General features: G+C 62.8%; 41 protein-coding genes and 2 pseudogenes. 24 read left to right on the top strand and 19 right to left on the bottom strand.

All coding sequences use genetic code 11. From position 1 onward, the window contains the following. Nucleotides 1-151: 151 nt before the first annotated feature. Both rhtA and E2H86_RS24820 read left to right on the top strand, forming a co-directional pair. Nucleotides 152-1,039, top strand: coding sequence for a threonine/homoserine exporter RhtA (rhtA, locus tag E2H86_RS24825; RefSeq protein ID WP_133332145.1), 888 nt, complete (start codon nucleotides 152-154; stop codon nucleotides 1,037-1,039). A gap of 195 nt (nucleotides 1,040-1,234) precedes the next feature. Further along, nucleotides 1,235-1,516 carry a hypothetical protein gene (locus tag E2H86_RS24820; RefSeq protein ID WP_133332144.1) on the top strand — a complete coding sequence of 94 codons (282 nt, stop codon included), beginning with the start codon at nucleotides 1,235-1,237 and terminating at the stop codon, nucleotides 1,514-1,516. A 51-nt stretch (nucleotides 1,517-1,567) separates the two neighbouring features. Here E2H86_RS24820 and E2H86_RS24815 read toward each other — a convergent pair whose 3' ends face one another. Next, nucleotides 1,568-3,376: an aminopeptidase P family protein gene (locus tag E2H86_RS24815; protein ID WP_133332143.1), complete on the bottom strand. Its 1,809-nt coding sequence runs from the start codon at nucleotides 3,374-3,376 to the stop codon at nucleotides 1,568-1,570. A gap of 190 nt (nucleotides 3,377-3,566) precedes the next feature. On the opposite strand from E2H86_RS24815, the gene E2H86_RS24810 reads away from it, so the two are divergent. Together E2H86_RS24810 and E2H86_RS24805 are read left to right on the top strand one after the other, a co-directional pair. Further along, nucleotides 3,567-4,688: a DUF3182 family protein gene (locus tag E2H86_RS24810; protein ID WP_133332142.1), complete on the top strand. Its 1,122-nt coding sequence runs from the start codon at nucleotides 3,567-3,569 to the stop codon at nucleotides 4,686-4,688. Further along, on the top strand, nucleotides 4,663-5,433 hold the full coding sequence (locus tag E2H86_RS24805) for an alpha/beta hydrolase family protein (RefSeq protein ID WP_133332148.1): 771 nt from the start codon (nucleotides 4,663-4,665) through the stop codon (nucleotides 5,431-5,433). Before E2H86_RS24810 ends, E2H86_RS24805 begins: the two co-directional genes overlap by 26 nt. Nucleotides 5,434-5,498: 65 nt before the next feature. On the opposite strand, the gene E2H86_RS24800 is transcribed toward E2H86_RS24805, so the two are convergent. Next, nucleotides 5,499-6,062, bottom strand: coding sequence for a helix-turn-helix domain-containing protein (locus E2H86_RS24800; protein WP_133332141.1), 564 nt, complete (start codon nucleotides 6,060-6,062; stop codon nucleotides 5,499-5,501). An 84-nt stretch (nucleotides 6,063-6,146) separates the two neighbouring features. Between E2H86_RS24800 and E2H86_RS24795 the strand changes: the two genes are divergently transcribed. The 7 genes from E2H86_RS24795 to E2H86_RS24765 all read left to right on the top strand — a co-directional run bounded on the left by E2H86_RS24795 (nucleotide 6,147) and on the right by E2H86_RS24765 (nucleotide 13,304). Then, nucleotides 6,147-7,097 (top strand): DMT family transporter, encoded by a 951-nt coding sequence (locus tag E2H86_RS24795; RefSeq protein ID WP_133332140.1) that lies wholly within the window; start codon nucleotides 6,147-6,149, stop codon nucleotides 7,095-7,097. A gap of 149 nt (nucleotides 7,098-7,246) precedes the next feature. Beyond that, nucleotides 7,247-10,162 carry a monovalent cation/H+ antiporter subunit A gene (locus tag E2H86_RS24790; protein WP_133332139.1) on the top strand — a complete coding sequence of 972 codons (2,916 nt, stop codon included), beginning with the start codon at nucleotides 7,247-7,249 and terminating at the stop codon, nucleotides 10,160-10,162. Further along, nucleotides 10,162-10,506, top strand: a complete 345-nt coding sequence (locus E2H86_RS24785) for a Na+/H+ antiporter subunit C (RefSeq protein WP_133332138.1) — start codon at nucleotides 10,162-10,164, stop codon at nucleotides 10,504-10,506. Before E2H86_RS24790 ends, E2H86_RS24785 begins: the two co-directional genes overlap by 1 nt. Continuing rightward, nucleotides 10,503-12,182, top strand: coding sequence for a monovalent cation/H+ antiporter subunit D (locus E2H86_RS24780; RefSeq protein ID WP_133332137.1), 1,680 nt, complete (start codon nucleotides 10,503-10,505; stop codon nucleotides 12,180-12,182). Before E2H86_RS24785 ends, E2H86_RS24780 begins: the two co-directional genes overlap by 4 nt. Continuing rightward, nucleotides 12,179-12,667: a Na+/H+ antiporter subunit E gene (locus tag E2H86_RS24775; protein ID WP_133332136.1), complete on the top strand. Its 489-nt coding sequence runs from the start codon at nucleotides 12,179-12,181 to the stop codon at nucleotides 12,665-12,667. Before E2H86_RS24780 ends, E2H86_RS24775 begins: the two co-directional genes overlap by 4 nt. Further along, the gene (locus E2H86_RS24770) at nucleotides 12,664-12,942 is read left to right on the top strand and encodes a K+/H+ antiporter subunit F (RefSeq protein WP_133332135.1); all 279 of its coding nucleotides are present in this window, start codon (nucleotides 12,664-12,666) and stop codon (nucleotides 12,940-12,942) included. The genes E2H86_RS24775 and E2H86_RS24770 overlap by 4 nt, the downstream gene beginning before the upstream one ends. Continuing rightward, nucleotides 12,939-13,304 carry a Na+/H+ antiporter subunit G gene (locus tag E2H86_RS24765; protein ID WP_133332134.1) on the top strand — a complete coding sequence of 122 codons (366 nt, stop codon included), beginning with the start codon at nucleotides 12,939-12,941 and terminating at the stop codon, nucleotides 13,302-13,304. The genes E2H86_RS24770 and E2H86_RS24765 overlap by 4 nt, the downstream gene beginning before the upstream one ends. A 4-nt stretch (nucleotides 13,305-13,308) precedes the next feature. On the opposite strand, the gene E2H86_RS24760 is transcribed toward E2H86_RS24765, so the two are convergent. After that, nucleotides 13,309-13,515 (bottom strand): hypothetical protein, encoded by a 207-nt coding sequence (locus E2H86_RS24760; RefSeq protein WP_133332133.1) that lies wholly within the window; start codon nucleotides 13,513-13,515, stop codon nucleotides 13,309-13,311. Continuing rightward, entirely contained in the window at nucleotides 13,512-13,982 is a 471-nt protein-coding gene (locus E2H86_RS24755; RefSeq protein WP_133332132.1) for a hypothetical protein, read from the bottom strand. The genes E2H86_RS24760 and E2H86_RS24755 overlap by 4 nt, the downstream gene beginning before the upstream one ends. A gap of 240 nt (nucleotides 13,983-14,222) precedes the next feature. Between E2H86_RS24755 and E2H86_RS26055 the strand changes: the two genes are divergently transcribed. Continuing rightward, on the top strand, nucleotides 14,223-14,378 hold the full coding sequence (locus E2H86_RS26055) for a hypothetical protein (RefSeq protein WP_165976119.1): 156 nt from the start codon (nucleotides 14,223-14,225) through the stop codon (nucleotides 14,376-14,378). A gap of 160 nt (nucleotides 14,379-14,538) precedes the next feature. Here the strand turns inward: E2H86_RS26055 and E2H86_RS24750 are convergent, their stop codons facing one another. The 9 genes from E2H86_RS24750 to E2H86_RS26480 form a co-directional block, all read right to left on the bottom strand. Beyond that, nucleotides 14,539-14,943, bottom strand: a complete 405-nt coding sequence (locus E2H86_RS24750) for a TraR/DksA family transcriptional regulator (protein ID WP_012315289.1) — start codon at nucleotides 14,941-14,943, stop codon at nucleotides 14,539-14,541. Nucleotides 14,944-15,245: 302 nt separating this feature from the next. After that, nucleotides 15,246-16,019, bottom strand: a complete 774-nt coding sequence (locus E2H86_RS24745; protein ID WP_133332131.1) for an enoyl-CoA hydratase — start codon at nucleotides 16,017-16,019, stop codon at nucleotides 15,246-15,248. 13 nt (nucleotides 16,020-16,032) lie between these two features. Further along, nucleotides 16,033-17,160, bottom strand: a complete 1,128-nt coding sequence (locus tag E2H86_RS24740) for an acyl-CoA dehydrogenase (protein WP_133332130.1) — start codon at nucleotides 17,158-17,160, stop codon at nucleotides 16,033-16,035. A gap of 8 nt (nucleotides 17,161-17,168) precedes the next feature. After that, nucleotides 17,169-18,362 carry an acetyl-CoA C-acyltransferase gene (locus E2H86_RS24735; protein ID WP_133332129.1) on the bottom strand — a complete coding sequence of 398 codons (1,194 nt, stop codon included), beginning with the start codon at nucleotides 18,360-18,362 and terminating at the stop codon, nucleotides 17,169-17,171. 13 nt (nucleotides 18,363-18,375) lie between these two features. After that, on the bottom strand, nucleotides 18,376-19,143 hold the full coding sequence (locus E2H86_RS24730) for an SDR family NAD(P)-dependent oxidoreductase (protein ID WP_133332128.1): 768 nt from the start codon (nucleotides 19,141-19,143) through the stop codon (nucleotides 18,376-18,378). A 12-nt stretch (nucleotides 19,144-19,155) separates the two neighbouring features. Continuing rightward, nucleotides 19,156-20,802 (bottom strand): acyl-CoA synthetase, encoded by a 1,647-nt coding sequence (locus tag E2H86_RS24725; RefSeq protein ID WP_133332127.1) that lies wholly within the window; start codon nucleotides 20,800-20,802, stop codon nucleotides 19,156-19,158. Nucleotides 20,803-20,892: 90 nt separating this feature from the next. Beyond that, complete coding sequence (locus tag E2H86_RS24720) at nucleotides 20,893-25,377, bottom strand: NEL-type E3 ubiquitin ligase domain-containing protein (protein WP_165976118.1); 4,485 nt, start codon at nucleotides 25,375-25,377, stop codon at nucleotides 20,893-20,895. Between the two features lie 107 nt (nucleotides 25,378-25,484). Next, a complete protein-coding gene (locus E2H86_RS24715) occupies nucleotides 25,485-26,507 on the bottom strand; it encodes an AraC family transcriptional regulator (RefSeq protein ID WP_133332125.1) in 1,023 nt (340 codons plus the stop codon). Nucleotides 26,508-26,577: 70 nt separating this feature from the next. Beyond that, a complete protein-coding gene (locus E2H86_RS26480; RefSeq protein ID WP_306767655.1) occupies nucleotides 26,578-26,835 on the bottom strand; it encodes a transposase in 258 nt (85 codons plus the stop codon). Nucleotides 26,836-26,924: 89 nt separating this feature from the next. Between E2H86_RS26480 and E2H86_RS24705 the strand changes: the two genes are divergently transcribed. Further along, nucleotides 26,925-27,275, top strand: coding sequence for an RNA-guided endonuclease InsQ/TnpB family protein (locus E2H86_RS24705; protein WP_243744098.1), 351 nt, complete (start codon nucleotides 26,925-26,927; stop codon nucleotides 27,273-27,275). A 13-nt stretch (nucleotides 27,276-27,288) separates the two neighbouring features. Here the strand turns inward: E2H86_RS24705 and E2H86_RS24700 are convergent, their stop codons facing one another. Continuing rightward, nucleotides 27,289-28,152: a LysR substrate-binding domain-containing protein gene (locus tag E2H86_RS24700; RefSeq protein ID WP_133332124.1), complete on the bottom strand. Its 864-nt coding sequence runs from the start codon at nucleotides 28,150-28,152 to the stop codon at nucleotides 27,289-27,291. 112 nt (nucleotides 28,153-28,264) lie between these two features. Between E2H86_RS24700 and E2H86_RS24695 the strand changes: the two genes are divergently transcribed. Further along, nucleotides 28,265-29,371, top strand: coding sequence for a 2-aminoethylphosphonate--pyruvate transaminase (locus E2H86_RS24695; protein WP_133332123.1), 1,107 nt, complete (start codon nucleotides 28,265-28,267; stop codon nucleotides 29,369-29,371). A 34-nt stretch (nucleotides 29,372-29,405) separates the two neighbouring features. Beyond that, nucleotides 29,406-30,233 carry a phosphonoacetaldehyde hydrolase gene (gene phnX / locus E2H86_RS24690; RefSeq protein ID WP_133332122.1) on the top strand — a complete coding sequence of 276 codons (828 nt, stop codon included), beginning with the start codon at nucleotides 29,406-29,408 and terminating at the stop codon, nucleotides 30,231-30,233. 65 nt (nucleotides 30,234-30,298) lie between these two features. On the opposite strand, the gene E2H86_RS24685 is transcribed toward phnX, so the two are convergent. Beyond that, complete coding sequence (locus E2H86_RS24685) at nucleotides 30,299-30,859, bottom strand: NADPH-dependent FMN reductase (protein ID WP_133332121.1); 561 nt, start codon at nucleotides 30,857-30,859, stop codon at nucleotides 30,299-30,301. Between the two features lie 157 nt (nucleotides 30,860-31,016). Between E2H86_RS24685 and E2H86_RS24680 the strand changes: the two genes are divergently transcribed. Further along, on the top strand, nucleotides 31,017-31,235 hold the full coding sequence (locus E2H86_RS24680; protein WP_133332120.1) for a hypothetical protein: 219 nt from the start codon (nucleotides 31,017-31,019) through the stop codon (nucleotides 31,233-31,235). Here E2H86_RS24680 and E2H86_RS24675 read toward each other — a convergent pair. Next, nucleotides 31,219-31,974: pseudogene (locus E2H86_RS24675) on the bottom strand (lysine decarboxylase); the annotation flags it as partial. The gene E2H86_RS24680 and the pseudogene E2H86_RS24675 sit on opposite strands and share 17 nt — an antisense overlap. Nucleotides 31,975-32,034: 60 nt before the next feature. Between E2H86_RS24675 and E2H86_RS26475 the strand changes: the two are divergent. Beyond that, a pseudogene (locus tag E2H86_RS26475) lies at nucleotides 32,035-32,181 on the top strand (hypothetical protein); the annotation flags it as partial. Between the two features lie 152 nt (nucleotides 32,182-32,333). On the opposite strand, the gene dnaQ reads toward E2H86_RS26475, so the two are convergent. From dnaQ to E2H86_RS24655, 3 genes are read right to left on the bottom strand one after another with little or no spacing between them, the layout of a single operon-like run. Then, on the bottom strand, nucleotides 32,334-33,089 hold the full coding sequence (gene dnaQ, locus E2H86_RS24665) for a DNA polymerase III subunit epsilon (RefSeq protein WP_306767654.1): 756 nt from the start codon (nucleotides 33,087-33,089) through the stop codon (nucleotides 32,334-32,336). Between the two features lie 51 nt (nucleotides 33,090-33,140). Continuing rightward, on the bottom strand, nucleotides 33,141-33,587 hold the full coding sequence (gene rnhA / locus E2H86_RS24660) for a ribonuclease HI (protein ID WP_133332119.1): 447 nt from the start codon (nucleotides 33,585-33,587) through the stop codon (nucleotides 33,141-33,143). Between the two features lie 13 nt (nucleotides 33,588-33,600). Beyond that, a complete protein-coding gene (locus tag E2H86_RS24655) occupies nucleotides 33,601-34,374 on the bottom strand; it encodes a class I SAM-dependent methyltransferase (RefSeq protein ID WP_133332118.1) in 774 nt (257 codons plus the stop codon). Nucleotides 34,375-34,459: 85 nt separating this feature from the next. On the opposite strand from E2H86_RS24655, the gene gloB reads away from it, so the two are divergent. The 7 genes from gloB to E2H86_RS24620 all read left to right on the top strand — a co-directional run bounded on the left by gloB (nucleotide 34,460) and on the right by E2H86_RS24620 (nucleotide 44,306). Then, on the top strand, nucleotides 34,460-35,239 hold the full coding sequence (gene gloB, locus E2H86_RS24650) for a hydroxyacylglutathione hydrolase (RefSeq protein ID WP_133332117.1): 780 nt from the start codon (nucleotides 34,460-34,462) through the stop codon (nucleotides 35,237-35,239). Between the two features lie 100 nt (nucleotides 35,240-35,339). After that, complete coding sequence (locus E2H86_RS24645; RefSeq protein WP_133332116.1) at nucleotides 35,340-36,758, top strand: lytic transglycosylase domain-containing protein; 1,419 nt, start codon at nucleotides 35,340-35,342, stop codon at nucleotides 36,756-36,758. A 181-nt stretch (nucleotides 36,759-36,939) separates the two neighbouring features. Further along, entirely contained in the window at nucleotides 36,940-38,766 is a 1,827-nt protein-coding gene (locus E2H86_RS24640; RefSeq protein ID WP_439958291.1) for an extracellular solute-binding protein, read from the top strand. Beyond that, nucleotides 38,763-40,598 carry an extracellular solute-binding protein gene (locus E2H86_RS24635; RefSeq protein ID WP_133332115.1) on the top strand — a complete coding sequence of 612 codons (1,836 nt, stop codon included), beginning with the start codon at nucleotides 38,763-38,765 and terminating at the stop codon, nucleotides 40,596-40,598. Before E2H86_RS24640 ends, E2H86_RS24635 begins: the two co-directional genes overlap by 4 nt. Before the next feature lies 1 nt (nucleotide 40,599). After that, on the top strand, nucleotides 40,600-41,673 hold the full coding sequence (locus E2H86_RS24630; protein ID WP_133332114.1) for a microcin C ABC transporter permease YejB: 1,074 nt from the start codon (nucleotides 40,600-40,602) through the stop codon (nucleotides 41,671-41,673). Between the two features lies 1 nt (nucleotide 41,674). Beyond that, the gene (locus E2H86_RS24625) at nucleotides 41,675-42,694 is read left to right on the top strand and encodes an ABC transporter permease (protein ID WP_133332113.1); all 1,020 of its coding nucleotides are present in this window, start codon (nucleotides 41,675-41,677) and stop codon (nucleotides 42,692-42,694) included. A gap of 1 nt (nucleotide 42,695) precedes the next feature. Further along, nucleotides 42,696-44,306: an ABC transporter ATP-binding protein gene (locus E2H86_RS24620; protein WP_133332112.1), complete on the top strand. Its 1,611-nt coding sequence runs from the start codon at nucleotides 42,696-42,698 to the stop codon at nucleotides 44,304-44,306. Nucleotides 44,307-44,546 lie beyond the last annotated feature (240 nt).

The following is a 44,546-nucleotide window of genomic DNA, read 5'->3' as shown; positions in this document are numbered from 1 at the left end:
AAGGAGTTTTTCGTTCCGACTGCGTTGGAAGTGGTGCGCATTATAAGGGGATTCGAAACGGCGTCAACACCTATTTTGAGGAAATCTAGCCACTCACCGTTTTGCGCACTATAGTGCACAACCCGCAGCCCTCCCAGGATCCCTCCTTAAGATGAACACCCCGCCCCGCAGCCTGGCCGCAACCTTGTTCCCGATCGGCCTGCTACTCATTGCCATGGCCTCGATCCAGTCCGGGGCTTCGTTGGCCAAGAGCATGTTCCCCATCATCGGCGCTCAGGGCACCACCACACTGCGCCTGATCTTTGCTTCGGTCCTCATGCTGCTGATCCTCCGTCCCTGGCGTGCACGCCTGACCGCCAAGGCACTGCGCGACATCGTGATCTATGGCATGGCCCTGGGTGGAATGAATTTCCTCTTCTATATGGCACTGCAGACCGTACCCTTGGGTATCGCCGTGGCACTCGAGTTCACCGGCCCACTGGCCGTCGCTCTGTTCGGCTCGCGCAGACCCCTCGACTTCCTGTGGATAGCCCTCGCCGTCACCGGCCTGCTGCTGCTCATCCCGGTTGGCCACGCCGGTCAGTCGCTCGATCTGCAAGGTGCGATCTACGCCCTTGGCGCCGGCGTATGCTGGGCCCTGTACATCCTGTTCGGCCAACGTGCCGGTGCCGAACATGGAATCCAGGGAGCGGCCCTAGGCGTCGTCGTCGCAGCGCTGTTCGTTGCCCCCATCGGGATCGTGCATGCCGGAGCTGCCTTGCTGACCCCCGCCGTGATCCCTCTCGCCCTGGGCGTGGCCGTACTGTCCACCGCCCTACCCTATAGCCTCGAGATGGTCGCGCTCACCCGCATGCCGGCACGTACCTTCGGTACCTTGATGAGCATCGAACCTGCCATAGGTGCGCTTTCCGGCCTGGTGTTCCTCGGCGAGGTACTGAGCATGACCCAATGGCTGGCGATTGGCGCCATCATCACTGCGTCGGTCGGCGCCACACTGGCCATGCGTAAGGCATCCAACCCTCCCGTGGCGGCAGACTGACATGAGAAATACTTTCATTTGAGACGGGATTAAACGTTGTCGTCACCCGGCTCCCTGATTAAGCTGTCACAGGATCATGATCTTCACGCTATTACTATCTGGAACGAACACGGACGCTGGGGAATGTTTAAGGAAGAACCAAAGCGATAACGACAGGGTCTGACAACTCGTCAGCCCTGCAAAATAAGGACAGGAATGAAACGTATTCTGCTCATCCTGGCCGTTTTGGCCATTGCTGGATGTGCCGCAACGGCCAAGACCGAGGTCAAGAAAGGGAAGAAGGGCCTGCACATCAACTGCTCGGGCCTCTCTTCATCCTGGGACAAGTGCTACAGCAAGGCAGCTTCCTCATGCACCTCCCGTGGTTATAAGGTCGTAGCGCGCTCTGGCGATGCTGACGAGGAACCCGGGGACTATCTGTTCGGCATCAACCCTGCCGGATACACCAGTCGCAGCATGATCGTCATCTGCAAGTGAACAAAGGCAGCCTCTGAGCTGCCTGTGTTTCATCCAGCCCGAAGCAAAGCCCTACAGCGCCTGGGTGCGAGCCTCCAACCAGGCCAGCGCATCACCAGACAGCAGCGGGGCGAGTCGCTCACGCACCCTGCGATGGTACTCGTTCAACCAGTCCCGCTCCTCTTTCGCCAACAGTTCCGGCTGTAGGCAACGGGTGTCGATCGGGCACAGGGTCAGGGTTTCGAAGTTCAGGAAGTCGCCAAATACGCTGCTGCCTGCCTCTCGATTGACGACCAGGTTCTCGATGCGAACTCCCCACTCACCTGGACGGTAGGTCCCCGGTTCGATCGAGCTGATCATGCCGACCTGCATCGCCGTCTGCGGCGTGGTCGCCGCTTGATAGGCAATCACCTGCGGCCCCTCATGGACATTCAGGAAATAACCGACTCCGTGCCCGGTCCCATGACCGTAGTCGACCAGATCCGCCCAGATCGGCGCCCGCGCAATGGCATCCAGCAGTGGCGACAGGATGCCGCGCGGGAACGTCGCACGCGACAGGGCGATCATGCCCTTGAGCACACGCGTGCAGTCCCGTTTCTGCTCAAGGCTCGGCTGACCCACCGGAACCATCCGGGTGATATCAGTGGTTCCCCCCAAGTACTGGCCACCCGAGTCGATCAACAGCAGGCCATCCCCTTCGATGACCGCGTGGGACGCCTCCGTCGCACGGTAATGGGGCATGGCACCATTACCGTTGAAGGCTGCAATGGTCGAGAAGCTCAGCGAGACAAAACCTGGACGACGAGCACGTGCGGCACTCAACTGTTCATCGATGGTGAGCTCGGTGATCACCTGCTTGCCCAACTGTGCCTCGAACCAGGCGAAGAACTCGCACAAGGCCGCGCCATCCTGCTCCATGACCTGGCGGATGTGGACCAATTCCTCCTCACCTTTGCACGACTTGCTCAGCGTCGTTGGGTTGAGCCCTTCGATCAGTGCCACCTGGGCATCCAGGCTTTGCAACACACCACAGGTGACACGCGCAGGATCGACCAGCAGCCGACTGGAAGGTGCAAGTGCGGCGAGCGCCGCATCTACCTGCCCGTAGTCACGCACCTCGATACCATCGGCCGCCAGCAGCTGGCGCAAGTGTTCGTCGAGTTTCCCTGAGCCGACGAACAAGACAGCCTGCGTCTGGCTGATCAGCGCGAAGGCGATGAACACCGGGTTGTAGGACACGTCACTACCACGCAGGTTGAACAACCAGGCAATGTCATCCAGTGTCGCGATGAAGTGCCAATCCGCGCCTTTTTCCTGCAGGCTTTCGCGCAATCGGGTCAGCTTTTCGACTCGGCTGCACGGGGCATGGGGAGGCAGATGCTCGTACACAGGATTTGCCGGCAACGCTGGACGGCCCTCCCAGACCTCATCCAGCAGATCGCGGTCGGTCAGCAGGCGCACCTCCCGCGCCTGCAAACGCTCCTGCAACTGGCGCGCCGAGGCGAGCGCCATGACCGCACCGTCCACCGCCACCGAGCCCTTGCGCTCGACATTGTCGCCCAGCCACTCCAGGGCACCTGGCTTTCCGGACAACAGCTTCATCAATTCGATGCCGCTGCCGGCCAGTTCCTTCTCGGCTTGCGCCCAGTAGCGGCTGTCCACCCATACGCCCGCGAAATCCGCTGTCACTACCAGCGTCCCCACCGACCCATCGAAGCCGGACAACCAGCGGCGGCCCTGCCAATAGCCGGGCAGATATTCGGAAAGATGCGGGTCAGCCGACGGCACCAGCAGGGCGTCGATCCCCTCCCTGGCCATGACCTCGCGCACACGCGCCAGGCGTTCCGGCACGCTCTGCTTGATGGTGGTCTGAACGTTCATGCGCACTCCTGCGGCCACTGCTGGATTGATTCAGGACCACGATAATGGAACAGCCTTCCCGGCCCTGCAATCTCGCCAAGCACTGCCCACCGCGAAATCTTCCTGGCACGGCAGCCCGCCACCCAGCCAAGGTGAACTTCCGCCGGAAGACGTACCTCAGAATCTTTACAGACACCTGGAGGCCCCTGTCATGCCGCGATCCGACGAAGCCAAACGCGCGGTGGTCGTGCTCGACTCCGGCGAGCCCACCGCAGATCACGAGCGTGCCACTCAAAGGAAGCTGGCAGAGCATCTGGCACACTTGCTTGGTTGTCCCTACCTGGAGCCCACTCAAGCCCCAAGGGCCAGTGACCACTACTACTATCTCGCCCCGCAAACCCTGACCGAGCCGCAACGCTACGCCGCACTTGGCATACGCAGCGAACGGGACCTGTTCGGCGGTCTGGTCAGCCAACCTTTCATGGCCACCAAGTCCATTTCCCACCCCCGTCTGGCCAAAGGCTATTTCCCACCGGGCTGGAGCGATGACTTCGCTCGACAGGCGAGCAGTGCATTGCTCAAGGGCTATACGGTCTTCAGCAAGCAGGACGCCCGCGAGGCAGCCCGGTTACTGCTCGCCGAGGGCGCCGTGCGCGTGAAGCCGGTCCGTGCCACTGCGGGCCGTGGGCAGCATGTGATCGAGCAATTGCACGAACTCGAGCCCCTGCTTGGAGACATGGACGAACGACAGCTCATGATCTGGGGCTTGGCACTGGAGGAGAACCTCCTCGACGTCGAGACGCTGAGTGTCGGCCAGGTCCGTGTCGCCGGGATCACTTGCAGCTATCACGGCATCCAGCATCTGACCCATGATCACCAGGGCACCGAGGTCTACGCCGGCTCCGAGTTGCTGGTCGTGCGCGGCGGCTATGAAGCGCTACTGCAACTTCCCCTGGATGAGCACCTGCGCCTGGCAGTCACCCAGGCGCTCACCTACGAGCAGGCCGCCCAGCACTGCCTACCGGGGTTCATCGCCTCTCGCCGCAACTATGACATCGCCCGCGGCGTCAACGCCCGAGGTCAACTGCGCAGCGGCGTCCTGGAACAATCCTGGCGCCCCGGCGGCGCCAGTAGCGCAGAAGTGCTGGCGCTCCAGGCGTTCGCCGATGATCCCGCCCTGCAACAGGTACGCGCCTCTTCGCACGAGGTATTCGGCACCTTCCACCTCCCCCGCGATTCAACTCTTTTCTACCAAGGACAAGACAGTGAACTCGGACAATTCAGCAAATACGCGCAGATCCATGGCCATGACCATTCAGAGCGACACCGTTGAGCTGCAGGTCGACAACGACACGATTGCCGGCACGCTGGTCAGCCCTGGTAGCAAGATGCCCGGCATCCTGTTCGTCCATGGCTGGGGCGGCAGCCAGCAACGCGACCTGGCGCGCGCCCGGCAGATCACTGGCCTTGGCTGCGTGTGCATGACATTCGACCTGCGCGGCCATGAAAAAACCGAAAGCCAGCGACTGACAGTGACCCGCGAACAGAATCTCCAGGACCTGCTCGCGGCCTACGATTGCCTGGCCAGCCACCCCGCTGTCGACAATGGCGCGATCGCCCTGATCGGCAGCAGCTACGGCGGCTACCTGGCAACCTTGCTGACCCGCCAGCGGCCGGTGAAATGGCTGGCTTTGCGCGTCCCCGCGATGTACTGGGACGAAGAGTGGGACACGCCCAAACAGACACTCGATCGCCAACGCCTCAATGCCTATCGCCAGCGGACCCTGGGTCCTGCCGACAACCGCGCGTTGGGCGCGTGCGCCGAATTCGAAGGCGATGTGTTGCTGGTCGAGTCGGAGCAGGACGACTACGTGCCGCACACCACCTTGATGAGCTACCGCTCGGCGTTCATCAATGCTCACTCGCTGACCCACCGCATCCTCGACGGCGCCGACCATGCATTGTCCACCGAGGAAAGCCAGAAAGCCTACAGTTCGATTCTCGCCGCCTGGGTCAATGAGATGGTGGTCGGCGCACGCTTGGACCGTTATCCGCACTATGCGCCGTGGTATGCATGAACTGGAATCAGCCAGACAGCGCAAGGCGCGCCGGCAGCCGGAACGTTGAGCGGCTCTGATACGGTTCAGATCACCACATTACGCACGAAACGCACGGGAATGACGCCATCGTTGCGGTAGGCATACCGACAGTTACTGGGAAACACATGGAATTGTCGGGCCTGAAGGGACAACTCGACCCCTTCGATGATCAGTGTGAGCTCGCCCTCGGTCACGTAGATCTGCTCGCTCCAGCCCTCGGCATCCGCTTCGCTGGTGTAGAGCTCGCCGGGGGCCAGGGTCCACTCCCAGATCTCCACTTCGCGCCGGGCGGTGCTACTGGCCAGCAGTACCGCCTTGCTCTGCGGCTGCTCGCCGGCCCAGGCCAGCTCATCGATGCGACTGGGATCACGCAGGTCAGGCGCCTGGATCAAGGTGCTGAAGGCTACTCCCAGGGCCTCGGCAATCAGGTCGAGCGTGGTCAAGCTGACATTCTTCTCACCTGCCTCGATCGCTACCAACATCCGCCGACTGACGCCAGAGCGCTCGGCCAAGGCGCTCTGGCTCATGCCTGCGGCATTGCGCAGGCTGCGGACATTGAAGCTGACATGTTGCAGCACCGACGCACGATGCGCTGAATCTTTGTGCACTATATTGCTCACTTTTGCCATTTGCGCAGTATACTGCCCACTTTTGCGGCGATTGTGCGCCGCGCCTTTCGAGTGTGCAAGACCATGACCGCCTCCACCCGCCACCCCCAATCTACCCTCACCCTGCGCTTGAGCAAGGCCGAAATGGTACTGGTGTTCATCACCATGCTGTGGGGGGGTACCTTCCTGCTGGTGCATAACGTCATGACCGTGAGCGGGCCGATGTTCTTCGTCGGGCTGCGTTTCGCCGCGGCAGCGTTGTTCGTCGGCCTGGTCTCGGCGCGCTGCCTGACCGGCCTGACCGCCACCGAACTGAAGGCCGGTGTGCTGATCGGCACCGCCATCATGCTGGGCTATGGCTTGCAGACCATGGGTTTGCAAACCATCAGCAGCAGCCAGTCGGCATTTATCACCGCGCTCTACGTACCGTTCGTGCCGCTGCTGCAATGGCTGGTGCTCGGCCGCCGCCCAGGGCTGATGCCAAGCATCGGGATCTGCCTGGCGTTCGTCGGCTTGATGCTGCTGGCAGGGCCTGAAGGCGGCGCTTTGCACTTCAGCGAAGGGGAGGTGGTGACCTTGGTCAGCGCGGTTGCCATTGCCGGAGAAATAATCCTGATCAGCCGCTATGCCGGCCAGGTCGATGTTCGCCGGGTGACCGTGGTGCAACTGGCCACGGCCTCGCTGCTGTCATTCCTGATGATCGTGCCGACCCAAGAGCGCCTGCCCGAGTTTTCCTGGCTGCTGTTGCTCAGCGCGCTGGGACTGGGCGCGATGAGCGCGGTCATCCAAGTGGCAATGAACTGGGCGCAGAAATCGGTTTCGCCTACACGCGCTACGCTGATCTATGCTGGCGAGCCGGTCTGGGCCGGTATCGTCGGGCGGATCGCCGGGGAACGCCTGCCGGGCGTGGCGCTGCTCGGCGGCCTGCTGATCGTGGTGGCGGTAGTGGTCAGCGAACTGAGGTGGCGACGCAGCGTCGGTGAAAACCCAACCCAGGAACGACACTTCGAAGGTGAACGCTCCACCGACCTGTGAACCTTTCGACAGCGGCTATGCTCTGTAAAAAACTGTTATAAAAAAACAGCTTGTCACAGCACTTTTGTAGGATTCTGCGACAGCTTGCGTGTTGGTGATCGACAACGCGGCACGTATGATCCTTGGCAATCCTTCTAGAATAGACCGCTATGTCATTGATAGTGCTACTGCTTCTGCCGTTCATAGGCAGTTGCCTGGCAGCCGTGCTGCCGCACAATGCCCGGAACGCCGAGTCCATACTGGCCGGGGTCGTGGCCCTGGTCGGCACGGTCCAGGTAGCACTGCTGTACCCCCAGGTTGCCCATGGCGGGGTGATTCGCGAGGAATTCCTCTGGCTGCCGAGCCTGGGTCTGAACCTGGTACTGCGCATGGACGGCTTCGCCTGGCTGTTCTCGCTGCTGGTATTGGGCATTGGCACGCTGGTATCCCTGTACGCGCGCTACTACATGTCGCCACAGGATCCGGTACCGCGTTTCTTCGCTTTCTTCCTGGCGTTCATGGGCGCCATGCTCGGCGTGGTGATCTCCGGCAACCTCATCCAGCTGGTGTTCTTCTGGGAACTGACCAGCCTGTTCTCGTTCCTGTTGATCGGTTACTGGCACCACCGCGCCGACGCCCGACGCGGTGCCTACATGGCGCTGATGGTCACCGGCGCCGGCGGTCTGTGCCTGCTGGTCGGGGCCCTGCTGCTCGGGCATGTGGTCGGCAGCTACGACCTGGACAAGGTCCTGGCGGCCGGCGAGCTCATCCGCCAGCACGCGCTGTACCCCGTACTGTTGCCGTTGATCCTGATCGGCGCGCTGAGCAAGAGCGCGCAGTTCCCCTTCCAGTTCTGGTTGCCCCATGCCATGGCGGCGCCGACACCGGTATCGGCGTACCTGCACTCGGCGACCATGGTCAAGGCCGGGGTATTCCTGCTGGCCCGTTTGTGGCCGGTGCTGTCGGGCAGCGAGGAATGGTTCTGGATCGTCGGCGGAGCCGGCGCCATAACCCTGCTGCTGGGCGCCTTCGCTGCGATGTTCCAGAATGACCTCAAGGGCCTGCTGGCGTACTCGACCATCAGCCATCTGGGCCTGATCACCCTTCTGCTCGGTCTCAACAGTCCGCTGGCGGCGGTCGCCGCCGTGTTTCACATTCTCAACCATGCCACCTTCAAGGCCTCGTTGTTCATGGCCGCCGGCATCATCGACCACGAAAGCGGCACCCGCGACATCCGCCGCCTCAGCGGTCTGATCCGACTGGTTCCGTACACCGCCACCCTGGCCATGGTCGCCAGCGCCTCGATGGCCGGCGTGCCATTGATGAACGGTTTCCTGTCCAAGGAAATGTTCTTCGCCGAAACCGTGTTCATCAGTTCCACCGCCTGGGTCGAGGCGACCTTGCCGGTGATCGCCACCTTGGCCGGCACCTTCAGCGTGGCCTACGCGCTGCGGTTCACTGTCGACGTATTCTTCGGCCCCACTGCCGAGGATCTGCCCCACACCCCCCACGAGCCACCGCGCTGGATGCGCGCGCCCGTCGAGCTGCTGGTGCTGGTGTGCCTGGTAGTCGGTATCTTCCCCGCCCAATCGGTCGGCCCGCTGCTGGCTGCCGCAGCGCTGCCAGTGGTTGGCGGGACCCTACCCGAATACAGCCTGGCCATCTGGCATGGCTGGAACGCCCCGTTGATCATGAGCCTGGTGGCCATGAGCGGCGGCGTGCTGCTCTACCTGCTGCTGCGCAAGCAACTGCGCAGGGGCCGCTTCCCGTATCCGCCGCTGATTGAGCGCTTCAATGGCAAGCGCCTGTTCGAGCACGGCCAGGTACACCTGATGCTGCTGGCTCGGCGCGTCGAGCGGCTGCTGACCAGCCGTCGCCTGCAAGCGCAACTGTTCATGGTGGTGCTCGTCGCTTTTCTCGCCGGCCTCACGCCCATGCTCTACAGCGGCCTATCCTGGGGTGACCGACCGAAGATTCCGGGCTCCGGTGTGTTCGTCGCGCTGTGGCTGATCGCCATCGCCTGCGCCATCGGCGCGGCCTATCAGGCCAAGTACCACCGTCTGGCCGCGCTGATCATGGTCGGCGTCTGTGGTCTGATGACCTGCATCACCTTCGTCTGGTTCTCGGCCCCGGACCTGGCCTTGACCCAATTGGCGGTGGAAGTGGTGACCACCGTGCTCATCCTCCTTGGCCTGCGTTGGCTGCCACGACGCATCGAAGGGGTGTCGCCGTTGCCGGGCAGTCAGGACCGGGCGCGCGTTCGCCGCCTCCGCGACCTGTTGCTGGCAGTATTGGTCGGTGGCGGCATGGCGTTGCTCTCGTATGCGATGCTGACACGACCGACGCCCAACGATATCTCCTCGTTTTATCTCAGCCGGGCGCTGCCCCAGGGCGGTGGCACCAACGTGGTCAACGTGATGCTGGTGGACTTCCGCGGCTTCGATACCCTGGGCGAGATCACCGTTCTGGTGGCCGTGGCCCTGACCGTATTCGCCCTGCTGCGCCGCTTCCGCCCACCGAAGGAGAGCATGCAGCTGCCTGCCCAGCAGCGCTTGCTGGCACCCGATGTGGTCACCGACCTGATCAACCCACGCCACGCCGCCGACACCGCGCTGGGCTTCATGATGGTTCCGGCGGTGCTGGTGCGCCTGTTATTGCCGATTGCCCTGCTGGTGTCGATGTACCTGTTCATGCGCGGCCACAACCAACCCGGTGGCGGCTTCGTCGCCGGCCTGGTGATGTCGGTGGCGTTCATCCTCCAGTACATGGTCGCCGGTACCCAGTGGGTCGAGGCACAGATGAGCCTGCGGCCACTGCGCTGGATGGGGACCGGTCTTCTGTGCGCCACCCTGACCGGCGTGGGTGCCATGGTGCTGGGCTATCCCTTCCTCACCACCCATACCGCGCACCTGCACCTGCCGGTGATCGGCGACATGCACATCGCCAGCGCATTGTTCTTCGACGTCGGCGTGTACACCGTAGTGGTCGGATCGACGCTGCTGATCCTGACCGCCCTCGCCCACCAGTCGGTGCGGGCACATCGTCCGGGCAACCCGGCCAAACCCAGCCAAGCAGGAGCCGCCTGATGGAAGAAGTCATTGCAGTCGCCATCGGCGTACTGGCCGCCTCGGGTGTGTGGCTGGTGCTGCGCCCCCGAACCTATCAGGTGATCATGGGCCTATGCCTGCTGTCGTACGGGGTCAACCTGTTCATCTTCAGCATGGGTAGCCTGTTCATCGGCAAGGAGCCGATCATCAAGGAAGGCGTGACCCAGGACCTGCTGCACTACACCGATCCTCTGCCCCAGGCCTTGGTGCTGACCGCCATCGTCATCAGCTTCGCCATGACCGCGCTGTTCCTGGTCGTGCTCCTGGCATCGCGCGGCCTGACCGGCACCGACCACGTGGATGGCCGGGAGCGCGACGAATGAGTGGCATGAGCCAACTGATCATCGCGCCAATCCTGCTGCCGCTGCTCACCGCGGCGATCATGCTGCTGATCGGCGAAAAACACCGTCAGCTCAAGGCGCGCCTGAACCTGCTGTCGAGCTTCGTCGGACTTGGGATCGCCGTCAGCCTGCTGTTATGGATCCGTACCCAGGGCCAGGCCGAGTCGATTGGGGTTTACCTGCCCGGCAACTGGCCAGCACCCTTCGGTATCGTGCTGGTGCTGGATCACCTGTCGGCACTGATGCTGACCCTGACCGGAATCATCGGCGTCAGCGCCCTATTGTTCGCCCGTGCTCGCTGGGACAGTGCCGGTGCCAGCTTCCATGCACTGTTCCAGATCCAGCTGATGGGCTTGTACGGCGCCTTCCTGACTGCCGACCTGTTCAATCTCTTCGTATTCTTCGAGGTGCTGCTGGCGGCCTCCTATGGTCTGCTCCTGCACGGTTCGGGCCGGGCCCGGGTACGCGCCGGACTGCATTACATCGCCATCAACCTGTTCGCATCGTCGCTGTTTCTGGTAGGCGCGGCGATGCTCTACGGTGTCACCGGCACGCTGAACATGGCCGATCTGGCGCTGAAGATCCCGTTGGTACCGGAAGCAGACCGAGGCTTGCTGCATGCCGGCGCGGCGATCCTGGCGGTGGCCTTCCTGGTCAAGGCCGGTATCTGGCCGCTGAACTTCTGGCTGGTGCCGGCCTACGCTTCGGCCAGCGCGCCGGTGGCGGCACTGTTCGCCATCATGACCAAGGTCGGCCTGTATGCGTTGCTGCGTCTGTGGACTCTGCTGTTCTCCGACCAGGCCGGCGCTTCGGCACACTTCGGTGGCCATTGGCTGGTGTATGGCGGTCTGATGACCCTGGCAATCGCTGCCATTTCCATTCTCGCAGCGCAACGCCTGGAGCGCATGGCGGGCCTGAGCATCCTGGTCTCGGCGGGCACGCTGCTGGCTGCGGTCGGCTTCGCCCAGCCCGCGTTGACCGGTGCAGCGCTGTTCTACCTGGTCAGTTCGACCTTGGCCCTCTGTGCCCTGTTCCTGCTCGCCGAACTGATCGAACGCTCGCGATCGGCCAACGAAGTGCCTCTGGAGGACGAAGAGGGGGTGATGCCCTCTCCGCTCGAGTCGCTGCACCCGCCCAAAGGCATCAATCTGGACGATGAACAAAAAGCGGTGATCGGCCAGGTCATCCCGTGGACCATGGCGTTCCTGGGCCTCAGTTTCATTGCCTGTGCACTACTGATCATCGGCATGCCGCCGTTCTCGGGCTTCATCGGCAAGCTCAACCTGATCAGCGCTTTGTTCAACCCACTGGGGCTTGGCAGGCCCGTCGAGCAACCGCTGTCAGCGTCCGGATGGGCACTGGTGGCCTTGCTCATCCTGTCCGGTCTTGCCTCGCTGATCGCTTTCGGCCGGGTTGGCATCCAGCGCTTCTGGAAGCCTGAAGAGCGGCCCTCGCCGTTACTGCGTCGCTATGAATGCCTGGCCGTGGTCGCACTGCTGGGTCTGTGCACCCTGCTGAGCTTCCGCGCCGAGCCCGTGCTGCGCTATACCCAGGACACCGCCGCCAGCCTGCAGGCCACGGACGCCTACATTCAGGCGGTGATGGCTGCCAGGCCACGACCGGGTCCGACCATCCTCGACTTGCAGGTGCAGCCATGACACGACTGTTTCCCGCCCCACTGCTATCGGCCGCGCTATTCGTTCTATGGTTGTTGCTGAATCTATCGGTCAGCCCCGGCAATCTGGTGCTGGCTGCTGCGCTGGCGGTGTTGGCACCGCTGCTGATGGCCCCCTTGCGCCCGCAGCATGCCTATGTGCGCAAGCCAATGGCGATCGCTAGGCTGATCGGCCGGGTCGGCATCGATGTCATCGTCTCCAACCTGCAGGTGGCCCGTATCGTCCTGCGGGCGGGGCGTCGCCCTCCCCACTCGCGCTTCGTGCACATCCCACTGGAACTGCGCGATGCCCACGGTTTGGCTGCACTGTCGACGATTACCACGGTGGTGCCCGGCACAGTCTGGTCGGAACTGGCCCTGGACCGTAGCGTGCTGCTGTTGCACGTGTTCGACCTGGATGACGAGCAGAGCTTCATCGAGCACTTCAAGGCCACTTATGAACGCCCGCTAATGGAGATATTCGAATGACTGGGCTGCTCGCCAACGCGCTCCTCGCCAGCCTGTTCATCCTCGCCCTGTCGATGGCCCTGGCGCTGATCCGGCTGTTTCTCGGCCCGTCCGCACAGGACCGGGTGCTGGCGCTGGACTACCTGTATATCCTGGGCATGTTGATGATGCTGGTGCTGGGGATCCGCTACGCCAGTGACACCTATTTCGAGGGTGCGCTGTTGATAGCCCTGTTCGGCTTCGTCGGCTCGTTCGCCCTGGCCAAGTTCCTGTTACGCGGCGAGGTAATCGAATGAACACGACCCCCGAACTGCCGTTCTGGCTGGAAGTACTGACCGCCATCCTGTTGCTGGTCGGCAGCCTGTTTGCCCTGATCGGTGCGGTTGGCCTGCTGCGGTTGAAGGACTACTTCCAGCGCATGCATCCGCCAGCCCTAGCCTCGACCATCGGTGCCTGGTGCGTTGCCTTGGCGTCGATCCTGTACTTCTCCTGGTTGAAGCAGGCGCCGGTATTGCATGCGTGGCTGATACCCGTGCTGCTGGCCATCACCATGCCAGTCACCACTCTCCTGCTGGCCCGAGCTGCACTGTTTCGCAAGCGCATGGCCCGCGAGCCAGTGCCGGAGGAAGTCAGCAGCGGACACGACCGCGGCCATTGAAACATTAGTGTCGAGTCAGGCGTTGCAACTCGCGACGGACCATGGCGGCATAAGGCGGCGGGCTGAGCTGGTAAAGCTGCCCAGCCACCCAGTTCAGCCAAGTACCCTGCAACTGTTCGCGCATGGCCAGCAGGCGCTGGGCCTCGGCGAGTGCCGCAGGCCCATGCTCACGGTGAAAGGCAGCGCGCCCTTCGGCCGGGTCCTGGTTCATTCGCTGGCCTTGAAGGTGGTCAGCTCGCCCTTGCGCCACTTGGCGACCTTACCGGTCACCGCCTTCAGCAACTTGCCCAGGCCTTCCTGCACCTGCTGTTGGGCAGCAAATACCAGCATGACGCCCTGGCCCTCGCGGAATACGATACCCTCGCCCTCCGGCACCGAGACGAAGGCATAGTCGCCCACGCCGTAGACGTTCAACTTGATCTCGCGAAAGCGCATTTCCAACTTGCCGCCTTCACGGCTGGGCAATACGGCGGCACGAAAGTGGTCACCCACTTTCAGCTCTAGTCGCTGTTTGTCGTCGACCACCAACGCGCTGTCGGTATCGATCTCGGCCATGTACAGGCCTTCAGGATTCTGTTCGGTAATATAAATGAAACGCCCTTGGAACAGCTTGGCCAACTTGCCGCGCAAATCGCCCAAGGCAAACAAGGCGTGGGTATCAAGAGTACTGACTGCCAATGAAGTGATCCTCAAACCGGTAACATCCCGCCCCCCTCTCGCGCTGGACGAGGCACGGTCATTTCAAGTCGATAAACAAAAATAGTAATGAAGCTGTGCACGCACTATCTGTGCCGCTTGGCGATGCAGCTTGCAGGAAACGTCAAGGCACACTGCCGGAAAAGCGTCGTGCGGGGCTTACGACATAGTTCCCAATCGGGAAGCGTAACGTCAGACAACAGTCACGCCGGAAAAGATGCAATGGATAACTACAGAGCCGGGGCAGAAGTCTGGCTCTGGCGCCATCGGGACATCGCACAAGGAAATATGCACGAAAACACTGAAATCCGTCGAGAGGAAAACGATATTTCTTACCCGCTGTCGCTGCATCGCATCATGGCAGGGCGCATTACTTAGCAGCCTAACGATAGGTCAATGATACGCCTGCGCCGGCGCCAGGAAAAGTGCCACCTTACATAGGCAACTCGCACCTTTGCCCATGCACGCTTCTCTGTGCAGCCAAACAATGCAAAAAGCCCCAGGGATTGCTCCGTGGGGCTTTGCACACCGCGCTCGGTCAGATCTGCCGTTGGTGGCGGTCGAGCTGCTCGTGGCGCTCCTGGGCTTCGATGCAGTACTTGGTGGTCGGACTGATCAGCAGTCGCTGCAGGCCGATTGGCTCACCGCTGTCGTCGCACCAGCCAAAGCTCTCGTCGGCGATACGGCCCAGGGCCATCTCCAGCTGCGGTAGCAAACGCTGGTCGCGCTCGATGGCATTGACCAACCAGTGACGCTCCTCTTCGACCGAAGCCACGTCAGCCGGATCCGATGGGGTATCCAGGCTTTCGATGGTGGCGCGGCTCAGCTCGATGCGTTCATGGGTTTCGACTTTCATCGCTTGCAGCAGGCCGGTGAAGAATGCCAGCTGGTCAGCGTTCATGTAGTCATCGGCCGACATGGCCAGCAACTGTTCCTTGGTCATCGATATCTCTATGAAAAAATGTGCATTTGGGCGATTCGGGTGCGCTCGATGCCTCGGCATCGAGCACGGAATTCTTCAAGCGCCAACCGGCACTCTTTTGCAGGGGGCGGCAGTCTAAGGCGCCACGTCGCATGGAGCAACAGCAATCAGGGGGTAATTCACCTGAAATGGCCTGGATTCCGCTGGTCGGTGCCAGCCGATGACTGCAGAGTCGGTCATAGCGCACCGCCAGGGTACCTATAAAAAAAGAAAAACCCCACACCTCGAAAGCTGTGGGGTTGCCGAGCACGGCAGGTTGTCGTCTAACAGTCCTTGAATTGCGGCTCACGTTTAGCGATGAACGCTGCCATGCCTTCCTTCTGGTCTTCGGTGGAGAACGCTGCGTGGAAGACTCGACGCTCGAAGCGTACGCCTTCGCTGAGGTTGACCTCGAAAGCGCGGTTGACACTCTCCTTGACCATCATGCTGACCGGGATCGACTTGCTGGCGATGGTGGCGGCCACCTTCAGTGCTTCTTCCAGCAATTGCGCTTGTGGCACCACCCGCGCCACCAGCCCCGCCCGCTCGGCTTCCTCGGCGCCCATCAGGCGGCCACTGAGGCACAGCTCCATGGCCTTGGCCTTGCCCACCGCGCGGGTCAGCCGCTGGGTTCCGCCCATGCCAGGCAGTACGCCCAGGTTGATTTCCGGCTGGCCGAACTTGGCATTGTCGGCGGCCAGGATGAAGTCGCACATCATCGCCAGTTCGCAGCCTCCACCCAAGGCAAAGCCGGACACGGCGGCGATGATCGGCTTACGCCGGTTGGCGATACGATCGGCATCGCTGAACAGGTCATCGACGTAGATCTGAGGATACTGCAGGTCGGCCATTTCCTTGATGTCGGCGCCGGCGGCAAAGGCCTTGGCAGAACCAGTCAGCACCACGCAGCCGATGTTCGGGTCACGCTCGAGCTGGTCCAGGGCCTGGTTGATTTCACCGACGATCTGCGCATTCAGGGCGTTCAGCGCCTGGGGGCGGTTGAGGGTGATCAGGCCGACTTTGCCGTGGATATCCAACAGGATGGTTTCGAATGCCATGCGGTCTGCTCCTTCAAAGATTGCGCGCAATGACCATGCGCTGTATGTCGCTGGTGCCTTCATAGATCTGGCAGACACGTACGTCGCGATAGATCCGCTCCAGCGGGAAGTCGCTCAGATAGCCATATCCACCCAAGGTCTGCAAGGCGTCCGAACAGACCTTTTCGGCCATTTCCGAGGCAAAAAGCTTTGCCATCGAAGCTTCTACCAAGGCTGGTCGCCCGGCATCGCGCAGCGCCGCAGCATGCAACACCATCTGCCGCGCAACGGCGATGCGCGTCGCCATGTCGGCCAGCCGGAAGGCCACTGCCTGATGCTCGATCAGCGGTTTGCCGAAACTTCGACGCTCGTGGGCATAGTCACGTGCCACCTCGAAGGCCGCTCGCGCCATGCCCACCGCCTGGGAGGCAATACCGATACGACCGCCTTCGAGATTGGCCAGGGCGATCTTGTAGCCTTCGCCCTCCTCGCCCAGGCGGTTGGCCACCGGCACACGCACATCGTCGAAGACGATCTGGCAGGTATCCGAAGCGTGCTGGCCGAGCTTGTCCTCGATTCGCGCCACCTGGTAGCCGGGTGAATCAGTGGGCACGATGAACGCGCTGATACCGCGCTTGCCGGCCTGTGGATCGGTCACGGCGAAGACGATCACCACTCCGGCGTTGAGCCCGGAGGTGATGAACTGCTTGCTGCCATTGAGCACATATTCGTCACCGTCACGGCGGGCACGGGTCTTCAAGCTGCTGGCATCGGAGCCGGCCTGAGGTTCGGTCAGGGCGAACGCCCCGAGCATCGCGCCACTGGCCAGTGGGGTGAGGAACTGCATCTTCTGCTGCTCGTTGCCGAAGCGCAGGATCGGCACGCAACCTACCGAGTTGTGCACGCTCATGATGGTCGAGCAGGCGCCATCGCCGGCGGCGATTTCCTCCAGGGCCATGGCATAGGCCACATAACCGGTATCGCTGCCGCCCCATTGTTCCGGTACCAGCATGCCGAACAAGCCTAGCTCGGCCATTTCCTGGATGGCTTGCGTGGGGAAGCGGTGCTCCTTGTCCCACTGCTCGGCAAAAGGCTTGAGCCGCTCCTGGGCAAAGTCGCGCACCGCGTCGGCGATTTGTTGTTGTTCGTCAGTTACCAGCATGGTTCACCTCAGTACAAGCATTCGATGGCCATGGCCGTGGCTTCGCCGCCGCCGATGCAGATGGCCGCCACGCCTCGGCGCAGGTTGTTCTGGCGCAGGGCCGATAGCAAGGTCACCAGGATCCGTGCGCCCGAGGCGCCGATGGGGTGGCCCAAGGCGCAGGCGCCGCCATGAATGTTGACCTTCTCGTGGGGCAGGTCGAGATGCTTCATGGCAGCCAGGGTCACCACAGCGAAGGCTTCGTTGATCTCGAACAGATCGACCTCACCCAGGCGCCAACCGGTGCGCTGCATCAGTTTGTCGATTGCACCGATCGGTGCGGTAGGAAACAGCGCCGGAGTGTCGGCGAACGCAGAATGCCCGTGGATCACCGCCAGCGGCTTGAGACCGCGTTTTTCAGCCTCTGAGCGACGCATCAGCAGCAATGCGGCAGCGCCATCGGAAATCGAACTCGAGTTGGCCGCCGTCACCGTGCCGCCTTCACGGAACGCCGGTTTGAGCTGCGGGATCTTGTCCAGGCGGGCCTTGGGCGGTTGCTCGTCATCCTTGATGAGTCGGGTCTGCTTGCCCTCGATGACCTCCACCGGGACGATCTCGGCGGCGAAACGACCACTACTGATGGCCGCCTGAGCACGGGTCAGCGAGTCGATGGCGAAGCGGTCCTGGACTTCGCGGCTGAACGCGTTGGCCTGAGCGCAATCCTCGGCGAAGGTGCCCATCAGTCGACCCTTGTCGTAGGCGTCCTCCAAGCCGTCCATGAACATATGGTCGATGACCCGACCATGGCCCATGCGATAGCCACCACGGGCCTTGTCCAGCAGGTACGGGGCATTGCTCATGCTCTCCATGCCACCTGCCACCACCACCTCGGCGCTGCCGGCCAGCAGCAGGTCATGGGCCATGATCGCAGCCTGCATGCCAGATCCACACATCTTGTTCAAGGTGGTGCAGGTCGTGTGCTTGTCCAGGCCCGCGCCAAGGGCGGCCTGACGCGCTGGCGCCTGCCCCTGCCCGGCCGGCAGGACGCAGCCGAACAGCACCTGCTCCACGCTAGCCGCGTCGATGCCGGCGCGCTCGACCGCGGCACGTATGGCCGCGCTGCCCAGCTGTGGCGCGGTAAGGCTCTTGAGGTCGCCCTGCAGGCCGCCCATGGGTGTACGTGCAGCACTGACGATGACGACCGGGTCGTTGGCAATGGACATATCTTCAACTCCTTTACTTGGCAGCCATGCGCAGCGCGCCGTCGAGGCGGATCACCTCGCCGTTGAGCATGCTGTTCTCGATGATGTGGCGGGCCAGGGCGGCGTATTCCTGCGGGCGTCCCAGACGCGGCGGGAACGGGACGCCAGCGGCCAGCGAGTCGCGCACTTCCTGGGTCATGCCGGCCATCATCGGCGTCTCGAAGATCCCGGGGGCGATGGTCATCACGCGAATACCGAAACGCGCCAGCTCGCGGGCTGCAGGTAGGGTCAGGCTGGCGATGGCGCCCTTGGAGGCAGCGTAGGCGGCTTGGCCGATCTGCCCATCGTAGGCGGCGATGGAGGCGGTGTTGATGATCACCCCGCGCTCGCCGCCTTCATCAGCGCTGCCCTCGGCTATGGCCGCTGCAGCCAGGCGCAACAGATTGAAGCTACCGACCAGGTTGACGTTAATGACCTTGGCGAAGCTGGCCAGCCCATGGGGGCCTTGCTTTCCCAAGACCTTTTCGGCGCCGACGATGCCAGCGCAATTGATCAGCCCCTGCAGGCTGCCAAAGGCGCTGAGCGCGGCATCCACAGCAGCCTGTGCCGCCTGCTCGTCGCTGATGTCGGCCACCGCGAAGCGGGCGTTGTCGCCTAGCTCGCGGGCCTTGGCCTCGACCGCCTGGGCATTGAGGTCGACCAGCATGACCTTGGCGCCAGCCTCGACCAGCATCTGCGCGGTGGCTGCGCCGAGTCCGGAGGCTGCGCCGCTGACGATGAAGTGCTTGTTGGCGATATGCATGATGTAGGGTCCTCAGGCGCTGGCGCGAACGGCCTGTTGCGCTTGTTGTTTGGCGATTTCCTGGTTACGCAGGATGAAACGTTGCAGCTTGCCGCTCGGGGTTTTCGGCAGCTCGCTGACGAACTCGATTTCACGCGGATAAGCATGGGCGTACAGGCGCTTGCGCACGTGCTGGCGAAGGGTTTCCGCAAGCTCGGCACTGCCCTCGACACCGCTGGCCAATACCACGAAGGCCTTGATCAACTCGGTGCGTTCCAGGTCCGGCTTGCCGATCACCGCGGCCTCGATCACTGCCGGATGTTCGATCAACGCACTCTCGACGTCGAACGGCCCGACCCGGTAGCCGGAGGTTGTGATCACGTCGTCGCTGCGACCGACGAAACTGATGCTGCCATCTTCGTTGAGCTCGACGGTATCGCCGCTGAGGTAGTACTTGCCGATGAATGCCTTGGTCGGCGAAGCGTGATAGCCGCCGAACCAGCACAGCGGCGATTGTTCGCGATCGACCGCCAGGATGCCCGGCTGCCCGGCCGGAAGTTCGCGGTTGTGTTCGTCGAGGACGACGATGCGATGGCCAGGGATGGCGAAACCGGCCGAGCCCAGATTCACGGGATGTTCCAGGCCATGGTGGTTGCACAGCACCATACCCAGCTCGGTCTGCCCGTAATGGTCATGGATGGTGACCCCCAGTTCGTCGCGGAACCAGCGGATGACTTCAGGGTTGAGCGGCTCGCCTGCACTGCTGACCACCCGCAAGCGCCCCTTGATCGGTGTCGCGAAGACCTCGCCAGCGGCAATCAGCAGGCGGTAGGCGGTGGGCGAGCCGGCAAGATTGGTGATGCCCAGCTTGTCGATCACCCGCGCACAACTTTCCACGCTGAACGGGCCATCGTAGAACGTCGTGGCGTGACCCAGTGCCAGGGGACCGGTGACGGCGTAGTAGAGGCCGTAGGCCCAGCCCGGGTCGGCCAGGTTCCAGAAAACGTCGTCGGCTCGCAGGTCGATGGCATCGCGCATGTAGCCCTGGAAGGCGACGATGGCACGCAGGGGAACCTCCAACGGTTTGGCCGGACCGGTCGTGCCCGAGGTGAACATCAGCAAGAAAGGATCGTCACCGGTGAGCATGACCGGTTGGCACTCGGCCGATGCGGCGTCGAGCAGTCGCTGGAAGTCCGCCTCTGCGGGTCGGGCGTTGACGGTGATGTGCGCCGGGCATTCGGCGACTTCATCGAGCTTGCCACGGTTACCCTGGTCGGTGACCACGACCTTGGCCTGCGACTGATGCAGACGGTGTTCGATGGCCTTGGGCCCGAAAGCGGTGAACAACGGCTGGTACACCGCTCCCAGTCGCCAGGTGGCCAGAATCGTCACCAACAGCTCCGGAGTCCGCGGCATGAGCCCGGCCACCCGGTCGCCAGGACCGATCCCATGGTCGCGCAGCACATTGGCGAAACGCCCTGCCATGTGCTGCAACTGTTCGAAACTGTAGCGCTTCCCGCAACCGTCGCCGCTCTCCCAGACAAGCGCCGTGCGGTCGCCACCGACATGACGGTCGCAACATTCGACGCACGCATTGAGCGCGCTCAGGTTGCCATGCAACGCCGCTTGCACGGCATCGGCATACTGGAACGAACGAACAGCCTCGGCGTAATCGCGCATCGTCAGACTCCTGGTTTGTTATTGTTGGAATCGCACCAAAGGTCTGACGATGGTCCCGCCAAGGCCGCGCGCGGACAATGGCCAAAGCGGTCAATCGCGATGAGCGGTTTGGCCCAATTCGGCTTGATCTCGGCTCAAGGCTTCGCGGGTCAGCTCAAGCGCCAGGTCCTGCCGAGCCGCCTCGCGCTCGGCGGTCAGCGCGTCCCATTGCTGCCGATAGGCCTCGCTGCTCAGCTCCTCCACCTGCTCATCGAGTTGCGTCCCCTGTTCGGCAAATGCCTCATCGAGTTCGGCGAAGACCTGATGGTGCTGGGTGCGCAGATAGCTGACCCAGAAGTCCCGCGTGACGAGGCTTTGTGCCAGCGCTTCCGGCGTCTCCTCCGCACGCACCGTGGCCAACGCTTGCTGCTCGCTTTGTGGGGAGATCGCTGCCAGCATGTCGAACCTCATGGTTCGGGGCTGGCAAGGCAGATGCAGCGCCTGGGCCAGACGAATGCGATAGCCAAGCACGACCTCCAGGTCGTCCACCTGCACACCGGCGAGGTGCCTTTGCCTAACCACCTCGAAAGCGAAGTGGTCAACCCGCTCCAGGCGGAACAGTCGCCTGCCCAGTTCGAGCAGCGCCGCCTGCGCATCCGTTTCGATACTGCTTTTTTGCGCAACGTAGACCAGCACCTCGATCTGCAGGCGGCTGAAACGCTCCGCCACGCTGTCCACGCATCCCTGCGGCTCCACGGCGCTGGCAAAGATGCGCCGTTGCAGCGCCTGGTCCTCGTCCAGCGCTTCCAGCAAACTCCACACCTGGTCACGCACATAGTCAGGCTCCCGGGTGAAGTCGCTGGCGTCGGTCAATGCTTGCAGCAGGCTGAACAGTCCGCCACTGCCGGCTTGTCCGCGCAAGCGGGCCCAGAGCTGCGACCTGGCCAAATGGTTGGAAGCTGGCTCGCCCTGCAACCATCTGTCCATCGCCGGCAGGGCTGGCGGCGCTTGCCTGGCGATCACGCCATGCTGGTCGATGCCATAGAAGATCTCCCGGACCTGCACCGGCAACGGATTACGGTGGAAATTGATCCGCGCTCGAGTGGCCCAAGGAAGCTGCCTGAGGGAAAGAGGAATGTCAGTGATCGAGTTGTCGCTCAGGTCAACGAAGTCCAAGTCCCGGCACTGTTCAAGGCCTGCGGGGACCGACGTCAACCCGCAGAACGACAAGCGCAAGGCACGCAATCGCGACGGCATGTCGAAGCGCAGGTCCAGTTCGCCCAATGTGTTGTGGCTCAGGTTCAGCGAATGCAGCCGCGCCAACGAGCTCAATACTTCGCGATTGCTGGGTGTCATGCGAATACGGTTGGCCATCAACGTCAGGTGGCGCAGCGCAGGCAGGTGAGCGATACCGGCCGGAATCGCGGTCAAGCGATTGTTGGTGATGGTCAAAGTGTGCAACTGAGCGAAGCAGCGCAAGAAGTTCGCCGGCACCTGCTCCAGGTCCTGGCCAGCCAGTATCAGTTCGCCCACATGGCTCAGGTCCACCTCTGCCGGCAATGCAGGTAGCTGCGTGATGCGCCAGCCACTGAGGTTCAGTCGCAGGCTGCCGGTACGACCGTCGTTGGCCAGAACCAGCTCCCCTTCCATGCGCCACGCCGCACGTAACATGTTGGCCATGTGCAGGCGCTGTACCCGGACGCCGCGATTGCGCACCGCCCCTTGCCACTGCTCGAGGGCGCGATCGAGCCGCGCATAATTGCGCTCATGCTGCAGCAGATGGTCGAACGGCGAACCCTCTTCACGCAACAGCCCTTGCAGGAAGGCCTCCACCTGGGCCTCATTGAAGCTTGGATAGAGCGCCCGGATCCGGTCACGGAAGGTACCGACCACACCTTGCCGGCGCGATATCAACCCCCCCAGGGGGTAACCGACACGGCCATCGCTCAAGCGCATCGCTGGATTGAACCAAGGCGGCGCCTCCCGCCACCCCAGGAGGTTGAGCAGCTCACGGCGATCTGTCGGCAGCCGTGCTATGAGCCGGGCACGCAGCCCCGCCCCCGCATGATCGACATCGAGCCCAAGTGCCTCGCGCTGTGCAGGGCTGAGCAACGCGGTCACGGCACTGAACATATCCGCAGGATCGTCGACGTCTTCCTCACGCAGTAGCCCACGATGATCGTACAAGCGGAATCGACCGTCTCGCTGGACCAACACCGTACGCATCTCGGGCTGACCTTGTGGATTCAAGGTCGCCAGCAACCGGCCGCTGTCCGAGCCTTCTCGCAGCTCCAGGTTCAGCGCGAAGGGCCAGTGAGGCAATCGCCGTAGCAAAGCGAACACCAGCTCGCCCGTGCCCGCCGTGTAGCTGTCATCGAGGAACAGGCCTTCGACGGCGCGGTTGACCCGCGCCTGGGCCAACAGTGAACGGGCCTTGTCGGCGACCTGCAGCGGCACCCTGCCTGCAAGTACCGCTACGCGCTCCATGTTTCGCGGCAGGCCTTGCACGGCCTCTCGGGCATAACGTGCGGGCAGACCGGGAAAGTCTCGCTGGACGATTGCCAACAGGGGATCGTCAGCTTCATCAGCGGCACTCAAGTGGGCAAACAGGTCGGCGCGCCAGGACGCTGGATCCTGTGCAAGCCGCGTGGCCATTTGCGTCTCGCTGAGGTTTTCCATCCCTGGCCGGGTCTTGCACCATGCCAGAATCTGCGGATCATCCACCAGGGGTAGGGGCTGACTGACACGCACAAGCAACTTGGCGATGCGCGCATCGGCCTCGAAGCGGCTCAAGGCATCGCGCAGGTTGAAAGGTACGGGCCGGTTCTCCACCAACAGCCCGCGCAGTTCATTCTGGTCCATACCCGCTGCCTGCAACACTTGCTCCGCCCGCGACGGCTCCAGCGGCGGGTCGCTGGGCCACAGTCGGTCGAGCATGCGCGAACTGTCGTCCCAGTCCATCGGCTGTTCCAGACGCAGGCGCCAGTAACGGTCACCATTGCCATGTAGTTCCGGCCCGAACGCATCGCGGCGCAGGCGATGACGTAGCCGCCAAGGCCCGTCTGGCCGAGGTTGGTGCACCTCATAGAAGCGCCCGTCAATGCGCAACAGGCGACGGTCTCCATCCGTGAACAGACCATCTTCCTGCAGTACCGGCTGCACAGGACTGACCTCGAACGGCGTGAGATCCTGATTCCACAACCTGGCTTCTTGCTCGTCGCTTTCGACCGGCTGCAAACTGTCAATGAAGCCGCTGCGGGCAAAGCCGCGAGCCACCAGCCCAGCGCCCACCACGGTAACGGCAGTGGCCGCGACCACCTCAGCGACACCCAGCAGATGCTCCATGGCTTCATGTCGATGGCCTTGGGCCCAGTCAGCTACACCTTCGTAACTCTCCTTGACGGTATGGACCACCAACTGGGCCAACAGCAGCTCGCCCAACACGGGTACGAACAGGCCAGCGATACCCAGCGCCCCCATGCCGATGCCCTCCCAACGTGCCAGGCGCGCATGGGCGTTGCTCGCATCGGCATCCGCATTGGGCACCAGCAACAGACGCGCATCGTCCTTGAGCCGCAGGATATGCTGGTCCGCCAGGTGCTTGAACACATCGCCTTGCAGAGTCGCCCCTTGCAACTGCAGGTCAGTGTCGCTGTCGAGCAGCCGCTTGTTCAGCGTGGCGGTAAAGGCAGCGCGCTCGCGCAGTCCGATCATTTCGCCGATGCGCCTGTGCACGGTCGCTTTGCGCAATTCGGCAGCCAGGCCCTGGTTGAGCGTCGAGAGATTGGCAAAATGCTGCAGCGGCTGCTCGGCATCCTGTGGCAGGTACAACACCACGCCCAGGTCTTCACCCTCGGCACCGCGCAGTTGCATGAGCAAGCCGTCAGCGGCCATCCGATCGAGCATTTTCAGTTGGCCTGGATACACATGCAATGCTGGCCGGCCATGCCCCGAACCAGGCTCGACCATTCCCAGCAGCGCCGCGTGCTGGCTGGGTTGCAGTACGCCACGCAGCGCCGCCAGTTCGACCGCCAAGGCAAAACCGGTACGTTTGTGCTCGGCCAACAATGTGCGCACCTGCGCGGTGGCCTGCTGCTCGAGTAACGCCTGGTACTGCTTGCCGACATCCAGTTCCCGGCAGCGCCTGGCAAATGCGTTAGGATCCCCCGACAGCACCGCATTCTGGTCGATCAGCACCAGGCCGCTACCCAGGTAGGATGAGTCGGTGCCCGGAAAATTCTGCATCAAGCGCAGCAAAGCCGGCGAACGGACATACACCGTCTCGTCGGTCGGCAGCCCGCCATCTGCCGGAACGGTAAAGCGCCGGCGCACGTCCAGCCACTGCAAGCCGGAGAGCCCCGCATCGGCCGCGGCGCCGTCGAGCAGCGCCGAGTAGGCCGCCTCGGCGTACGCCTGGGGAGTCTGCAACGGCTGCAGCGCCTGGGTCAGTCGTTCATGACTGCGCCGATGGGCCGCGTAGCGGTCACGTAACGTGTTGATCTGCTCGACTGACGCCTGCTGCAGCCAGCTGGGCAGCCGGGCTGCCACGAAACGGTCCGGGGCGCTGTCGAGGGTGGTGGTCTTAACCTGCGTCATGGGGGTTCCCAAATGAATGGCAAACCCCGACTCTGCGCTCACGATTGACACCACAGCAGAGGGAAGCGCCGCGACTGCAGCGGGCCCTGCCCAGGGAGCTGGCTCCCCTAGATTCGCTCCTGACCCTGCAACATCAAGGTGCGGTAATGGCCGGGATTGCAACCGAACCATTTGCGGAAGGCCTTGTAGAAGGAGCTGCTGTCGGCAAACCCCAGGCGCTCGGCCACCTGAACCAGTCCCAGCTCCGGCTCGGCCAGCCAGGCGATGGCGAGCTCTCTGCGCACGCTGTCCTTGAGTCCCTGATAGGTCTGCCCCTGCTCGCCGAGACGGCGGCGCAGGGTCGAGGCGGACATGCACAACTCACTGGCCAGTTGCTCGGCATCTGGCCAACAGGCGGCGTCCATGCTCAGCAGATTACGGCGGATCCGCCGCGCCAGGCTGTCAGGGTCGCGGTACTTCACCAGGATATTGCCCGGGGCCTCGGCCAGAAACCGCTGCAGGTCCTGGGGCGTACGCCTGATCGGCAGCTCCAGGCAATCGCCGGTGAGGATCATGCGCGTGCGTGGACGATCGAACTGCAGATTCTCCGAGAACATCACCCGGTAGTCGTCACAGAAAGGCGGCTCGGCGCAGCGCAGGTCGATCGCCAGGATCGGAATACGACGCCCGGCCAACCAACAGGCAACCCCATGCACGATCATCCAGAAGGTGAAATAGGTGAAGGCACGACGCGGTGTGTCGCGCGGCTCGTTGATGACGATCTCGGCGAGGCTCTGCTGGCGGACCAGGCTCGGTTGCAGATCCTCGAGCATCAGCGACAGGAACGCCAGGGCGGTATCCAGCCCCGCGCCGACGCTCGGCTGGGCCATGCTGGCCCGGCACAGGAACGCCAGGCTGCCGGTGGGCAGGCCACGCCGGTCCATGGCAAAGAATTCATCGTTGCAACGTCGTGCCAGCAAGCGCCAGAGCCGGGCATAGGCATCGGCGCTGACCCGTGCATCGGCTTGCCCCAACTGTTCGATATCGATATCGGCACGCGCCAGCAACGCGGTATCCGGCTCCCCGGCCGGACAGGTCTGCAACAGCGCTTCACGGACCAGTTGCATGGAAATGGTGTCTTTCTCGCTCATCGGTTTTCTCCGCGAGATACCCCGTACTTTAGTGCGGGGAGGGATAGCGAGGCGTGCGAACAGCGAGCCCTTACGCCGGCCTGTCTTGCTGCTCGATGTAGCGCCGAACCCCTTCCAATGGCGCACCGCCTACGCTGCCGGCGAAATACGACGCCGACCACAACGCATTCCCCCGCCAGGCTGGTTGCATCAATTCCGGGAAATAACACGCAATGAATTCTCCACTAAACCAACCTTGAAAAAACCAGGGTAAACGCGCTATTTTGCTGAACAATATGGATAAAGGCCAATCCAGAGTGAGAGCCACCAAAACCCTCCAATTGCGCATCAAGGACAGGCATGCGCCCGCTCTGCGCGCGTGGGCGCGGTCGGTTAACACTGTCTGGAATTACCTGAACGAATTTCGGCACCGCGCTTGTGCAGCGGTGCGGGCTGATCGTTGTTGGCAACGTCAAGCCCAAAGCGTTGGCTAAGACCCAAATGGCCAAGTCGGTGCACGACGCCGGTTGGGGCATGTTGAAAACGATGCTGTCTTACAAGTGCGATAGCGCAGGCATCGTTTTTCATGAAGTCAACGAAGCGTACACCACCCAAGCCTGTTCGCATTGCGGCGCACTCCCGCCCAGTAGTCCGAAAGGTAGGACCGGCCTTGGAATAAGAGAATGGACTTGTGAGTGTGGTGTCACTCACGACCGCGACATTAACGCGGCGAGGAACATTCTCGCGGTCGGGCATGGCCGTCTACCTGTAGGAATTCCCGTCCTTTAGGGCGGGGAGGATGTCAAGACTCACCTGCCAGATGCAGAAAGGCCTGGATCAATCGCAACTCACGGCGGCGTTCCAGGCAACCGATCATGTGCTGGTTCACCAGCCCTTCGCCAGCCAAGGGGCGCGCCACGATGCGCGGATCGTTGGCGACTTCGGTCGACGATACGACGCCGACCCCCAACTGCGCAGCCACCGCCTCGGTCACGGCTTCGCGACTGTCCAGTTCCAGCAACACCCGTGGATGCACCCCGGCAGCCGCGCAGGCGCGGTCGAAGGTACGGCGGGTGGTTGAGCTCGGCTCGCGCAGGACCATGATCTGTTCGTGCAGATCGGCCAACGGCAGGTCATCCGGCGCAGTTGCCCAGGTATGCCCAGCCGGCAGCAGCGCACACAGCCGCGACTCGCACAGGTTCTGCAGATACAGCCCCTGGCGTGGCTCGATTTCGGTGAGCACGGCGACGTCCGCATGCTCTGACAACAGCGCCGCCAGGGTTTCCTGGGCATTGCCCAGACGCAGATTGACGGTGATGCCCGGGTAGCGCTCACGCAACTGCGCCAGCATCGGCATGACCCGGTGCGGGCCATCGGCCGCGACCTCCAGGCGCCCGGTCAGCAACTGCCGGTTGGCCTCTAGCATGGCCTGGGCTTCCTCGGCCAAGCCGAACATCGCCCGGGTGATCGCCGCCAGGCGCGTGCCCTCCTCCGTCAGCTCGACCCGGCGGGCAGTGCGACGCAGCAGGGTGATCTGGTAATGCTCCTCCAGGGCCTTGACGTGGCCGGTCACTGCCGGCTGGCTGATGAACAGCCGCGCTGCAGCGCGGGTGAAGCTGCCTTCGCGGGCGACGGCATCGAAGGCGCGAAGCTGGAAAAGATTCATCTGTATCGGCCTGACTTATAACTGGCATAACAACAAACAATTTGATTGATAACAGCCGGAATTGCAACCTGAGCGCCATGGATTCAGCCCACCCCCTGTGAGGAACCACGGCATGAGCACCCCCCCGATTCTGCTGACCCCCGGCCCATTGACCACCTCGGCGCGCACCCGCCAAGCCATGCTGGTGGACTGGGGTTCCTGGGACCGCGATTTCAACCAACTCACCGCCAGCGTCTGCGAGCAGTTGTTGGCGATCATCGACGGCAGTGCCAGCCATCATTGCGTCCCGCTACAGGGGAGCGGCACCTTTGCCGTGGAAGCCGCCATCGGCACACTGGTACCCCGCGATGGCAAGGTCCTGGTGCTGATCAACGGCGCCTACGGCCAGCGCCTGGCGAAAATCTGCAAGGTGCTGGGTCGTGCCTACAGCACCTTCGAAACTGCCGAGGACCAACCGACCACTGCCGCCGATGTCGACCGCCTGTTGTCTGCTGATCCGGCCCTGACCCATGTGGCGTTGATTCATTGCGAAACCAGCACCGGCATTCTCAATCCGTTGGCGGAGATCGCCCAGGTCGTCGAGCGTCACGGCAAGCGCCTGATCATCGATGCCATGAGCTCGTTCGGCGCCTTGCCGATCGACGCCCGCCAGATCCCCTTCGAAGCCCTCATCGCCGCGTCGGGCAAATGCCTGGAGGGTGTACCGGGCATGGGTTTCGTCTTCGCCGAGAAAAACGCCCTGGCAGCAGCCGAAGGCAACGCCCACTCTCTGGCCATGGACCTGCACGACCAGCATGCCTACATGGCCAAGACCGGACAGTGGCGATTCACCCCACCCACCCACGTGGTCGCCGCCCTGCACGAAGCCCTGGCGCAGTACAACGAGGAAGGGGGGTTGCCAGCCCGTCACCAACGCTACGCCGACAATTGCCGCACCCTGCTCGACGGCATGGCTGCCATCGGCCTGCGCAGCTTCCTGCCCGCCGCGATCCAGGCGCCGATCATCGTCACCTTCCACGCGCCCAACGACCCACGCTATGAGTTCAAGGACTTCTACGAGCGGGTCAAGGCCAAAGGCTTCATCCTCTACCCCGGCAAGCTGACCCAGGTCGAAACCTTCCGCGTCGGCTGCATCGGCGTGGTCGGCGCCGAGGGCATGCAAGCCGCCGTCGATGCCGTAGCCCAGGTACTGCGGGAAATGGAAGTACTCGACATCTGACCCTTGGCCCATCCAATTTCAGGAATCAGCACACATGAATTACAGCAACCCCAGCCAACTGCAAGCCGCCATCCTCGACTGGGCTGGCACCGTGGTCGATTTCGGCTCGTTCGCCCCCACGCAGATCTTCGTCGAGGCCTTCGCCGAGTTCGATGTAGAGGTGTCCATCGAAGAGGCCCGGGGACCGATGGGCATGGGCAAGTGGGACCACATTCGTACCCTGTGCGACGTTCCGGCCATCGCCGAGCGCTATCGCAAGGTGTTCGGTCGCACGCCGACAGATGATGACGTGACGGCCATCTATAACCGGTTCATGCCGCTACAGATCGAGAAGATCGCCGTGCATTCGGCGTTGATCCCCGGCGCGCTGGAAACCCTCACGGGTCTGCGCCAGAGCGGACTGAAGATCGGCTCGTGCTCGGGCTACCCGAAAGTGGTGATGGACAAGGTGGTCGAACTGGCTGCACAGAATGGTTACGTCGCCGACCACGTGGTGGCCACCGACGAGACGCCGAATGGCCGTCCTTGGCCGGCCCAGGCGCTGGCCAACGTGATTGCACTGGGTATCGACGACGTGGCGGCCTGCGTCAAGGTCGACGATACCGTGCCGGGCATTCTCGAAGGACGCCGGGCGGGGATGTGGACCGTGGCGCTGGTGTGCTCGGGCAATGCTCTGGGGCTGACCTGGGAGGCATACCAGGCGCTGGACGCGGGGCAGCTGGAGAGCGAGCGCAAGCGGATCCATGCGATGTTCGAGGGATCTCGACCGCACTACCTGATCGATACCATCAACGATCTGCCGGAGGTGGTGGCCGACATCAACCGACGGTTGGCCAAGGGCGAGATGCCGCAGGCGTTCTGACGCAGCGGCGTCGAGGCATTCGCGGGCAAGCCCGCGAATGCAATGGGACAGGCGCACATGGTCTATCAGACCGCCCGGTTCAGCTTGACCCAGGAAGCGAACTTGTCGATGAAGGCCTGCAAGAACGGACGAGTCTTGTCACTCAGCTTGCCGGCCTCGTCGAACAGGCTAGCGGCACCACCGATATAGGCTTCCGGCATCTGCATGCAGGGCATGTCGAGGAATACCAGCGATTGACGCACCGCATGGTTGGCGCCAAATCCACCAATGGCACCAGGCGACACGCTCGCCACCGCGGTCGGTTTGCCGCTCCAGGCACTCTGGCCATAGGGTCGCGAACCCACATCGATGGCGTTTTTCAGGCAACCCGGCACCGAACGGTTGTACTCCGGGGTGACGAACAGTACTGCATCACTGCGCCTTATTTCGTCGCGAAAACGCGTCCAGGCCTCGGGCGCACCGGCCGCCTCGACATCTTCGCTGTACAGCGGCAGGTCACCGATCTCGACGATCTTCAGCGCAAGGCTCGATGGCGCCAGCTCCGAGAGCGCACGGGCGACCTTGCGGTTGTACGAGTCCTTACGCAAGCTGCCGACGACTACCGCTACCGAATACACCTGGGTCATGGCATTTTCCTACCTTTACTGGGTTAAGAGACGTTGTAGTTATAGATGACCGCTGCGCGACGACTTGGTTTTTTTTCCTACACCCGAAAACTTCCCTGTATCTTCCATGGTCTATCCCTGCAGACATTTCCTACGTATTTCAGAGGTTTTCACCCAAATGGCAGCAGTAATGGTCGGCCAATTCCACGCCCGTGATGCAGAAGGCCGCATCTATCCCGTCCACGAATTTCAGGAGTCTACGCTCCAGGCTGACGGCAGCACCTTGGGCGCACCGATCACCACCTATCGCCTGGCCATCGGCGATCGGGTCACCCACCTCGGTGAGGATCGCTTCGAACTGGCGCAGAGCGGCGTCGAGATCATCCGCATTCCTTGATGCAATCGACCGTATAGCGGTCGTTGTCGGCCTGAAGGCCATGGACGTCGGCAACGAAGCCAGGAAAGCCGCTACTGAAAGCGCGAGCAAATGCCAGGTAATCGAGGATCGCGCGGGTCTTTTCGGTGAAGCGCTCGCCCGGCATGATCAGTGCGATACCCGGTGGGTATGGCACCAGCATCACCGCCGCGACGCGCCCTTGCAATGCCTCGATCGGTACTGCTTCGACCTCACCGCGGACCATGTGGTCATAGGCCTGAGCCGGGGTCATCGCCACCTCCGGCAGGCAGGTGAACAGGCGCACCAATTGCTTGGCCGTGGCGTTGGCCCGGTAACAGTCATGCAGCTGATCGCACAGCTCACGTAAGCCAAGCCCCTGGTAGCGCTTGGCATCTACCGCGACGATGCTCGGCAGGCAGACGCCGAGCGCAGTATTGGCATCGTAGTGCCGCTTGAACTCCAGCAGTTCGGTCAGCAGCGTGCTCCATTTGCCTTTGGTGATGCCCATCGAGAACAACACGAGGAAGCTGTACAGCCCGGTCTTCTCGACCACCAGCCCACGCTCCCAGAGAAACTTGCCCACCACCGCTGCCGGAATGCCATGCTCCCCAAGTACACCTCCGGCGCTCAATCCCGGCATGACCAGCGTGACCTTCAGCGGGTCGAGCAACACATAATCGTCGACCACCTCGGCAAAGCCATGCCAGGAGGCCCCCGGCTGCAGTGACCAATCCTGCGCATTGGTTTTCACTCTGGATTAGCCTTTATCCCTATTAACCAGCAAAATAGCGCGGTTACCATGGTTGTCCAAGGTTGGTCTAGTGGAGGATTCGTTGCGTGTTATTTCCCGGAATTGATGCAACCAGCCTGGCGGGGGAATGCGTTGTGGTCGGCGTCGTATTTCGCCGGCAGCGTAGGCGGTGCGCCATTAGACGTGGTTCGGCGCTACATCGAGAGCAAGACAGGCCGGCGTAAGGGCGCGCAGTTCGCACGCCTCGCTATCCCTCCTCGCACTAAAGTACGGGGTATCTCGCGGAGAAAACCGATGATGGCCACTTCAACGCAGCGGGGCGCGAAGCAGCCGGGACAGGGGACTGCTCAGGTGGCCGACGGCTCGCTCAGGGCCTGCCACATCGACGGCGCACCGGCTGACTTGGCGATCGCCGCCAGGCGTTCGGCATGGGCTTCGAGCTCCTCGGCGCTGGCCATGATCACCCGTCCCATGGCTCGACCGGTGATGCGGCGGATTTCACTGCCGCCGCTGCCCTGCCCTTCATTGTCACCCTCGGCGCCGTGACCTGCCAGCGACAGACTGGTCTGGCCACCGGTCATCGCCAGATAGACATCGGCCAGCAACTCGGAGTCGAGCAGTGCGCCGTGCAGTTCACGCCCCGAGTTATCGATGTCGTAGCGTTTGCACAGGGCGTCGAGGCTGTTGCGCTGACCGGGGTGACGGGCACGTGCCAGCAGCAGGGTGTCGAGAATGGTGCAATGCTGCGAGATGTCGGCGCGCTCAGATTGCCCGAGCAAAGCGAACTCGTTGTTGATGAAGCCGACGTCGAACGCCGCGTTGTGGATGACCAGGGTGGCACCCTGGATGAACTCGAAGAACTCTTCGGCCACATCGCCGAAGCGCGGCTTGCCTACCAGGAACGCATCGGTGATGCCATGGACGTTGATCGCGCCCTCGTCGCTTTCGCGGTCCGGCTGCAGGTAGACGTGGAAGTGCCGTCCGGTCAGGCGCCGACCGATGACCTCGACGCAACCGATCTCGATGATCCGGTGGCCTTCGGTAACCGGCATGCCGGTGGTTTCGGTATCGAGAATGACGAACCGTTTATCTTGCTGCTCCACGCGCAGGCTCCACACTTGAACACATCACGAAGCGTGGGATTGTACCCCACCTCAACGCTGCGCGCGCACCTCGTCGACGCCCCGATTGGCCAGCTGGTCGGCGCGTTCGTTACCAGGGTGGCCGATATGCCCCCGCACCCATTTCCAGGTCACCTTGTGCCGATTGACCTGTTCGTCGAGCTGCTGCCACAGGTCGGCGTTCTTCACCGGCTCCTTGGCGGCGGTCTTCCAGCCGCGCTTCTTCCAGTTGCTCATCCATTCGTTGATGCCCTTCATCACGTACTGCGAGTCAGTGGTCAGCACCACTTCGCATTCACGCTTGAGGGCCATCAGGCCCTGGATCGCAGCCATCAGCTCCATGCGGTTGTTGGTGGTCTCGCGCTCGCCGCCCCACAATTCCTTCTCGACACCCTTGTAGATCATCAGGACGCCCCAGCCACCAGGACCAGGATTACCCTTGCAGGCGCCATCGGTGTAGATCTCGACGTTATCGCTCATGTACCACTCATGTTCAGTGCTTTTCGGATTCGGGGTCGGCGGCGCTGCGGTTGACTTTGGCCAGCGGCAGCGGCAGCAGCTTGCCCATGGGCTCGCGGCGTTGCGGACGCAGGGGGCGCAAGCCGACCACCATCTTGCGCGCGACCAGCAGGTAAACACCGCCGCCCGCGCTCTGGCGCCCTCCCGCGACTCGCTCCCAACCCGCCAGGCGTTGCTGCCAGGCCGGCGAGGCAAGCGGCGGACGATAGCACCCGAAGCGGCGTTTCTCCAGCGCGAAGCCCAGCAGGTTGAGCCAGTCACCCACCCGCGATGCCGAGATGCAACGTGCCTTGCGCAACGCACCATGGCTGAAGAAATGGCGCATGCCCCAGCTGCTCCAGGGGTTGATGCCGACGATCAGCAAATGCCCGCCCGGCCGAACCGCACTGGCCGCTTCACGCAGCAGACCATGGGGCGAGAGGCTGAAATCCAGGCCGTGCTGCAGCACCACCACGTCGGCGGCGTGCTCACCCAGGGGCCAGGCCTGCTCTTCACAGACGATCTCGACCCCAGGCAACGGCGCACCGAGGCGCACGTTGCGCTGCACCTGCGGGGCGGTGGGCGGCGCATCGGCGCAAGGTCCGTAGTGCACCAGATAGCCGCCGAAGAAGCGCCCGAGCTCTTCTTCGAGCAGTTTTTCCTCTTCTTTCAACATCAGTTGCCCAATCGGCCCGTCGAACCACTCACGGGCCAGGCTGATCAGCTTGACCCAGTCCGGGTCGGCCTGGGCAAAGGCTTGGTCGGTCATTGCGTTCTCCCTCGAAGGTTCTCGCCCCGCGCCATCGCGGCTAAGATGCCTTCATGTCCCACGCTTGGCGAATCGGATCCGCACCATGATACAGATCGATGCACTACCCGCTTTCTCCGACAACTACATCTGGTTGTTACAGGATACTGCCAAACGCCGCTGCGCGGTGGTCGACCCAGGCGACGCAGGCCCGGTGCAAGCCTGGCTCGACGCCCACCCCGACTGGATACTGAGCGACATCCTGATCACCCACCATCACCAGGACCACGTCGGCGGTGTCGAATGCCTCAAGCAGCGGACCGGCGCACGCGTCTGCGGCCCGGCGAACGAGCACATTCCCGGACGCGACCTGGCTTTGCACGATCATGACCAGGTCGAGGTGCTCGGCCTGACCTTCGAGGTGCTGGCAGTGCCGGGTCATACCCTTGGCCACATTGCCTACTATACGGCCGACCAGCCAGCGCCGCTGCTGTTCAGTGGCGACACCTTGTTCGCCGCCGGCTGCGGGCGCATGTTCGAAGGCACGCCGGAGCAGATGCAACCTGCCCTCGCCCGCCTGGCGGCGCTGCCGAGCGCAACCCAGGTGTACTGCGCACACGAATACACCCTGAGCAATCTGCGCTTTGCCAAGGCCGTGGAGCCTGAAAATCCGCACATTGCCCAACGCTTCGAAGACGTGACACGGTTGCGCGCTGACCATCGCATCACCTTGCCATCCACGATCGGCCTGGAGCGCCAGACCAACCCCTTCCTGCGCACCGCTGAAACATCCGTTAAACAAAAAGCAGACGAATGGAAGGGGCTTTCCAATACAAGCCAAGCCGCTGTTTTTGCTGCCTTGAGGTCTTGGAAGGACAGCTTCTGATAACCCCAAGATATATCGCATAGTGCGCTCAAAGGTTGACCCGGCTGGGAGCGGTTTCTAGAATCGCCGAAATTTTTTGCCCGGATAACTGTCCCCGCCGATGTCTTCTCGTAGCCGCAGAACCTCTCATTCCGTTGCCCTGACGCGCCTGGCCCAGATCAGTGCGCTGGCCCTGGCCGCCACGCTCGTGGGCTGCCAGAGCACCCGTCAGCTCGACGAAGCCGACAGCGTTCGCGCACACAGCTACCAGGCGCGGATCAAGCACAAGCCCCAGACGCTGGCGGTCAAACCCGCCGAGCAGGCCCCGCAGGACGTGTGGGAGCGGATGCGTCAAGGCTTCGCCCTGCAGGACGATATCGACGTCAATCCGCGCATCGAGCAACAGCGCCTGTGGTTCGCCAGCAATCCATCGTTCCTCGAGAACGCCAGCGAGCGCGGCAGCCTGTATCTGCACTACATCGTCGAGCGTCTCGAAGAGCGCAACATGCCGCTGGAACTGGCCCTGCTGCCGGCCATCGAGAGCGCGTACAACCCGATGGCGTACTCCCGGGCCCATGCCGCCGGCATGTGGCAGTTCATCCCATCCACCGGTCGCCACTTCAACCTGCGCCAGACCAGCTTCTACGATGGGCGCCGCGACATCACCGCCTCGACCAACGCGGCCCTCGACTACCTGAGCCGCCTGCACGATATGTTCAACGGCGACTGGCTGCTCGCCCTGGCCGCCTACAATGCCGGCGAAGGCACCGTCAGCCGCGCCATCGAACGCAACGAGCGCCTCGGTCTGCCCACCGACTACTGGAACCTGCCACTGCCGCAGGAAACCCGCGACTACGTACCCAAGCTGCTGGCCCTGTCACAAGTGGTCTCCACCCCGGAGGCCTATGGCGTGAACCTCAGCCCGATTGCCAACGAACCCTACTTCGAGGCCATCGCCATCAACGAACGACTCGACCTGTCGCGAGTCGCCGCCTTCGCCAATATCGACGAAGACGAGCTGATCCAGCTCAACCCCGCATTCAAGAAGCGCATGACCGTGGATGGCCCCAAGCAGCTGTTGGTGCCGACCGCCAAAGCGCAGCTGCTGAGCGACAGCCTGTCCAACCTCAAGCCCGAGCAGTTGCTGAGCCTGCAACCGAACAAGGCCGTGTTCGCCCGGGCCATGGCCGAGGCCAAGGCGCCTGCAGCCCGTAGCTACCGGGTCAAACGTGGCGACAACCTGAGCACCATCGCTCGGGCCAACCGGGTTTCGGTAAAGGACATCCAGCGTTGGAACAAGCTGTCGGGCAGTCGCCTGAAGGCCGGCCAAGTACTGGCGCTACGTGGTGGCAGCAGCGCGGGCAACCGGGTCGCCGCCTCCGGGAAGCGCTCCACCCAGTACAAAGTCCGCAAAGGTGACTCGCTGTATTTGGTTGCCAAACGTTTCAATGTCGAGATGAAGCACCTCAAGCGCTGGAACCCGCGCAGCGGCCACGCGCTCAAGCCCGGCCAGACGCTGACCGTCTACCTGCCGCACTGATGTAATCGGGATGTCCTTGATGCTGCATTGATGTCAGGGGTCGCGCTGCGGCCCTCAAGGCCGCCGTCCAAGGCGCCGTGGGCATCCCGAAATCACGTCCGACATCCTCTTTTTCCAATCCCGCCAAGCTGTTACTGTACTCCGACCAAAGCCCAACGCCTCTGGATCGGATGCCGCCTTGATACGTCCCCTCCTGCTGCTCCTCAGCCTGGCCTTGAGCTTTCCCGCAGTCGCGATGGTGAGCGAAAGCCACGGATACGCGCAGTTCGGCACGCTCAAGTACCCAGCCACATTCACTCATTTCGACTGGGTCAATCCGCAAGCGCCCAAGGGCGGCACCTTGCGCGCCATGGCATTTGGCACCTTCGACACGCTCAACCCTTATACCTTCAAGGGCACCAGCCCAGTCACCACGCCCAACTTCCTGCAGTACGGCGTCAGCGAACTGAACGAGACGCTGATGGTGGGCACCGGCCAGTACGACCCTTCCGGCGACGAGGCCACCTCCAGTTATGGCCTGATCGCCCGCACAGTGGAGTACAGCGAGGATCGCAGCTGGGTGGTGTTCAACTTGCGCCCGGAAGCGCGCTGGCATGACGGCACGCCAATTACCTCGGCGGACGTGGCCTTTTCCTACCGCACCTTGCTCAAGGACGGCCATCCGATCTACCGCACCAACTTGCAGGAAGTCGCTCGCGTCGACATCCTCGGCCCGCTGCGCATCCGCTTCGTGTTCAAGCGCGCAGGCAACCCGCTGCTGATCCTGCGCCTGGGCGAGATGCCTGTGCTGCCCAAGCACTACTGGCAAGGCCGCGACTTCAAGGCCACCACCTTCACTCCGCCCCTGAGCAGCGGCCCGTATCGCATTACCGAGGTGCAACCCGGACGCCGCCTGGTGTTCACGCGGGTCAAGAACTACTGGGGCAAGGACCTTGCCGTCAATCGCGGAAAATACAATTTCAACCGTGTCGAATACGAGTTCTACCGCGACGCCACGGTGGCGTTCGAGGCATTCAAGGCCGGCGAATTCGACATCTATATCGAACACCAGGCCAAGAATTGGGCCAACGGCTACACCTTCCCGGCCGTGCGCCGCGGCGAGGTGATCAAGGCGCAGATTCCCCACCGCATCCCGACCCAGACCCAAGGCCTGTTCATGAACAGCCGCCGCGCCACGTTCAGCGACGCCCGCGTACGCCAGGCGCTGGGCCTGATGCTCGACTTCGAGTGGACCAACCGCGCCCTGTTCAGCGGTGCCTACCGACGCTCGACCAGCTACTACCCAAACAGCGAATTCGCGGCCACCGGGCTGCCCACCGGCAAGGAGTGGCTGCTGCTGGCCCCCTGGCGTGAGCAACTGCCCGACGCGCTGTTCACCCAGCCTTTCCAGGTCAGCCATACCGATGGCCGCGGCATCAACCGCCAGACCCTGCGCCAGGCGCTGGCCCTGCTCGGCCAGGCCGGCTGGAAGCTCGATGGCCAACGCCTGGTCAACGCCAAGGGCCGGCAACTGCGCATGGAGATTCTGCTGGTCAACCCGAATCTCGAACGCATTCTGCAGCCCTATGTCGAAAACCTTGCAAGTATCGGCATCGATGCCCACTTGCGTACCGTGGACCGCGCCCAGTACAAACAACGCCTGGACCAGTTCGACTTCGACATGATCCTGATGACACTCAGTCAGACCTTGAGCCCGGGCCTGGAGCAATGGCTGTATTTCCACTCCAGCCAAGCCTCGACCAAAGGCAGCAAGAACTACGCGGGGGTCAAGGACCCGGTGGTCGACCACTTGCTCGACACCCTTCTCGCCGCCCGCACCCGCGATGATCAGGTGGCCGCCGCCCGCGCTCTGGACCGCGTGCTCTCATGGCAGTACTACATGATCCCCAACTGGCACCTGGACAACCATCGCCTGGCCTACCGCAACCGGTTCGCCTTCGTCACCACGCCGCCCTATACACTCGGGTTGAACAGTTGGTGGATCAAGACTTCGGAGAAAGCCCAATGACGCCATTGCCCCGCCTGCGCCGGTTGGCAGGCAGCCTGCTGCTCGCCTGCCTGAGCCTTCCGGCCCTGGCCGCACCGCAACATGCGCTCACCCTCTACGACGAGGCGCCGAAATACCCGGCCGACTTCAAGCACTTCGACTACGTCAATCCCGACGCCCCCAAGGGTGGTACATTCCGCCAGTCCAGCTTCGGTGGTTTCGACAGCCTCAATCCGTACATCAACAAAGGCGTGCCTGCCGACGGTTTGGGCCTGATCTACGACACCTTGATGCGCCAGAGCCTGGACGAGCCGTTCACCGAGTACGGCCTGGTCGCCGGCAAGATCGAGAAAGCGCCGGACAACAGCTGGGTACGCTTCTACCTGCGTCCCGAGGCGCGCTTCCATGATGGTCATCCGATCCGCGCCGAGGACGTGGTGTTCACCTTCAATGCCCTGACCACCCAGGGCGCGCCGCTGTACCGGCAGTACTACGCCGATGTCGCCGAGGTGGTCGCTGAAGACCCGTTGCGCGTGCGGTTCACCTTCAAGCACAAGAACAACCGTGAGCTGCCGCTGATCCTCGGGCAGCTGCCGGTACTGCCCAAGCATTGGTACCAGGACCGCGACTTCGCCCGCGGCAATCTGGAGATTCCGCTGGGCAGTGGCCCGTACCAGATCGCCAAGGTCAAGGCCGGGCGCTCGATCCGCTATGAGCGGTTCAAGGACTACTGGGCCAAGGACCTGCCGATCAACCGCGGCCAGTACAACTTCGATGTCATGACCTTCGACGCCTACCGCGACAACACCGTGGCCCTGGAGGCACTGAAGGCCGGCGCGTTCGACTACTGGCTGGAGATGAGCGCGAAGAACTGGGCCACCGCCTACAACGTCCCACCGGTGCGCGAGGGCCGCCTGATCAAGGAAGAACTGCCCAACGGCAACCCCACGGGTATGCAAGGCTTCATCTTCAACCTGCGCCGCCCGGTGTTCCAGGATATCCGTGTACGCGAAGCGCTGAGCCAGTTGCTGGACTACGAGTGGACCAACAAGCAGCTGTTCAACGGCGCCTACACCCGCACCGGTAGCTACTTCGAAAACTCCGAGATGGCCGCCCGCGGCCTGCCCAGCGACGACGAGCTGCGCATTCTCGAACCGCTGCGTGGCAAGGTCCCCGAACGGGTCTTCAGCGAAGCCTTCCACAACCCGGTGAGCGATGGCAGCGGAATGATCCGCGACCAGCAGCGCAAGGCCTACCATCTGTTGCAGGCAGCCGGCTGGAAGATCGTCGACGACAAGATGGTCGATGCCCAGGGTAAACCGGTGAGCATCGAGTTTCTTCTCGCGCAGACCGAGTTCGAACGCGTGCTGCTGCCCTTCAAGCGCAACCTCGCCGATCTTGGCATCGAGCTCAATATCCGCCGTGTCGACGTATCCCAGTACATCAACCGCCTGCGCTCGCGCGACTTCGACATGATCGTCGGCGGCTTCCCGCAATCCAGTTCGCCGGGCAACGAACAGCGCGAGTACTGGACCAGCGCCGCCGCCGACAATCCAGGCAGCCGCAACTTCATCGGCCTGCGCGACCCGGCTATCGATCAGTTGGTGGAGCAACTGATCAACGCCGACTCGCGCCAGAGCCTGATCAACCACACCCGGGCCCTGGACCGCGTGCTGCTGTGGGGCTACTACGTGATCCCCAACTGGCACATCAAGACCTGGCGCGTGGCCTACTGGAACCACATCGGCCATCCCAAGGTATCGCCCCGGTACGACGTGGGAATCGACACCTGGTGGATCAAACCCGAGGTGACCCCAACGGTCACCGAGGCGCCCGCAGACGAGGCGAACTGACATGCTGGCCTACATCCTGCGGCGCCTGCTGCTGATCATCCCGACCCTGTTCGGCATCCTGATCATCAACTTCGTCATCGTCCAGGCCGCCCCCGGCGGCCCGGTCGAACAGATGATCGCCAAGCTCGAAGGCTTCGAGGGCGCCACCAGCCGCATCGCCGGCGGCGGTGCCGAAGTCTCGGTGGCCGGCTCCAACTACCGCGGTGCCCAGGGCCTGGACCCGGCGCTGGTGGCCGAGATCGAGAAGATGTATGGCTTCGACAAGTCGGCGCCGGAACGCCTGTGGATCATGATCAAGAACTACGCCCGACTCGACTTTGGCGACAGCTTCTTCCGCGACGCCAAGGTCATCGACCTGATCGCCGAGAAGATGCCGGTATCGATCTCGCTGGGGCTGTGGAGCACCTTGATCATGTACCTGGTGTCGATCCCGCTGGGCATCGCCAAAGCGGTGCGCCACGGTAGCCACTTCGACGTCTGGACCAGTTCGGCGATCATCGTCGGCTATGCCATCCCGGCATTCCTGTTCGCCATCCTGCTGATCGTGCTGTTCGCCGGCGGCAGCTACTTCGACTGGTTCCCGCTGCGCGGACTGACCTCGAACAACTTCGACGAACTGAGCACCACCGGCAAGATCCTCGACTACTTCTGGCACCTGGTGCTGCCGATCACCGCACTGGTCATCGGCAACTTCGCCACCATGACCCTGCTGACCAAGAACAGCTTCCTCGACGAGATCAACAAGCAGTACGTGATCACCGCCAAGGCCAAAGGCCTGAGTCGGTCGCGGGTGCTCTACGGGCACGTGTTCCGCAACGCCATGCTGCTGGTCATCGCCGGATTCCCCTCGGCGTTCATCGGCATCTTCTTCACCGGTTCCCTGCTCATCGAGGTGATCTTCTCCCTCGACGGCCTGGGACTGATGAGCTTCGAGGCAGCGATCAACCGCGACTATCCGGTGGTGTTCGGCACCTTGTTCATCTTCACCCTGCTGGGGCTGGTGGTGAAGCTGATCGGCGACCTCACTTACACCCTGGTCGATCCGCGCATCGACTTCGCCAGCCGGGAGCACTGACATGGCCTTGTCCCCTCTCAATCGCCGGCGCTTCGAGCGCTTCAAGGCCAACCGTCGCGGCTGGTGGTCGCTGTGGTTGTTCCTCATCCTGTTCGGCCTGAGCCTGGGTGCCGAACTGATCGCCAACGACAAGCCGATCGCAGTGCGCTACGACGGCCAGTGGTACTTCCCGGCATTCAAGCGCTACCCGGAAACCACCTTCGGCGGCGAATTCCCGCTGGAGGCCAACTACAAGAGCCCGTACATCCGCGAACTGCTGGCCAAGAAAGACAGTTTCATCCTGTGGGCGCCCATCCCCTTCAGTTACCAGAGCATCAACTATGACCTGCAGGTGCCTGCCCCGGCCCCGCCCTCGGCGGACAACTGGCTGGGCACCGACGACCAAGGCCGCGACGTGCTGGCTCGGGTGATCTATGGTTTCCGCGTGTCGGTGCTGTTCGCCCTGACGCTGACCGTGCTGAGCTCGATCATCGGCGTGATCGCAGGCGCCTTGCAGGGCTTCTACGGCGGCTGGGTCGACCTTGCCGGACAACGTTTCCTGGAGATCTGGTCTGGCCTGCCGGTGCTGTACCTGCTGATCATCCTGGCCAGCTTCGTGCAACCCAATTTCTGGTGGTTACTAGGGATCATGCTGCTGTTCTCGTGGATGAGCCTGGTGGACGTGGTGCGGGCCGAATTCCTGCGCGGGCGCAACCTCGAATACGTGCGTGCCGCCCGCGCCTTGGGCATGCGCAATGGCGCGATCATGTACCGGCACATCCTGCCCAACGCGATGATCTCGACCATGACCTTCATGCCGTTCATCCTCACCGGCGCCATCGGCACCCTCACCGCCCTGGACTTCCTTGGCTTCGGCCTGCCACCGGGGGCCCCCTCGCTGGGTGAACTGGTGGCCCAGGGCAAGTCCAACCTGCAAGCGCCGTGGCTGGGTATCAGTGCCTTCGCCGTGCTGGCGATCATGCTGAGCCTGCTGGTGTTCATCGGCGAATCCGCCCGCGATGCCTTCGACCCGAGGAAGTGACATGAGTGAACAGAACCTGATCGAAGTGCGTGACCTGGCGGTGGAGTTCGTCACCGGCGAACACGTCAATCGCGTGGTCGACGGCATCAGCTTCGATATCCGCAAGGGCGAGACCCTGGCGCTGGTCGGCGAAAGCGGCTCGGGCAAGTCGGTCACCGCCCATTCGATCCTGCGCCTGCTGCCCTACCCGCTCGCTCGCCACCCCAGCGGCAGCATCCAGTACCAGGGCAAGGACCTGCTACAGCAGGGCGAGAAGGCCATGCAGCGCATCCGCGGCGACCGGATCGCCATGATTTTCCAGGAGCCGATGACGTCGCTGAATCCGCTGCACAGCATCGAGAAGCAGATTAACGAGATCCTTCTGCTGCACAAGGGGCTGACCGGCAAGCAAGCCACCGCGCGCACCCTCGAGTTACTGGAGATGGTCGGTATTCCCGAGCCCCGCAAGCGCCTCAAGGCCTTGCCCCACGAGCTCTCCGGCGGCCAGCGCCAACGGGTGATGATCGCCATGGCCTTGGCCAACGAGCCGGAACTGCTGATTGCCGACGAACCGACCACGGCGCTCGACGTCACCGTGCAGCTCAAGATTCTCGACCTGCTCAAAGCGCTGCAGGCACGTTTGGGCATGGCGCTGCTGCTGATCAGTCACGACCTCAATCTGGTACGACGCATCGCCCATCGGGTATGCGTGATGCAGCGTGGGCAGATCGTCGAGCAGGCCGACTGCGCCACACTGTTCAGCTCGCCGCAGCATCCCTACACACAGATGCTGATCAACGCAGAACCCAGCGGCCTGCCCGCGCACAACCCGGTCGGCGCGCCGCTGCTGGAAGTCGACGACCTCAAGGTCTGGTTTCCGATCAAGAAGGGCCTGCTGCGCAAGACGGTCGACCATGTGAAGGCGGTCGATGGCATCAATTTCAGCCTGCCTCAGGGCCAGACCTTGGGCATCGTCGGCGAAAGCGGCTCAGGCAAGTCGACCTTGGGCCTGGCGATCCTGCGCCTGATCGCCAGCCGCGGCGGCATCCGCTTCCACGGCCAGGCCCTGGAAGACATGAACCAGAAGCAGGTGCGGCCACTGCGGCGGGAAATGCAGGTAGTGTTCCAGGACCCCTTTGGCAGTCTCAGCCCGCGCATGTCGGTGGCGGAAATCGTCGGCGAAGGCTTGCGCATCCACCGCATCGGCACCGCCGAGGAACAGGAAGCGGCGATCATCGCCGCGCTGAAGGAAGTCGGCCTGGACCCGCACACCCGCCACCGTTACCCCCATGAGTTCTCCGGTGGCCAGCGCCAGCGCATCGCCATCGCCCGGGCATTGGTGCTCAAACCTGCCCTGATCCTGCTCGACGAACCGACCTCGGCACTGGACCGCACCGTGCAACGCCAGGTGGTGGAGCTGCTGCGCAATCTGCAACAGAAGTACAACCTGACCTACCTGTTCATCAGCCATGACCTGGCGGTGGTCAAGGCGCTGAGCCATCAGTTGATGGTCATCCGTCATGGACACGTTGTGGAACAAGGGGATGCGCAGGCGATTTTCCATGCGCCGCAGCATCCCTATACGCGGCAGTTGCTTGAAGCGGCGTTTCTGGAGGTGGAAGCGGCTTCGTGATGATAGGCACCGCGGGTGTAGTAGCTCAGCCTGGTGAGGCGTGCACCGCAAAACCGGTTCTTCACGGATTGTCGGGGAGCTTGGCTTGGCTTGGCTTGGCTTGGCTTGGCATCTAGATCGTGGGCTGATCCATTGTGTGTAGTGGCGCTACTGGCCCCTTCCGTGTACGGGTCACCCTCATGGGTTACACAAAAGTTCGTTCACATAGGTGACAACACCTGAAGTCTTACATAACCATCA

This window comes from Pseudomonas putida (genome assembly GCF_004357765.1).
GTDB lineage: Bacteria > Pseudomonadota > Gammaproteobacteria > Pseudomonadales > Pseudomonadaceae > Aquipseudomonas > Aquipseudomonas putida_U.
The sequence above is the reverse complement of the archived record's forward strand: the minus strand, read 5'-3'. Positions and strand labels throughout refer to the sequence as shown.

Bases quoted from the DNA above. Each gene is read 5' to 3' on its own strand.
- rhtA (WP_133332145.1), top strand. From the start codon at position 152: ATGAACACCCCGCCCCGCAGCCTGGCCGCAACCTTGTTCCCGATCGGC.
- E2H86_RS24820 (WP_133332144.1), top strand. From the start codon at position 1,235: ATGAAACGTATTCTGCTCATCCTGGCCGTTTTGGCCATTGCTGGATGT.
- E2H86_RS24815 (WP_133332143.1), bottom strand. From the start codon at position 3,376: ATGAACGTTCAGACCACCATCAAGCAGAGCGTGCCGGAACGCCTGGCG.
- E2H86_RS24810 (WP_133332142.1), top strand. From the start codon at position 3,567: ATGCCGCGATCCGACGAAGCCAAACGCGCGGTGGTCGTGCTCGACTCC.
- E2H86_RS24805 (WP_133332148.1), top strand. From the start codon at position 4,663: ATGACCATTCAGAGCGACACCGTTGAGCTGCAGGTCGACAACGACACG.
- E2H86_RS24795 (WP_133332140.1), top strand. From the start codon at position 6,147: ATGACCGCCTCCACCCGCCACCCCCAATCTACCCTCACCCTGCGCTTG.
- E2H86_RS24790 (WP_133332139.1), top strand. From the start codon at position 7,247: ATGTCATTGATAGTGCTACTGCTTCTGCCGTTCATAGGCAGTTGCCTG.
- E2H86_RS24785 (WP_133332138.1), top strand. From the start codon at position 10,162: ATGGAAGAAGTCATTGCAGTCGCCATCGGCGTACTGGCCGCCTCGGGT.
- E2H86_RS24780 (WP_133332137.1), top strand. From the start codon at position 10,503: ATGAGTGGCATGAGCCAACTGATCATCGCGCCAATCCTGCTGCCGCTG.
- E2H86_RS24775 (WP_133332136.1), top strand. From the start codon at position 12,179: ATGACACGACTGTTTCCCGCCCCACTGCTATCGGCCGCGCTATTCGTT.
- E2H86_RS24770 (WP_133332135.1), top strand. From the start codon at position 12,664: ATGACTGGGCTGCTCGCCAACGCGCTCCTCGCCAGCCTGTTCATCCTC.
- E2H86_RS24765 (WP_133332134.1), top strand. From the start codon at position 12,939: ATGAACACGACCCCCGAACTGCCGTTCTGGCTGGAAGTACTGACCGCC.
- E2H86_RS24760 (WP_133332133.1), bottom strand. From the start codon at position 13,515: ATGAACCAGGACCCGGCCGAAGGGCGCGCTGCCTTTCACCGTGAGCAT.
- E2H86_RS26055 (WP_165976119.1), top strand. From the start codon at position 14,223: ATGGATAACTACAGAGCCGGGGCAGAAGTCTGGCTCTGGCGCCATCGG.
- E2H86_RS24750 (WP_012315289.1), bottom strand. From the start codon at position 14,943: ATGACCAAGGAACAGTTGCTGGCCATGTCGGCCGATGACTACATGAAC.
- E2H86_RS24745 (WP_133332131.1), bottom strand. From the start codon at position 16,019: ATGGCATTCGAAACCATCCTGTTGGATATCCACGGCAAAGTCGGCCTG.
- E2H86_RS24740 (WP_133332130.1), bottom strand. From the start codon at position 17,160: ATGCTGGTAACTGACGAACAACAACAAATCGCCGACGCGGTGCGCGAC.
- E2H86_RS24735 (WP_133332129.1), bottom strand. From the start codon at position 18,362: ATGTCCATTGCCAACGACCCGGTCGTCATCGTCAGTGCTGCACGTACA.
- E2H86_RS24730 (WP_133332128.1), bottom strand. From the start codon at position 19,143: ATGCATATCGCCAACAAGCACTTCATCGTCAGCGGCGCAGCCTCCGGA.
- E2H86_RS24725 (WP_133332127.1), bottom strand. From the start codon at position 20,802: ATGCGCGATTACGCCGAGGCTGTTCGTTCGTTCCAGTATGCCGATGCC.
- E2H86_RS24720 (WP_165976118.1), bottom strand. From the start codon at position 25,377: ATGACGCAGGTTAAGACCACCACCCTCGACAGCGCCCCGGACCGTTTC.
- E2H86_RS24715 (WP_133332125.1), bottom strand. From the start codon at position 26,507: ATGAGCGAGAAAGACACCATTTCCATGCAACTGGTCCGTGAAGCGCTG.
- E2H86_RS26480 (WP_306767655.1), bottom strand. From the start codon at position 26,835: ATGCGCAATTGGAGGGTTTTGGTGGCTCTCACTCTGGATTGGCCTTTA.
- E2H86_RS24700 (WP_133332124.1), bottom strand. From the start codon at position 28,152: ATGAATCTTTTCCAGCTTCGCGCCTTCGATGCCGTCGCCCGCGAAGGC.
- E2H86_RS24695 (WP_133332123.1), top strand. From the start codon at position 28,265: ATGAGCACCCCCCCGATTCTGCTGACCCCCGGCCCATTGACCACCTCG.
- phnX (WP_133332122.1), top strand. From the start codon at position 29,406: ATGAATTACAGCAACCCCAGCCAACTGCAAGCCGCCATCCTCGACTGG.
- E2H86_RS24685 (WP_133332121.1), bottom strand. From the start codon at position 30,859: ATGACCCAGGTGTATTCGGTAGCGGTAGTCGTCGGCAGCTTGCGTAAG.
- E2H86_RS24680 (WP_133332120.1), top strand. From the start codon at position 31,017: ATGGCAGCAGTAATGGTCGGCCAATTCCACGCCCGTGATGCAGAAGGC.
- rnhA (WP_133332119.1), bottom strand. From the start codon at position 33,587: ATGAGCGATAACGTCGAGATCTACACCGATGGCGCCTGCAAGGGTAAT.
- E2H86_RS24655 (WP_133332118.1), bottom strand. From the start codon at position 34,374: ATGACCGACCAAGCCTTTGCCCAGGCCGACCCGGACTGGGTCAAGCTG.
- gloB (WP_133332117.1), top strand. From the start codon at position 34,460: ATGATACAGATCGATGCACTACCCGCTTTCTCCGACAACTACATCTGG.
- E2H86_RS24645 (WP_133332116.1), top strand. From the start codon at position 35,340: ATGTCTTCTCGTAGCCGCAGAACCTCTCATTCCGTTGCCCTGACGCGC.
- E2H86_RS24635 (WP_133332115.1), top strand. From the start codon at position 38,763: ATGACGCCATTGCCCCGCCTGCGCCGGTTGGCAGGCAGCCTGCTGCTC.
- E2H86_RS24630 (WP_133332114.1), top strand. From the start codon at position 40,600: ATGCTGGCCTACATCCTGCGGCGCCTGCTGCTGATCATCCCGACCCTG.
- E2H86_RS24625 (WP_133332113.1), top strand. From the start codon at position 41,675: ATGGCCTTGTCCCCTCTCAATCGCCGGCGCTTCGAGCGCTTCAAGGCC.
- E2H86_RS24620 (WP_133332112.1), top strand. From the start codon at position 42,696: ATGAGTGAACAGAACCTGATCGAAGTGCGTGACCTGGCGGTGGAGTTC.